We start from the raw sequence: 56,108 nt of genomic DNA, 5'->3' as shown, positions 1-56,108 counted from the left end.
AGAAACAACCCAGAATGCAGCGCTACATAGCCACCAAAAAACGCGAACGCGTTGATATTACGGTCGCGAATCATAAAGAAGTGGAACGGCGTTTTTACATCATTCGCATTGGCCACTAATTTGTGCCCAAGAGAGTCAATATATTCATTGATGACAGGGTCATTAACGATAGGTTTACTGGCTCTGAGCATACGCATATAGGCGTCGCCATAAATCAACTCTTGGTCTATTGAAAGCGTGCCACCAGCAGCTGTGCCAATGTCTGGCAAGTCAATGCTATTGGCATAAGTTGTCGGCGAACTGATGGCTGCAGCAAGACATAAGCAAACTAGCGAGCGAGTGCGTTTTAACATACGTTTAAAAGGTTCTCCAAAATACATAAGCATGTGGTTACGGGTCGAGAGCCCATTAACAGCGCCACATACGTTTTGGTTATCCGTGAGGATATAAGCTAACAGTAAGACCGGAAATAAATGAATTGGTTTCGTAAATTATTTTATATCCGAGCTATTTCAGCATGTGGTTAAATCATGTCAGAAGTGCTAGCACCAGCTCAAAAAGCCGTTACAATACAACCCTATCATAAGTGCAGAGCAATACAATGGAATCCATGTTACTTGATTTGCGTGAGCAACGTTGTCCTATGGCACTGTTACTTGCAAAGCGTCATGCTGCTGAGGTCTTTCAAGGAGAAGCAAAGCAGTATCATCAACTTGTCATTCAAGTGGTGGACAACAGCTCTAAACGAGACATTGTGAACTATCTTAGTGCCCAAGGGTACTCGGTTGATTGCCAATCTACATCAGAGCACTACACATTGACTGTCTTCAATAAGGAATCCGCATAAGATGTTTGAAATGGTTAGTCGTTGGTATAAACGACGTTTCTCTGACCCTCACGCAGTAAGTCTCGTCGCGATCTTGCTGTTTGGCTTTATCACCATTTACTTCTTTGGACACTTGATTGCGCCATTACTTGTCGCGATCGTTTTGGCTTATCTACTTGAATGGCCAGTTGTCAAAATGTGTCGTATAGGCGTGCCGCGCACCTTGTCGGTTATTATCGTGATCTTGGTCTTTGTCGGGTTAATGTTAATTGCGTTGTTTGGCTTGGTTCCGACGATTTGGACTCAGGTCGGTAATCTAATTAACGATATTCCGAACATGTACAACGGGCTACAAAAGTTTATTGTTACATTGCCAGAGCGCCATCCTGAACTAGCCAATTTAGAAATAGTAGAAACCGTGGTGACGAACGCCAAAAACCAAGCACTGGGGCTGGGTGAAAGTGTCGTCAAAGGGTCGCTTGCTTCATTAGTTAGCATTGCAACGCTAGCGGTATATTTGATCTTAGTGCCACTCCTTATCTTCTTTTTGCTTAAAGACAAAGAAGAAATGCTGCGAATCGCAAGCGGTATTCTGCCGAAAAACCGTAAATTGGCGAATAAAGTTTGGCATGAAATGAACGAGCAGATATCAAATTACATTCGCGGTAAAGTGTTAGAGATTTTAATCGTGGGCGGTGTGAGCTACGTGACTTTTGCCCTTTTAGATCTTCGTTACTCGGCGTTGCTTGCCGTAGCCGTTGGTCTGTCGGTTTTGATTCCTTATATCGGTGCGGCGGCTGTTACTGTACCTGTTGCTATCGTTGGTTTGTTCCAATGGGGTTTAACGCCTCCGTTTTATTGGTTGTTGCTTGCTTACGGTATTATCCAGGCGCTGGATGGTAATGTGTTGGTTCCTGTTCTGTTTTCCGAGGCAGTAAACTTACACCCAGTTGCTATCATTGTGGCTGTATTAGTCTTTGGTGGGCTGTGGGGTTTTTGGGGGGTGTTCTTCGCCATTCCTTTAGCGACATTAGTCAAAGCCGTATGGCATGCATTACCAAGCACGGAAGAAAACGAACCTGTCGAACAAGAGTAGTTGTTACCAAAGGTACGATGGTTAAAAGAAAGCCCAGCAGTTTGCTGGGCTTTTTGTTTGTAGAAAAACAATAGCGTTTAAGCGTTTTCGTTTAAGTAGTTTAATACGACTTCGTGGTGATCTTTGGTTTTGAACTTGTTAAACACGTGTTCGATCACGCCTTCTTCATTGATCAGAAAGCTAATGCGGTGAAGACCGTCGTATACTTTGCCCATGAATTTCTTTTCGCCCCAAACGCCGAACTGGTCAGCAACGGCATGATCTTCATCAGAAAGCAGAGTGAAGTTTAAATCATCGCGCTCGATGAACTTGCCTAGGCGCTTTACAGGATCGATGCTTACGCCGAGTACCACCACGTTATGTGCATCGAGTTCAGCTTTGATGTCACGAAGGCCTTTTGCTTGTGTAGTACAACCCGGCGTCATCGCCTTAGGGTAAAAGTAGAAAAGTACTTTCTTGCCTTTAAAGTCTTCAAGAGAAACGGTATTTCCGTCTTGGTCGAGCAAAGAGAAGGCTGGCGCTGGCGAGCCTGCTGTCAGCGTATTCATTTTGATTTCCTTTACTTTATAGTGTGTTTTTAATGAAATTCAGAGAACCTTGTACGTTGAGCGACTTACAAAGTTCATCGAAGTCTTCTTGTAACTGCATCAAATTAAAATCCGCGCTTACAGATGCAGTAATCGCAATATGAAACTGGTCAGAATCGAGTTGAATTTTCGACTTGCTGATGGTTTGCGCGCTAAGAGAGTCTAAACCAATCTGCTGATCAGCGAAGAACTTAGTAAATTTTTCAGTTAACCCAGGGCGGTCTTCAGACTCAATAAACACTTCCATGGTGTAGCTGTTATCGAGCAGTTCGTGCGCCGCTGTGCGTTTCATGATCGTAATAAGGTCATGTTCTTGGCCAAGCAGGGGCAATTGTGTTTCAACTCGAGTCACGCTGCTGGCGTTCCCAGTCAGGAGCATGATCAGCGTAAATTCGCTGCCAAAGATAGCGATACGGCTATCGACTATGTTACAACCAGCTTGAGTAACGAGCTGTACGACTTGGTTACAAATGCCTGGACGGTCCGTTCCAACTGCTGTAAGTACCAGATGTTGCTTCATAAATGAGCTTCTTGTCCTTTCTTCAATAGAGAGATGTTAGCACAGATATTGCGAAGAAATATCGAGCCAGTTCTTTTTTAGTCCATAAAAAAGCAGTCGGAGCTTGAGGGGAGTGGTGGGAAATAAACAGTAAATGCAGGCTATAGGATAAACAAAACGTTTGCATGATGTGCTTGCCTATTGTCTGGCCGTTTTATTCACTTAGATCTGACTTGGCTAACAAGACCAAAGAGTATATTTTCCTTGCTTGTGCTCTTCAGTATTTTCCAAATCACTGATAGATTCTAAAGTCACTCGAAAGCCCAACACGATTATCAATATTGCCGTTAATCAAACCAAATAGAGCAATTAAGTTGCTAGACCTCTAACAACTGGTAATTATTCATTCATTTGTACTTTGTAAGCGAGTTTACGCTCTTGTGTTTTTCAATCGCATTACAGTACCATGCAGAAAGAGTTAAATGAGGGAGATAAACATGTTTTCAGGAAGTATCGTAGCGCTGATTACGCCATTCAAAGCAGATGGCGAAGTAGACTTTGACGGTCTGCAAAAGCTAGTAGAGTACCACGTTGAAGCGGGTACAGACGGTATTGTGGCAGTAGGCACAACAGGTGAGTCAGCGACACTGACCATTGAAGAGCATGTAAAGGTCGTTAATAAAACTGTTGAGTTTGCCGACGGTCGCATCCCTGTGATTGCTGGCACGGGTGCAAATGCAACCCATGAGGCAGTAACATTTAGCAAATTACTGGCTGATTCTGGTATTGCTGGCTTCCTGAGTGTGACACCGTATTACAACAAACCAACTCAAGAGGGTTTGTTTCTACATTACAAGGCAATTGCCGAAGCGAGTGATGTGCCTCTAATTTTGTACAACGTACCAGGCCGTACTGCTGTTGATATGCAGCCAGAAACAGTGGCACGCTTGTCAAAGCTTGATAATATCGTAGCTCTAAAAGATGCAACGGGCGATTTGGAACGAATTGCAATTCATCGTGAACTTTGTGGCGAAGATTTTATCTTACTAAGTGGCGATGATGCGACAGGGCTGGATTTTGTGAAACTTGGCGGCAATGGTGTTATCTCGGTAACGAACAATATTGCAGCTAAAGACATGGCAGACATGTTCCATTTGGCAAGTGAAGGTAAGTACGAAGAAGCAGAAGCGATTAACCAACGCTTGATGACTCTACATAAAAACCTTTTCATCGAAGCAAGCCCTATCCCAGTAAAATGGGCAGCGCAAAAGCTTGGTTTGATTGAAGAAGGTGGTTTGCGTCTTCCTTTAACTACGCTTTCTGAAAAATCGCAGCCGATCGTCGAGCAGGCGCTAACAGACGCCCATATTTATTAAGATTGAGCTATTAAGATTGAGTTACTAGGATTGAAGTTCATACTGGGGGCCAAAGCGCCCTCGGTGTTTTAGGAGTATAGATGAAGCTTTCAAGCCAGTTAGTGTTAAGTTCATTAGCTGTATTCGTATTGACTGCCTGTTCAGGTGGTGCCAATCAACGTCGTCAAGCAAAAGATGACTTCGAGTATTTGAACTCCCCAAATTTGGGTGAGTGGAATGTCCCACAGGGTGCACAGCCTCAGTTTTACCCTAACTACGAGATCCCTCAGGGTAACTACGCTGGTGGTGTAGGTAAAGATGTCGACATTCGTCCACCTCAACAAGTCCTAGAGCTTATTCCCGGTGCACGTTTGGACCGCAGTAGTGATGGTGAAGTGACACTTTGGCTACTTCGTAAAGATGAACTAGATAAAGTTTGGCAAACGGTGCAAAACATGGTCGCGGCTAACGAGATTCCAGTTGAAAGCCAAACAGACTCTCGCATCGAGACAGGATGGGTGACTTGGGATTCGCCAGATGAAGAGCTAGAAATTGGCAGCCGATATGAAATCGTACGCGCTGAAGCAAATGGTCGACACGGCTTTAAGGTGAGCCTTATTGACTGGCGTGAAGGCAATCAAGTGAAAGAAGTAACGGCGACCAACCGTGAGCGCTACAATGTATTCATGACGAACTTGGTCACCGCTCGCTACGACCAAGAAGTGCGTGAAGAAGCACAGCGTAAAGCGCAAGAGTTGGTTAAACAGATCCCAATCACAATGGGTAAAGACCGCAGCGGACTTCCAGTGATTATCGCGCGTGCGCAATACAACATGCTTTGGCAACGTCTGCCTAATATTCTACCTAAGATGGGCTTTAAGATTGAAGAGCGTAGCCAGTCGCAGGGCACAATCACTGCGAAATATGCGTCTCCGGATGATGAATTCTGGAACGATATCGGCGTTAAACCAGTGGAGTTAGCCGCTGGTAAGTACACATTCTTACTTGGTGATTTAGGCAACCGTACGTCTATCAATATCACCGACTCCTCTGGCAAGCCAGTAGAAGAAGAGTTTTTGAAATCACTAGCGCCTGTATTGGCTGCAACAGTGAAGCAGTAAACAAAGCGAGCTTAACGCGGCGTGTTTACTTAATGATAGAAAAGGGACCTAGTGGTCCCTTTTTTGATGTTTAGATTAAATGTGTCGAGATGAAGCTGGTGAGTAACTAACGAGGCTCGTTTTTGTTTTTATCTTCTTCAGCGTAGCGCTGTTTATCCAATGTGTTCAGCTTATCTAAATCGTTCTTACGGCTTTTATCCATCTGACCAAACTTCATTTTTGCGGTATATTTGAGTGCGGCAATATTACCAATGACCACGCTCAACACTACAATAATAATGACCCAAGGATTGGTTAGTATTTCTATCATAGAGCCTCCGGCGGCGTGATATTGTGAATAAATTTGGCAACGACGTTATCCAAATTATTCAGTATGACGTCAATCCCTGCAATGTTGTCGGTCTGATTTTGTTTAATCAACTGGCTTCTGAGTACATCAAGCGTCAACTGCTCGAGGCATTGCTGCCCGACAGCGCGGTGACTAATGTGCCAAGGCTCAATCGAAACGCCACCTAAATCATGCTGATAAGGGAAGAAGAAACCGAACCGACCAAGGTTGGCTTTTAACCATTGGTAGAACGCTTGCTGGTGGCCTTCAAGATACTCCCAAGGTTCCAACTTGAGTTTGGTGTCAGCAGGCAATAAATTGCGCGCATAGACATCAAAATCACAACCCCAATGATGACGACTTCCTCCGGGCAATGCCGACCAGCGCAAAATGGCCATCAATTTCTCTTCGTCATTTAACTCTGCTTTACTCAAAGGGCGGGAGTTTATGTCGAGAATTGGCAACTCACCAGAAAACTTCCCGTTCCAGATGGCTTTTTGGCGATTAAAGTCACGAAAACCACTGGCGATTTCCATTTTGAAACCTGCTTCGGTTGCGGCATTAATCATCTTCAATAAGTCATTGACTACTTTAGGGTGAAGCATAAATGCCTTTTGCCCCACTAGTGTGGATTGAAGATGGGAATCAGTGATTCCGGTGAGTTGCTCTGGTGTCATTGTGTTCTCGCTGATTACTTCGCCAATAGGTGTTTCAACGTGTTTTCGTACATGTCCGTCAACTTTTCAAGATCGTCGACTTTCACACACTCGTTCACTTTATGAATCGTAGCGTTAACAGGGCCTAACTCTACGACTTGACCTCCCATTCGAGCAATAAAACGACCATCAGACGTACCGCCAGTTGTAAGTAGCGCTGGCTTCGTATCATTGACTTCGGCCACAGCAGCTACAACCGCGTCTAGCAGTGCGCCCGTATCGGTCAGGAATGGGTCTCCGTTGAATGTCCATTTTAGGTCGTAGTCCAGCTCATGCTTGTCCAATGTTTCGGTAACACGCTGAACAATTGCGTCATTGTTAAGCTCAGTACTAAAACGTAGGTTGAACTGAACATGGAACTCGCCAGGAATAACGTTAGACGCACCAGTGCCAGCCGATACATTCGGGATCTGGAAACTAGTCGGTGGGAAGTAATCATTCCCTTTGTCCCATTCTGTCGTCGCGAGTTCATGAATCGCGAGTAGAGACTCGTGCACTGGATTGCTGGCTAGGTGAGGGTAGGCCACGTGACCTTGTGTTCCTTTTACCGTTAAATCACCAGTGATGGATCCACGGCGTCCATTTTTCACTACATCGCCAACCACGTCGGTGCTGGATGGTTCACCAACAATACACATATCGATGTTCTCACCACGTTCCATCAACGTTTCTACAACGCGAACGGTACCATTGATAAATGGCCCTTCTTCATCCGACGTAATTAAGAAGCCAATTGAGCCTTTGTGATCTGGGTTTTCGGCGATAAAGCGTTCAACTGCAACAACCATAGCGGCGAGTGACCCTTTCATGTCAGCTGCGCCTCGGCCATGCAAGTAACCATCAATAATGGTCGGTTCAAACGGATGTGTATTCCAGTGTTCCAATTTGCCAGCTGGTACCACATCGGTGTGGCCAGCAAACGCAAATAGCGGCGCTTCTGAACCACGTCGAGCCCAGAAGTTCGTGGTGTCTTCAAATACCATCACTTCAATTTCAAACCCGAGTGCTTTTAAGCGCTCGATCATCAAATCCTGACAACCTGCGTCTTCCGGCGTTACGGACTGTCTACTGATCAGATCTTTAGCAAGTGCCAATACTGGACTGTCTGTCATCCTTGAGTATTCCTTTATTTAAGAGTTGAAAATGCTAGCGTATTGATCAGCTTTAAAACCGATATGAAGTTGATCATTCACTTTTAAAATTGGGCGTTTAATCATCGCAGGGTTTTCTACCAAAAGAGCGATGGCGTTTTCCTCGTTAAGTGTGTCTTTCTGCTCTTGCGCTAATTGGCGGTAGGTTGTGCCACGTTTATTGAGCACCTGTTCCCAACCTAAAGCGCGACAAAATTCACTTACCATTTCTGCATCAATGCCTTGCTTACGGTAGTCATGGAAGTCGTAAGCAATATCCTCGGCTTCTAACCATTTCTTGGCTTTTTTGATCGTATCGCAGTTGGGAATACCAAACATGGTAATCGACATAGTGTTTCCTTTTTCTTTGTTCTATTTTTCACTGGCGCGGTTAAGACGCACTTAAGTGATTTGGGCTGTTAAAGCATCCTATCAAGAAGCAATCAAACTGACAAAATGCGGTGGAAAATATTTTCAGATAGATTGAGATAACTAATGTCACATAACTTATTTACGATGAATGCGCTATAAATCGAATAAAAATTCGTCTAAATCAAATGGAAAAGTCGAGTTATTGATCAAACGCAACACCTCGCTGAGCAAAAACGAAATAATGAATCAGCACAATTTTAGGAGGTGTCAATGGAATTGAGTCCTGTTTTTGCAAGGCGGCTATATTTGGCCTTGTTGGTGGAAAACCTAGAAAGGCCGAATGTGCCAAAGTTGATCGAAAAAACGGGGTGGCCTCGTCGTACTATTCAAGATGTACTCAAGGCGTTACCTGGGATCGGCATTGAACTCATATTCGTTCAAGATGGCCGACGTCATAATGACGGCTATTATCAACTTTCAGATTGGGGGCCTTTTGATAGCCAATGGGTTCTAGAGCGGGAGAGCGATATCGCTAGCAGTCTTGGATTTCGTGCATAAGCCAGCAATTGCTGGCTTTTTTCATATTCAGGCCTCATCCATTGCAGCGGTAGGCGGAACCCAGCACGCTAAATGAAGTGATAAAATCTTGTGGGGAAACCATAAAAACGGTGTCCGCATCGATAGCCGCTGCATTGTTTTTTAAATCGTTCATCGCGCCTTGCATCATCGCGTCATTAGTCATGAAAATGTAGTTATACCAATGGCCTTCACTTCCAGTAACTTCGCCTTTGTATTCGCATCGCTCAGGGTCGAATTGCGCGTCAATGCGAATATGAACATCTTGACTTTGAGCATGAGTAAGGTGAGAAGGCATCGTGCAACCCGTTAGAAGCACGACAAAAAGTCCAAGTAACAGGCGTTTCATTAGCTATTTCCCCAATACTATGTAAGCAGCAAAGCCAATCCAGCTCAGGACAAGTAGTGTCCAAGGCAGTTTGCTTGATGAATGGTTTGGCGCATCGTCGGTGATATTGTCTTGTTCGATAATCTCTTCATGCTGACGTTGTTTTTCACGTTGCTGTTTTTTCTTCGCTTTATCGGCTTGGCGGTTGCGCTCTTTTTGTTGTTTCTTATATTGCGCGATGCCTTTTTCGATACCTTGAGCGATGAGCTTGGTTTGCTCTTTGGTTTGCCCCGGTTTCTGCGTAGATTTGGCAATTCTCATCGCTTCGGCTTGAGTTTCTTGAGAAGGCACAGGGGTGGCAGGAGTTCTTTTTTTCATGTTTCTCATCAACGTCGCTGTAAATCTTTGTTTAGTTTACCTGTGTAAGGTGCTGAAATGAACTTCAGTTCTCATCTTTGTTGGCTTGCAACTCTGAAACGATAGGTTAAAGTGACGTTTTTATCACATAAAGAAGAAGATGTTGTGCGCTATTCGTTTGACCAATATGACGCCCATGGATTTTTAAAGGCGCCGATCATTTTATGGGTGGGATGGATGTTTCTTGTGCGTTCATGGGTGGTGTTTGCCATGGCTGGTGTAAGTCGTGATAGTGGCAGTAAGCTACTCGCTATTGTTTACCCAGATTCAAGTACGTTGTATTTAGGTTTGGCGATGGGCATTCCAAGTTTGCTTCTTATGTGGTTAATGGGGCTTCGTCATCCCGACAGAGGATGGGTAAACAGAATTACTCGCTATGGTCGCGAGATCACTTTGATCTTGTGCGGTATTCAACTTGCTCAGACCATGTATCATGTGTACCTAGAACATGGAGTGTTTAATTGGGCAAACGCCCTTACCATTACCTTATTAGCTTGGTTTATGATCTATCTTCTAAATGGAAGATGGGTAAAAGACTGTTTTCATGTGCCACAATTAGCGCACGATGAACAGCAGCATTCAAAGAATTAAAAACAATAACTTCCCACTCTGGGGCAAAGTAATAGAGGAAACCTCAATGTCACAAGCTCAAACGGCGATCGTGCCAGAAGCCGGGCCATTTGCACTGTACACTCAACTCAAAGTGAACCAAAACCGTGAAAACGTATTAGAAAAACTGAAAGCACTGCCAAAGTTGGTGGAAGAGTTAAACATTACCCAGCCGGGTGCAGCGCTGACGCTTTCTATCGCATTCACAAAATCGTTTTGGGAACACCTTAATGTAGACGCGCCAGAAGAGCTTATTGATTTTACTCAACTTGGCGAAGGTGACATCGTTGCTCCAGCAACAGACGTAGATGTACTGATTCACTGTCACTCGACTCGTCACGACTTGCATTTTTACGTGTTGCGTAAGTTCCTAGAAGAGACGGCACAAGATGTCACCATTGTGGACGAAACATATGGGTACCGTTACCTTGATGCTCGTGATATGACAGACTTCATTGATGGTACAGAAAACCCTAAAGGGGAGGCTCGCGCTGATGTGGCTCTAGTAAAAGAGGGCCCATTTGCTGGAGGCAGTTATGTTATGGCTCAGCGCTTTGAACATAACCTTGCCGCTTGGAGTCGATTGAATGTCAAAGCGCAAGAAAAAGTGATTGGTCGTACCAAGCCAGACTCTATCGAGCTAGAAGACGTTCCTGCTGCATCACACGTTGGTCGAGTTGATATCAAAGAAGAAGGTAAAGGTTTGAAGATTGTTCGCCACAGCTTACCATACGGGACGGTGACCGGAGCTCACGGTCTGTTGTTCATCTCTTACTGCAATACACTTCATAACATTAAAGTGATGCTAGAAAGTATGTACGGCGTAACAGATGGTAAAACAGACCAAATGCTTCGTTTCACAACAGCGGTAACAGGTGCGTACTTTTTCGCTCCTTCGCAAGAAATGCTCGCAGAGCTAGCCATCAAGTAAGTTCTCAGACTTTATTTCTTAAGCCCTCCAATTAGAGGGCTTTTGTTTTCTATTTCTATTCCAATCTCTTTTCAAAAAACACTAAACTTTTCTGTTACTTGGTCGATAAGTATCCAAAGCCTTAATTTATTTGGAGTCTGTGTCTCGTGGCGATCACCGTTAATACCAATGTGGCAGCACTCGTCGCACAGCGTCATTTGACCAGTGCAACTGACATGCTGAACCAATCCATGGAGCGTTTGTCTTCAGGGAAGCGTATTAACAGCGCAAAGGATGACGCTGCGGGTCTGCAAATCTCCAAGCGCTTGCAATCGCAAATGCGTGGTTTAGATGTTGCGGTTCGCAACGCGAATGACGGCATTTCCATCATGCAAACTGCGGAAGGCGCGATGAATGAGGTGACCAATATCATGCAACGTATGCGTGATTTGTCGCTACAGTCAGCCAATGGTTCAAACAGCAAAGCGGAGCGCACTGCACTGCAAGAAGAAGTGTCTGCTTTAAATGATGAGTTAAGTCGTATTGCAGAAACCACATCTTTTGGTGGACGTAAATTGCTGAATGGCACATTCGGTACATCGTCTTTTCAAATCGGAGCAACGGCTGGTGAAGCGGTACAAATTGGCCTGCGGACCATGCAGCCGGAATCTTTAGGTAGCTTTTCAATGAGCTCATATCAAAGAGTCAGTTCAGATTGGACGGTTCAAAACGGAAATAATGAAATTGTTATCAGCTACCGTGATAACAATTTTGAAGAGCAGGAGATCCGTATTGAAGCTAAAGCTGGCGACGATATAGAAGAACTCGCGACTTACATTAATGGGCAAACCGATAAAGTGAAAGCGTCTGTTAATGAGGAGGGGCAACTGCAGTTACTCATGTCCCACAAGGACGCCATAAAATACCCTGGACCAACCTTCAGTGGTGGCCTGGCTGATGAGTTAGAACTTGGCAAGTATGTCACCGTAAATAGAACGGTAGATAGTATTGATATTAGCACGGTCGGTGGCGCTCAGATGGCGGTCGGAATTTTAGATGATGCTTTGAAAACGGTAAATGGCAGTCGTGCGGAGTTAGGCGCGTATCAAAACCGCTTTAATCACGCGATCAATAATCTCGATAACATCCACGAAAACTTAGCTGCTTCCAACAGTCGTATCCAAGACACTGACTACGCGAAAGAAACCACGCAAATGGTGAAGCAGCAGATTTTGCAGCAGGTCAGTACTTCTATTCTTGCACAAGCAAAACAAGCGCCCAACCTAGCATTAACTTTACTTGGCTGATGAACGGCCTTGCCCGAATTTAACGTAAAACCTGCCTGTATCGACAATTCGAAAAGAAGCTTTAGCGAAAAATGAAAGTTTTTTGCTTTTTTATCCGCTTTGTCACGATTACCCCTCCAAACGAATTATTTTCAAAAAAATCCAAAATTTTCTCTAAAGAAAACAGGGCATGCGCCGTTAATAAAAGTAACTTTGAGAGAACTACTTGGTTTTCCGAGACGTCGGAAACCGCTACACCGGAAAATCAATTGGAGAAATCACCATGGCAGTGAATGTAAACACTAACGTATCAGCGATGACCGCTCAGCGTTACCTAAACAACGCAAACTCAGCTCAACAAACTTCTATGGAGCGTTTGTCTTCAGGTTTTAAAATCAACAGCGCAAAAGATGACGCTGCGGGTCTACAAATCTCGAACCGTTTGAACGTACAAAGCCGTGGTTTGGATGTAGCGGTTCGCAACGCGAACGACGGTATCTCGATTGCACAAACTGCTGAAGGTGCAATGAACGAGACCACTAACATTCTTCAACGTATGCGTGATTTGTCTCTACAATCAGCAAACGGTTCAAACTCGAAAGCAGAGCGCGTTGCGATTCAAGAAGAAGTGACCGCGCTAAACGACGAACTAAACCGTATCGCAGAAACCACTTCTTTCGGTGGTAACAAGCTACTAAACGGCACACACGGTGCGAAATCGTTCCAAATCGGTGCAGATAACGGTGAAGCAGTGATGCTTGAGCTAAAAGACATGCGTTCAGACAACAAAATGATGGGCGGTGTGAGCTACCAAGCTGAAAGTGGTAAAGGTAAAGACTGGAACGTTGCTGAAGGTAAGAACGACCTAAAAATCAACCTAACGGACAGCTACGGCCAAGAGCAAGAAATCAACATCAGCGCAAAAGCGGGTGACGATATCGAAGAGCTTGCGACTTACATTAACGGTCAAACTGACCTAGTGAAAGCCTCAGTAGACCAAGACGGTAAACTGCAAATCTTTGCTGGCAACAACAAAGTCGAAGGCGAAGTCGAGTTTTCAGGCGGCCTATCTGGTGAGCTAGGTTTGGGCGAAGGTAAAAAAGTAACGGTAGATACTATCGACGTAACCTCAGTTGGTGGCGCACAAGAATCTGTTGCTATCATCGATGCAGCACTGAAATACGTAGACAGCCACCGCGCAGAGCTGGGTGCATTCCAGAACCGTTTCAACCACGCAATCAGCAATTTGGACAACATTAACGAGAACGTGAATGCGTCGAAGAGCCGTATCAAAGATACTGACTTCGCGAAAGAAACGACGGCAATGACCAAGTCACAAATTCTATCGCAAGCGTCAAGCTCAATCCTTGCGCAAGCGAAACAAGCGCCAAACTCAGCGCTAAGTCTGCTAGGTTAATTTCAAACCTAAGACGAGAACCTTATTGGCTCGTGGTGAGAGATGAGCGAGTAAACCCAGCTTCGGCTGGGTTTTTTTCTGTCTTTTGGGGCCCCAGGATTTCTGCGAATCACGACATTAGAGCTTCATCACATTTCAGTAAGCCAAAGAAAATAATCGCAAAAAATTGAAAATTTCTTCTAAAGGATATTCATCGGTCGCCGTTAAAGGGACTGAGAGAAATGAGATGTACCTAAGTGAGGTGAGAGACACGACGGTACATTCACTAAAGCCTTAAGGAGATCAATTATGGCGATTAACGTTAATACTAACGTTTCTGCGATGACTGCACAGCGTTACCTAAACCAGGCAGCTGACGGTCAACAAAAATCTATGGAGCGTTTGTCTTCGGGTTATAAAATCAATAGCGCGAAAGACGATGCTGCAGGTCTACAGATTTCAAACCGTTTGAATGCACAAAGCCGTGGCCTAGATATGGCAGTGAAAAACGCAAACGACGGTATTTCTATTGCACAGGTTGCTGAAGGTGCAATGAATGAATCTACCAACATCCTACAACGTATGCGTGATCTTTCGCTTCAATCGGCGAACGGCTCTAACTCAAAAGCAGAACGTGTAGCGATCCAAGAAGAAGTAACAGCGCTAAACGACGAGCTAAACCGTATTGCTGAAACTACCTCTTTCGGTGGTAACAAGCTTCTAAACGGTACTTACGGTACTCAATCTTTCCAAATCGGTGCGGACTCAGGTGAAGCCGTGATGCTTTCTATGGGTAACCTACGCTCAGACACTTCAGCAATGGGTGGTAAGAGCTACGCAGCAGAAGAGGGTAAAGACGCATCTTGGACTGTTGGTGAGAAAACAGAGTTCAAAATGAGCTACACCAACAAGCAGGGTGAAGAGAAAGAGCTATCAATCAGCGCTAAGCAAGGCGATGATATTGAGCAGCTAGCGACATACATCAACGGTCAAAACGATGATGTAAAAGCCTCTGTTGGCGAAGATGGCAAACTACAAGTATTTGCTTCTTCTCAAAAAGTTGAAGGTGATGTTGAGTTTTCTGGCAACCTAGCAGACGAGATCGGCTTTGGTGGCCCGAAAGACGTAACAGTGAAAGACATCGACGTAACCACAGTAGCTGGCTCTCAAGAAGCAGTAGCGGTTATCGACGGTGCTCTTAAGTCCGTAGACAGCCAACGAGCTTCACTCGGTGCTTTCCAAAACCGCTTCAACCACGCAATCAGCAACCTAGACAACATTAACGAGAACGTTAACGCGTCTAAAAGCCGTATTAAAGATACTGATTACGCGAAGGAAACCACTGCGATGACTAAGTCGCAAATTCTTCAGCAAGCAAGTACTTCAATCCTGGCTCAAGCGAAGCAGTCTCCATCTGCAGCGCTAAGCTTGTTGGGCTAAGTGGTAAACCCAGCCTGAGGTCAACACCTTAGTGCTGGGGCACCAAAGCGATAGATTCTATCGTTAGCCCATAAGGTGGAAGGGAGATTGTAATGGATATATCCTCCTACGCATCGAACATCCAGCCTTACGGCACGCCAAATGGCACAAAGTTTGCAAATAAAAATGGCAATGATATAGGCACGTCTAGCCCAGCAAATTCAAATGGTGAGATTTCGCCGCAAAAAGCGAAAAACACCGAATACGACTTCTCTGTTCAAGCTGCGCTCGAGATGGCTGAAAGCCGTCAAGAACTGAACAAAGAAGAACGTGAAAAATTGGTCGCGCAAATGAATGAATTTGTCACGTCCATAAACAAAGGAGTCGCATTTCGAGTGGATGAAGAATCCGGACGAGATGTGGTGACGATTTATGAAGCCAATACCGGTGACGTGATTCGTCAAATTCCTGATGAAGAAATGCTAGTGGTATTGCGTCGCCTAGCTGAGCACACAGCCAACAGCGGGTTGTTGACTGAAAAAGTGTAAGTCGTTTTTAGAGGTGATTTGATGAGTTTAGGCCCTTTGGGGATGTCTGGCGGCATGGATATTAATTCCATGGTCAGCAAAATTGTGGATGCCGAACGCGTACCAAAGCAGCAACGCATCGACAACGAACGCACGACAATTAATGCCAGTATCAGTGCTTACGGACGACTCAGAGAATCATTGGATACGATGAAAAATCTCATGGCGAACTTTCGTCAGGAGAAAGCATTTGCCGTTCGCACTGTCGAAACGACCGATGACAATATCGTATCTGCCACGGCAACCACAGATGCTATCGCTGGCAAATATGCTATCGATGTGTTGCAGCTTGCTCAGAGCCATAAAGTCGCTTCTGACGTATTGCCAGAAGACGCAAAATTTGGCCCTGGTAAGCTGCAGATTTCGCTTGGTGATGAGCGTTTTAATATCGATGTTCGTTCCCGATCTAAGCTCATCGATGTCGTACGTGGCATCAATGGCGCTAAAGATAACCCTGGCGTTCGTGCATCTCTTATTAACGACGTCGAAGGTCCACGCCTTATCCTTGCTTCTAACCTCTCTGGTAAGGATCATCAAATCAGAGTCAGTGTGGAGGCAGAAAAAGGCAACCCTCTTAAATATTTCGAATACCAAACACTTGAAGACCGCGTCAACGTGCTTGAAGAAGCTCGTTCAGCGGCGGAAGATGTCTTAGGTCCTCTTAAATTTCCGGAACAACCAGCAGAAGAGCTGGATGCAAACGGCAATCCTCTACCTCCAGAAGAGCAAAAAGCGGCAGACGATGTACAAGATGATGCATCGCAAGCGCTAATCTCTGCGGCGGGTGCGGAAGCAGCAAAAGCTGGTCAAGAAGCCATTGATGAAGCCAACCGACGCGCGAGTTTACGCCCTGAAGACAGAATTCCAGGGTGGACAGAAACTGCGTCAGGTACTTTGTTGGACTCTTATGAAGAACCAGAGCTCGAACTCGACGAAAAGGCAATAGAGAAGGCACCAGATGTTCCAGGCTGGAATAATGCCGCATCGGGCACCCTAACCGATTCTTACGTTACGACGAAAGAGGCTAAGCAGCTTCTTGAGCAAGAAAAAGCGGAAATCGAGCAAAAAATTGCGAGTGAAAAGCAAGCGTTAGACGAAAAAGTGGCACGTGGTGAACTTTCCGAAGCGCAAGCTAAGCAAATTCATCGCGCTAAACTTGATCCTCAAGAACGTGAGCGTCTGGAAAAAATTGATGAAGCAGAAGCGAAAATCGCAAAGGCACAATCTGCTTTTGAACAATACCTTGGGATGACAGAAGTACAAGCAGGGCAAGATTCAGAAGTACTGCTTGATGGAGTGGCAAAGCTATCTAGCCACAACAATGTGATTGAAGATGCGATCGAAGGTGTTGATTTAACACTAAAAGGCAAATCAGAACCGAATAAACCGCCTGCTGAAATTGGTGTCGAGTACGACCGTCAAAGTGTACGCAACGATATCGAAAACTTTGTGGCAGCGTATAACTCGTTTTATCAAACCTCCCAAGCGTTAGCGAGTGTGGATCCGGTAACGGGTCAAAAAGGGCCGTTGTCAGGTGACAGCACCGTACGCAGTGCAGATTCACGATTAAAATCGGTCTTTTCTACTCGAATCGATAAAGCACCTGAAAACCTAAAGTCCTTAACAGAATTTGGCATTACGACCACACGTCAAGGCACCCTAGAAATCAACTATGACATGCTAGACCGCCAGTTGAACAATAACTTCAACGAGTTAGAAAAGTTCTTCGGTGGCAACACAGGTTTTGCTAAACGAGTCGAAGATGCGATTCACGGTATCACAGGTATTACAGGCAGTATTCGTACTCGAGAAAAAAGTCTCACAGAACAAAACTACCGTTTGAGTGACGATCAAGCGGCATTAGATCGCCGCATGGAAAGCCTAGAGAAGCGTACTCATGCGAAGTTTACCGCGATGCAAGATGCGACCGGTAAAATGCAAGGCCAGTTGGGCGCTTTGATGAGTGCGTTGGGTTAATAAATGCAAAAAGAACTCATGGAAATTAGTGATATAGATCAACTAATTACGCAAGAATTAGAAAAAATTGATTTTAATGCTGAAGAAATTCTTCGCTTGGTCGATATCAGGGAACGGTTATTGCAAAACCTGTTACCAATTATTCATCAAAATCCTTTGGTTAAGCAGGATGCAGAGTGGCAAGCATTGCTAACTCGTACCAAAAGAATTGTCGAGCTGATGCAATCGGAAACGTCAAAGGTCGGAAAAGAGCTCCATAAGTTTCGTTATGGCCAGCGTTCACTTCAGCAGTACAAAAAATTTATTTAAAAGAGGATTACTATGCGCGGTTCTTTGCAAGCATACAAAAAGGTATCAGTCGACAGCCAGCTTAGCGCGGCTTCTCCGCACAAAGTCATTCAAATGCTTATGGCTGGTGCGATTGAGCGCCTTATTCAAGGTAAAGCAGCCATGCAAGCAGGCAATATTCCAGCAAAAGGTGAGCGCTTGGGTAAAGCGTTAGACATCATTATCGCGCTACGCAGCTGTCTATCTATGGATGACGGTGGTGATATTGCTTCAAACTTAGATTCACTGTATGAGTTTATGATCACGCAAATTTCTGCTGCTAACCATCAAAATGAGCCTCAGCTGATCGACGACGTTATCGATATTATCCGTGAGATCAAGTCCGCTTGGGACCAAATCCCAACAGAGTTTCATAATCTTACCGCTGCTGAAGTTGGTATTTAATAGTCAAAACAATGCGTTAAGATACTAGACGAATATATTTGTCAATTGCGCAACGAGTTGTGTAGCAAAGTTTCTATCAAGCTCACACCTCTCCATTGCTTGGTTGCCTTATTTTTATATTCAAATAAAATAGAAGCCATTAGTAGCCCTAATGGCTTTTTTGTTGCTGATTTTCCTATTTTGTCTATCGTAAATTGAGTGTGGTGGTTCTGCCTTCTTTAGCACCCAATTGCGCAAATCAAGGTTTGGCCGCAACGCACCTAAAATAAAGGCAATCATTCTTACTTATGCATGGTTTGGCAAAGCTGCTTGTAATTGATGATGACGCATCAAGTCGTTTAAATTTAAGCAATATATTGGAATTTGTTGGAGAAAATTGCGAAGCGGTCAGTTCTGATCAGCTCAGCGATGTTGATTGGTCTAGCGTATGGTCGTGCTGTATTGTTGGTAATATTCCAGCAGGTCAAGCGGCGAGTACGGTTATCTCTCATTTAAACAGCGCTTACCACATCCCTCTTCTAGTCATGGGCCGTTTTCCTTTGCCTGTTGATGATCTTCCAAATTTTGTTGGTGAACTAGAGCTGCCGCTTAATTACCCACAGCTTAGTGAAGCGTTACGCCACTGCAAAGATTTTCTGGGGCGAAAAGGAGTGAATGTTGTTGCTAGTGCACGCAAAAACACGCTTTTTCGCAGCTTAGTTGGTCAAAGTAGAGGTATTCAAGAAGTTCGACACCTGATCGAGCAAGTATCAAACACGGAAGCAAACGTGTTGATCTTAGGTGAGTCCGGTACGGGTAAAGAAGTTGTTGCGCGTAACATCCACTATCATTCTTCATACCGCGATGGCGCTTTTGTACCTATTAACTGTGGTGCAATACCGCCTGAGCTCCTAGAAAGCGAATTATTTGGTCACGAAAAAGGCGCGTTTACTGGTGCGTTAACTGCCCGTAAAGGTCGATTTGAGCTCGCAGACGGTGGCACGATCTTTCTTGATGAGATTGGCGATATGCCAATGTCGATGCAAGTAAAGTTGCTTCGTGTATTGCAAGAACGCTGCTTTGAACGTGTAGGTGGCAATAGTACCATCAAGGTAAATGTTCGAGTGGTGGCGGCGACACACCGTAATCTAGAAAATATGATTGAAGAAGGCACGTTCCGAGAAGACTTGTTCTATCGCCTGAACGTGTTTCCAATTGAGATGCCAGCGCTGAAAGAGCGCAAACAAGATATACCATTGCTGCTGCAAGAACTGATGACACGTTTAGAGGCGGAAGGCGGACAACCTATCTGCTTTACACCTCGTGCAATCAACTCACTTATGGAGCATAACTGGCCGGGCAACGTACGCGAGTTGGCTAATCTTGTTGAGCGAATGATTATTCTGTATCCAAATAGCTTGGTGGATGTAAACCATCTACCAACCAAATATCGCTACAGTGACATCCCAGAGTTCCAACCAGAGAGCAATCCATTTGTTTCGGTGGAAGAGCAAGAGCGTGATGTATTCCAAGATATCTTCTCTGAAGATTTTAGCTTTGAAGATCAAGACGACCTTGATCACAGCATGAACGCCCCGCAAGCGCTGCCACCGGAAGGGGTTAATTTGAAAGAACTGCTAGCTGATTTAGAAGTTAATATGATCAGCCAAGCATTAGAAGCGCAGGGTGGCGTTGTCGCAAGAGCGGCCGACATGCTGGGTATGCGACGTACTACGCTAGTGGAAAAAATGCGTAAGTACAACTTACAGCGCTAGGTAAAGTGAAGTTTTAAGACGATATCTGAATTATCACTTGTGCTAGTTAACATCGTTTTTCTGGCATCCAAAACCGTTATCTCTGAGTGTCAACTTATTGTCGATAGCTTAACGTCCTGATAAATATAGAAAATAGCTTGGTACGCTAATTGCTTACCAAGCTATTTTAGTTTTAGCGGCGATATTTCGACAGGCAGTAATGGATAACAACACCAATCAATCCCATTTAGATTCCGTAGAGAATCAGGTTGAGCGCTACAAACAGGTGCTCGATGTGATGCCTGCTGGAGTGATTTTGCTCGATACGTACGGAGTAGTGCGTGAAGCAAATCCAGAAGCGCACCGAATTCTTGAGATTCCACTGGTTAACGAAAAATGGTTCAACGTTATCCAGGCGGTGTTTGACCCACGTGAAGATGATGGCCATGAAGTTTCCCTGCGGAATGGCCGTAAAGTTCGACTCGCCATCTCGGCGTCCACAACAGGTCAATTGATCCTGATTACCGATTTAACCGAAACCCGTTTACTTCAAGCTCGTGTCAGTGATTTACAGCGCTTATCGTCGTTAGGACGTATGGTTGCGTCGCTTGCTCACCAAGTAAGAACGCCGCTGTCGAGCGCTATGTTATATGCATCCAATTTGGGAGCGCCAAATCTTCCTCCAGCGACAAAAGATCGCTTCCAAACCAAATTAATGGATCGACTGCACGATTTGGAAAAGCAGGTTAATGATATGCTGCTTTTTGCTAAAGGTGGTGATAATAAAGTCATTAAGCCATTCACGATTGCCCAGTTGGTAGCGGAATATCAGCCGATGGTCGAAACCGCGCTAAAAAACAACAGTATTGATTACTGCCTAGAAGTTGAAGAAGAACAAACTGAGCTACTAGGCAATGCGAACGCCATTGCATCCGCATTGAGTAATCTGGTCATGAATGCGATTCAAATGTCTGGTAAAGAATCGCAAGTCGATATTTTTTTCCGCCCGGTAAATGGTGAGTTACGCATTTCTGTGCAAGACAGCGGACCGGGTGTGCCCGAAGAACTGCAAGCCAAAATCATGGAGCCATTTTTTACCACACGTTCTCAAGGAACTGGATTAGGGTTGGCAGTTGTTCAAATGGTTTGCCGTGCCCATGACGGTCGATTGGAACTTATTTCAGAGCAGGGTGATGGAGCCTGCTTCACCATGTGCATTCCGCTAGAGCGAGTGCAAACAGAAGCGCAATAAGCGGCTTTTGGTAATAACAATTTCTGGAGAATCATAATGGCGCAAAGCAAAGTGCTGATCGTAGAAGACGATGAAGGTCTTCGTGAAGCCCTAGTCGATACTCTGGCTCTGGCAGGGTATGAGTGGTTGGAAGCGGACTGTGCTGAAGATGCACTGTTAAAGCTGAAATCGAATACGGTTGATATCGTCGTTTCTGATGTGCAAATGGCGGGTATGGGTGGCTTAGCTCTGCTCAAAAGCATCAAGCAGAATTGGCCTAACTTACCAGTATTGCTAATGACGGCGTACGCCAACATTGAAGATGCCGTGTCTGCAATGAAAGATGGCGCGATCGACTACATGGCGAAACCATTTGCACCAGAAGTGTTGCTAAATATGGTCAGTCGTTATGCACCGATAAAAAGTGATGACAACGGTGACGCTATCGTTGCTGATGAGAAAAGTCTGCGCTTACTCGCGTTGGCCGATAAAGTGGCACGTACAGATGCGAATGTTATGGTGCTAGGTCCGAGTGGCTCAGGTAAAGAAGTGATGTCGCGCTATATTCACAACGCGTCGAATCGTAAAAATGGTCCTTTTGTCGCAATTAACTGTGCCGCGATTCCTGACAATATGCTCGAAGCAACACTGTTTGGCTATGAAAAGGGCGCATTTACTGGTGCTGTTCAGGCATGCCCAGGAAAGTTCGAACAAGCACAAGGTGGCACAATCTTGCTTGATGAAATCAGCGAAATGGACCTGAACCTGCAAGCGAAGTTGTTGCGTGTTTTGCAAGAGCGAGAAGTAGAGCGCCTAGGCAGTCGCAAAAGCATCAAGTTAGATGTTCGTGTGTTAGCGACGAGTAACCGTGATCTTAAGCAATACGTGTCAGAAGGAAACTTCAGAGAGGACTTATATTACCGCCTGAATGTATTCCCAATTGCGTGGCCTGCACTTAAAGAACGTAAAGGCGATATTGCACCGCTTGCCAAGCATCTTGCTGAGCGTCATTGCAGTAAAATGGGCATGCCAGTGCCTCAATTCTCGAGCGTTGCGTTAGAAAAACTATTGCAATACCCTTGGCCGGGTAATGTTCGTGAGTTGGATAACGTGGTTCAACGAGCGCTGATATTAAGTGAAAATGGCGACATCGATGCAGAGCACATTTTGCTCGAGGGCGTAGATTGGCAAGATGCCAATAGCTTGCAACACGTGGTGCAAAATGCAGATATGGTCGTGCCCAATGTTAAGCCAGTTGCTCAAGCTGAGAGTGTCAGCCGCCCAGTAACTGGTGGAGAAGGCTTAGGCAGCGAGCTGCGCGATCAAGAATACGCCATTATTTTGGAGACTTTGGTTGAGTGTAATGGTCGACGCAAAGAAATGGCGGAGAAACTGGGTATAAGCCCTCGAACCTTGCGCTATAAGCTTGCCAAAATGCGTGATGCTGGTATAGATATCCCGAATTAACACAGACAACGGCCATAAGACGAAAAGTGTAAGTAAATTGATTGCTAATGTCTTATGGCACGTTAATTGCTGTGTCAATAATCAGTTTTGTTAATAGTCAATCTTTTGGCTTAGAGGTGCTAATGAAAATTGATGGTATTCAGGCAGAAATGCGCGCCATGATGGTAGAAGCAACCAATACGGCTCCTACTGCAAGTGGGGCGAAAGTTGGAGCGGATTTTAACGATCTCCTAACTAAAGCCATCAATAACGTGAACACACTTCAAAAAGCATCTGGTGATTTACAAACCCGTTTTGATCGTGGTGATGCCGATGTATCCCTTTCTGACGTTATGATCGCTCGTAACAAGTCTAGTGTCGCTTTTGATGCGACGGTTCAAATTCGCAATAAACTCGTTGAGGCATATAAAGATCTCATGAACATGCCAGTGTAATTTAGGTAATAAGTGTGGCAGACAAGTCTACAGATTTAACCGTCACTGAAGGCGGCTCAGATGGTGCACTGGTAGCAAGTTCCGATGTGGATGTGGAGAGTCAAAATCCAGATCTAGAGGAGCGTAGTGCGTCAAAATTCGATATGGCAGTGGGCGACCTCGATTTACTTCGTCAGGTTGTGCTTGTGCTGTCGATATCCATCTGTGTTGCATTGATCGTGATGCTGTTCTTTTGGGTCAAAGAACCGGAGATGCGCCCACTTGGTGCGTATGAGACCGAAGAATTGATCCCCGTTCTGGATTATCTGGACCAGCAGAAAATCAATTATAAGCTTGATGGCAATACTGTTTCTGTTGAATCGAGTGAGTACAACTCGATCAAACTTGGCATGGTTCGTTCCGGCGTTAACCAAGCTACAGAAGCGGGCGATGATATTTTGCTGCAAGACATGGGTTTTGGTGTTTCACAACGTCTCGAGCAAGAGCGTCTCAAACTCAGTCGAGAGCGCCAATTGGCTCAAGCAATTGAAGAAATGAAGCAAGTTCGCAAAGCACGAGTGTTATTGGCACTGCCAAAGCACAGCGTGTTTGTGCGTCATAACCAAGAAGCTTCTGCGTCGGTATTTTTGACATTGTCGACAGGCACGAACCTTAAGCAGCAAGAAGTGGATTCTATTGTCGACATGGTGGCTAGTGCCGTGCCGGGAATGAAAACTTCTCGAATTACCGTCACAGATCAGCATGGCCGCTTACTCAGCTCAGGCTCCCAAGATCCCGCTTCTGCGGCACGACGCAAAGAACAAGAATTAGAACGCAGCCAAGAGCAAGCGCTGCGCGAAAAAATTGATTCCGTACTATTACCGATTTTAGGTTATGGCAACTATACGGCGCAGGTTGATATACAAATGGATTTCAGTGCGGTTGAACAAACTCGCAAACGCTTTGATCCGAACACCCCTGCGACCCGCAGTGAGTACGCACTCGAAGATTACAATAACGGTAACATGGTTGCGGGTATTCCGGGTGCGTTGAGTAATCAGCCTCCAGCGGATGCCTCAATTCCGCAAGATGTGGCTCAAATGAAAGATGGTTCTGTCATGGGGCAGGGTTCAGTTCGTAAAGAGTCCACGCGTAACTTTGAGCTAGATACCACCATCAGCCACGAGCGAAAGCAGACCGGGACGGTGGCTCGTCAGACCGTTTCTGTTGCGATTAAAGACCGTCGTCAAGTTAACCCTGATACGGGTGAAGTGACTTATACCCCAATGTCCGAATCTGAAATCAATGCCATTCGCCAAGTATTAATTGGTACCGTCGGCTTTGATCAAGGTCGTGGCGATTTACTGAATGTATTGAGTGTAAAGTTTGCTGAGCCAGAGGCTGAGCAGCTAGAAGAACCACCAATTTGGGAGCACCCTAACTTCAGTGATTGGGTTCGTTGGTTCGCAAGTGCATTAGTGATTATTGTGGTTGTGTTGGTTCTGGTTCGCCCAGCAATGAAGAAATTGCTTAACCCTACCAGCGATGATGAAGACGAAATGTACGGACCAGACGGCTTGCCGATTGGTGCGGATGGTGAAACTAGCTTGATTGGCAGTGACATCGAAAGCAGCGAACTGTTCGAGTTTGGCTCAAGTATTGATTTGCCAAACCTTCATAAAGATGAAGATGTATTGAAAGCGGTTCGCGCTCTGGTTGCGAATGAACCTGAACTGGCTGCTCAAGTAGTGAAAAACTGGATGAATGACAATGGCTAACGATATCGTACCTCAAGATGACAACGCCGCGGGAATGCCAGTAGAGCTGGATGTTTCAACCATTACTGGCGAAGAAAAAGCGGCAATTTTGCTACTGAGCCTTAATGAACAAGATGCAGCTGGCATTATCCGTCACCTAGAACCAAAACAGGTTCAGCGTGTTGGTAGTGCGATGGCTCGCGCGAAGGATCTCAGCCAAGACAAGGTATCTGCTGTTCATCGTGCGTTTTTGGAGGATATCCAGAAATACACCAACATTGGTATGGGCAGCGAAGACTTTATGCGTAATGCACTGGTTGCCGCTCTTGGTGAAGACAAAGCCAACAACTTGGTTGACCAGATCCTACTTGGTACGGGATCAAAAGGCTTGGATTCTTTGAAATGGATGGACCCACGCCAAGTGGCGAGCATTATTGTCAATGAACACCCACAGATTCAAACTATCGTACTGTCTTATTTAGAAGCAGACCAATCTGCAGAGATTTTGTCTCAGTTCCCTGAGCGCGTGCGTTTGGATCTGATGATGCGTATTGCCAACCTTGAAGAAGTTCAGCCATCAGCATTGGCAGAGCTGAACGAAATCATGGAGAAACAGTTCGCGGGTCAAGCGGGTGCACAAGCAGCCAAAATTGGCGGCCTGAAAGCAGCAGCGGAGATCATGAACTACCTAGACAACAACGTCGAAGGTTTGTTGATGGAACAAATTCGCGATCAGGACGAAGACATGGCGACGCAAATCCAAGACCTAATGTTTGTCTTCGAAAACTTAGTCGAGGTGGACGACCAAGGTATTCAGAAGTTGCTGCGTGACGTACCACAAGACGTGTTGCAAAAAGCACTCAAAGGTGCAGATGACTCGTTACGTGAGAAAGTCTTCAAGAACATGTCTAAACGTGCTGCTGATATGATGCGTGATGACATAGAAGCGATGCCGCCAGTACGAGTGGCAGATGTAGAAGCCGCTCAGAAAGAAATCTTAGCAATTGCCCGTCGAATGGCGGATGCTGGTGAGCTTATGCTATCTGGCGGTGCTGACGAATTCTTATAATTTCTATTGCTTCGCAATTATCCTATTGCGGAGCACCCTCACTTCTTAATCGAACACACAATAGGTAACCCATGGCTGGCGATAGAAAACGTGGATTTATCCGTCCTGATGAAGATGATTCGATGATCGAACCCCAACGTTGGGGGCTGCCTGATTATGGCGAGCCTAAAGCCAAACAAGCAAAACAAACCGCGTTCAACTATGACCCGGGATGGGTGCCGAATTTTGATGAGCCTGAAGAAGAGCAGCCACTTGCGCTAACCGAAGAGCAAATTGAACTGATTAAGCAAGGTGCTTATCAAGAAGGCTTACATCAAGGTCAGGAAGCTGGCTTTAAGCAAGGTTACGACAAAGGTAAAGAAGAAGGGTTGCAAGCCGGCCATGCTGAAGGTCTCGAGCTCGGAAAAGCTGAAGGGGTAACTGCAGGGCAAGAATACATTCAGCAGCAAGTTGAAACTTTTATGAACTTGGCCAATCAGTTTGCTCAACCTTTGGAGTTGATGAATGCTCAGGTTGAAAAGCAGCTGGTGGATATGGTGCTCTGTTTAGTTAAAGAAGTGGTGCACGTTGAAGTACAAACCAACCCTCAAATTATTTTAGATACAGTGAAGCAGTCGGTCGAAGCGCTACCAATATCAGGCCACCCTATTACCTTGCACCTGAATCCAGAGGATGTCGCGATTATTCGTTCAGCTTATGGTGAAGAAGACCTTAATTGTCGCAACTGGACGTTAGTTGCTGAGCCATCGCTCAATCGAGGTGATGTCCAGATTGAAGCCGGTGAATCAAGCATTAATTATCGCATGGAAGAACGCGTCAAAAGCGTATTGCACAGCTTTTGTGGCGCAAACCGTCATCAAGAGGGTGAGTAATCCATGCAAGCACTCGCTGACCGCTTAAAAAACTACAAAGTTGAAGGCCTTACGACGCGCCCTGTCGCCTCTGGCAAACTGGTGCGTGTGGTTGGGTTAACGTTGGAAGCGACCGGCTGTCGCGCACCAATTGGCAGTTTATGCTTAGTGGAAACCATGTCAGGTCAGATGGAAGCCGAGGTTGTCGGCTTTTCAGGTGACAACCTATTTTTAATGCCAAGCGAACAAATTACGGGCATTTTACCTGGCGCGAGAGTCACCCCTTTAACCAGTGACGCTGGTTTGCCTGTCGGCATGGAGTTACTTGGGCGCGTGATAGACGGGGTTGGGAATCCACTTGATGGACTTGGCCCTTTGTATACCGATCATCGTGCCTCTTTTAATGCCGAGCCGATCAACCCGTTGGCTCGAAAACCAATTTCTGAACCGCTCGATGTTGGCCTAAAAGCCATCAATGGTTTGTTGACGGTTGGTAAAGGTCAGCGTATCGGTCTGTTTGCAGGTTCTGGTGTGGGTAAATCGGTCACGCTTGGCATGATGACGCGAGGCACCACCGCACAGGTTGTGGTCGTCGGCCTGATAGGTGAGCGTGGACGTGAAGTTAAAGAGTTCATCGAAGAGATCTTGGGTGAGGACGGTCGTCGCCGCTCAGTGGTGGTCGCGGCGCCTGCCGATGCTTCACCTCTAATGCGCTTAAAGGGGTGCCAAACGGCATTAACGATTGCTGAATACTTCCGGGACCAAGGGTTAGATGTTCTGCTATTGATGGACTCGTTGACTCGTTTTGCACAAGCACAGCGTGAAATCGCACTTTCTGTTGGTGAGCCGCCAGCGACGAAAGGTTACCCGCCTTCTGTATTTGCCAAGCTGCCAGCGCTGGTTGAGCGAGCGGGTAATGGAAGTGCCGAACAAGGCTCGATTACGGCGTTCTTTACCGTCTTGACCGAAGGGGATGATTTGCAAGATCCGATAGCGGATGCATCGCGAGCCATTCTTGATGGCCATATTGTTCTTTCTCGTGAAATGGCGGATGCAGGCCATTATCCGGCGATTGATGTCGAGAAGTCGGTGAGCCGTGTTATGCCGCAAATCACGACCGAAGAGCACGTTCTGATGTCAAAAGCCGTGCGACAGGTCTTGTCTATTTGTCGCAAGAATCAAGATTTGGTCTCGATTGGAGCGTACAAACCGGGTACCGATCCTGCTATTGATGGCGCATTTACTTTGAAACCGAAGTTAGACGAATACTTGCAGCAGAGCATGAAAGAATCGGTGCCATACGATATGTGCGTCAATATGCTTAGAAACATTTTGGGTGGGTGATAGCGCATGAATAATGCGATGGAGTTTCTACTTGAGCAAACTAAGGATCGTGAAGACCAAGCTGTGCTTGCACTGAACAAAGCGCGTTCTGAACTCGAAGATTATTACCGTCAGGTTGAACAAATTGAAAAGTATCGGCTTGATTATTGCCAGCAACTCGTCGACCGTGGTCAGGCGGGCCTAACGGCAAGTCAATATGGACATTTAAATCGATTCCTTACCCAGCTAGATGAAACTTTATCTAAGCAAAAGCAAGCAGAAAGTCATTTCAAAGAGCAGGTTGAAAACTGTAAAGAATATTGGTTAACCGTGCGTAAAGAACGCAGATCCTATGAGTGGATGATAGGCAAACGCGAAAAAGAGAAACAACTTGCTGAAGCTAAGCGCGAACAAAAGCAAATGGACGAGTTTTCCACCTTACTTTACAGTCGAAAACCACATCGTTTCTAAACGTTATCGGTTCGATATTGCATTACGGTGTTGCAGTTGACTACATCTCTACCGATTCAAGTAAGGTAACTTTGATTGAGTCTTGTTCAATTAGCTCAAATACCTTCGGTCGAATCTCGCGAACCCACCACTCGTTGTATGTTTTTTCGTAGAGAGTCTGGCGTGCTTGTTCATTGTCGAACTCTCTAAGCCAAACAAAATAGTCATGTCCATCGTCACCAGTGTGGACGTAAGTATTCAGTACACGCATGCCTTGTGAGCGTTGATAGGGCAACAGTTCTTCCTTCATCCAACTTAGCCATTGCTTTGTTTTGCCTGCTTTGATTCTATATTGGCGTAATTCTGTGATCTTCAAAGTGATTCCTTAATTGTTAAGCAAAGTGTCTGTTTACGCTTATCGTTTTTCAAAGTCAATCAAGTAGCTGTACATCATGTTAGGAACCAGGTTCTCGGATAGTACTGTTGATGTTTGTTCCATAAACATGCCATCTATTAGCTTACCGAGAATTGGCTCAATATTGTGGTGTGATTTTTGCATTTTAGCTGTCAGTGTCGGGTCTTTTTGACCTTTGTTTGCCGCCAGTATTGCTGTCTGTCAGCGATACGCTCAGAGCCACGAGAACGAGAGTTTCTAAATGAGTGTGAATTTGTCCCATGTATCTGCGACTACCAAGACGCCAGTTTCTGATGTGTCCGCTAAAGCGTCCGCAGAGAGCACTGAAAGCAAGGGATTTTTAGAAACGTTAACCGATGCGTTTGCTGGTAAACAAAAGCCCGAAAAAGTAGCAACAGAATCGACAGTGGTTGAAGAAAAAGAAAGAGCGGATGTAGGCAGTACTTCTTCTGCTAACGTCTCGGACGAATTGTTGGCGCAAGAAAGCCAAGGATCCGTCAGTGACGGGACCCATGATTTTGATGAAATATCAGCAAACAAACAGAATGCAACCTTAAGTGAAGAAGTAAGTTTACAAAAGGCGAGTAACAGCACACCTTTGGAGCATGATGTTGAAGCTATTGAAAAAGTGAAATCAACATCAATTGATACGAGTAACCCATCAAATACAATGGACGTAAAAAGCACGATGGGCGAAGGACAACAGCTTCTTGGTCGAATTGAACAAGCGAATCAAACCCTGAATGCGAGTAATGCATCCATCGATAGTGGCAAAGTTTTGCCTCAGAGCGCGAATTTAGTGCATTCGTTCCACGAGCAAGCAACCGTTTCGACACACCTTGATGAGCTTGCTTTGAATGAAACGCCATCAGTTCATTCGCTTGAACAAGCACAGATGATCCCAGGACAAGACTTAGAGCCAATTTTAGATAAGAATGGTCAACCTATCGATGTCGACAAACTTTCGCCTGAGTTTGCTGCTTGGCAAGAGCTAGCGAAACAAGCCAGCCATCCGACGGCTAAGAGCGCAGTCAGTGGTGAAGTAGCTAATGATCTGTCGCCGTTGTTAACAGACGTTGATGGTTCCAACATCGACGCGCTTCCACGAGTATCCTTGGATGAACTTGAAGTTATAGATACTAAGTTGGCGCAAGGAAAACCACTGACTCAGCAAGAAGCTCAGATCATTGAAGGGTTGAAACAAGGAAGGATCACGGCGGATATTCCTGATCAAGACCTTGCCCAATTTGTTGCGCTCCCTAATGACATTAAACAGATTCTCGCAGAGCAACAAGTACAACATAATTTAACTCGCCAGGCTGGACCTATGGCAGTGTCTCAGCAAATCCAGCATACAGCGGCTCAAGTACCCCAGCCACAAACTGCTCATAGTGGAGAAAAAGTCGCATTATCTCCAACGCCTGATACGTTGATAGCCGCGCAAGTGCCGACGTCGCTTCAAGGTGTGAAAGACGGAGAGATTAGCCAGAAAGTAATGAACGCAGCATTGGCGACTGGTGCGCTAAAGGCGACTGCGGATAAACAAGATAAGCCGGACCTCCAACATGGCTTCGCTGGACAGCTTCAGGCTATGGCAGGTCAGCAAGGAATTAATGTGCAGCAACAAGCGCGTATTGATGCTGCACAACAAGCTCAGCTTCCGTTGCAACTAACTAAAGAGCTAGCCAACGAGCAAGTTGCGGAAAAAGTGCAAATGATGATGTCGAAGAATCTGAAAAATCTCGATATTCGTCTTGATCCACCAGAGTTAGGTCGTATGCAAATTCGTATGACCATGAATAACGACGTTGCCAATGTACATTTTACAGTGAACAACCCGCAAGCTCGTGACATTATTGAACAGACGCTCCCTCGTTTGAGAGAAATGCTAGCGCAACAAGGTATGCAGCTGGCTGATTCTTCCGTCCAGCAACAAAACAGCGGGCAACAGCAAGGTAGGTATACTGCTGAACAACATGGTCAAAGCGCGCAAAGTGGCGGTTTTTCTGGACAGTCCGAAGAGGGTTTTGAATCTGATGTCAATCTGGATTTGAATGTCGCTTCAAAGCGTGATGGAATTAGTTTTTACGCATAAAAGGCCGTTTAACGGCAATGGCATACGGTTACCAAGCAACTCACTAAAACGTCTTGGTAACTCAAAAGAACAATAAGAGACAAGAATGGCAGAAGAACAGTTACAAGGGGCCGATGCGCCGAAAGGAAAAAGCAAGTTACTTATCATCATCATCGCTGTTGTAGTATTACTACTTGGTGGCGGGGCAGCGGCATTTTTTCTAATGGGCTCTGATGAACCTGCTCAGGCTGAATCGTCTCAACAGGCTCAAGTGAAGGCATCGAATGCTGCGCCCATCGCGTATGTGAATCTTCCTCAGGCATTTGTATTTAACGTTACTGGGGATAGCCGCGATAGGCTGGTTCAAATTAAAGCGCAGTTAATGGTTCGCGGTGCAGAAAATGAAGAGTTGGCGCGGTATCATTCGCCACTGATTGAAAGCTCTATGCTATCAACGTTTGCTTCCGCGACGGTTGATCAATTGCGCTCTCCTACAGGACGAGTGGAATTGCGCGATCGTGCTTCCGAAGATATCAAAGCAGCGCTGAATGCTGCGGTCGGTAAGCCAGTGATTGAAAAAGTACTGTTTACAGATTTTGTTATTCAATAGGTAAAACGTGACCGATCTATTAAGCCAAGACGAAATTGATGCGCTATTGCATGGGGTTGACGATGTTGATGACGTCGATGAACCGATAGAAAACGACACTGAGGGTGCCGTCAATTTTGATTTCTCGTCGCAAGACAGAATCGTACGTGGTCGAATGCCGACGCTCGAACTTATCAACGAGCGCTTTGCACGGCACATGCGTATTAGTCTGTTTAATATGCTGCGTAAAACGGCAGAGGTGTCGATCAATGGCGTGCAGATGATGAAGTTTGGTGAATACCAGAACACATTGTACGTGCCAACCAGTTTGAACATGGTGCGTTTTCGTCCGTTAAAAGGCACTGCGTTGATCACCATGGAGGCTCGTTTAGTCTTTATTCTGGTAGAAAACTTCTTTGGCGGTGATGGTCGATTCCACGCCAAAATCGAAGGCCGCGAATTTACCCCAACGGAACGCCGCATCATTCAGTTGTTACTGAAAATTGTATTTGAAGATTATAAAGAAGCGTGGTCGCCAGTGATGGGGGTAGAGTTCGAATATCTCGACTCTGAAGTAAACCCAAGCATGGCAAACATTGTCAGCCCGACAGAAGTGATTGTCGTGAGTTCATTCCATATAGAAGTTGACGGCGGTGGCGGCGATTTTCATGTCGTTATGCCTTACTCCATGGTTGAGCCTATCCGTGAACTATTGGATGCAGGTGTTCAGTCCGACAAGATGGAAACGGACGTTCGCTGGAGCTCAGCACTACGTGAAGAGATCATGGATTGTCCGGTTAACTTCCGCGTGAACTTGCTCGAAAAAGACATTTCTTTGCGTGATCTCATGGAGCTGCAACCGGGCGACATCATCCCGATTGAAATGCCAGAACATGCGACGATGTTTGTAGAAGACCTACCGACCTATCGCGTAAAAATGGGTCGTTCGGAAGACAAATTAGCGGTGCAAATTTCTGAGGAAATTGAGCGCCCACATGTCGTCAAAACAGATTTAGCTTTCTTAGGTAAAGACATCATGTCCGAGCTTGAGAATGAAGACGATATAGACCATTAAGATACCTTATTAAACAGACATGCTATGGCATGAGTAAGGCGTAACACAGGATAGAAAAATGGAACCAAGTGACGATCAAAAGCTAGCAGACGAATGGGCAGCCGCTCTTGGCGAAGACCCGTCTGCCCCTTCTGTAGACGTAGATGAAGTATTGGCTGCGCCACTGGAAGAGCTAAAAGACACTTCAAGCCCAATTAGCGAAGATGAGCGTCGTAAACTCGACACTATTATGGATATCCCGGTGACGATTTCGATGGAAGTCGGTCGTTCTCAAATTAGCATTCGGAACCTGTTGCAGCTTAACCAAGGTTCGGTTGTTGAGTTGGATCGTCTAGCCGGTGAGTCGCTCGACGTATTGGTTAACGGTACTTTGATTGCTCACGGCGAAGTCGTGGTCGTCAACGATAAGTTTGGTATCCGTTTGACGGATGTGATCAGCCAAACTGAACGAATTAAGAAGCTGCGTTAAGATGAGTCGTTCAATCAAAATGCGATTGAAGCAAATCACTGGAGCACTGAGCTTAATGCTAAGTGCTCCTTATGCATTTGCTGCCGCACCAAATAATCTGGATCTTGCGACGACACTTGGCTCGCTTGTGCTTGTAATCGGCGTGATTCTTTTGCTGGCTTGGTTGCTGAAACGTATGCAAGTGCCAGCGATGGGACAACAAAAGGGCTTGCGTATAGTGAGTCAGTTGCCAGTGGGTACAAAAGAAAGAATCGCAGTAGTTCAAGTGGGTGAAGAACAGTTTTTGGTTGGGATTACTAGCCAATCGATCCAAACTTTAGCCAAGTTAGATAAGCCACTGAAAGAGGAAGAGTTGGCGACCAATGCTTTTGCGACTCAATTTAGCCAGCTGATCAAAAAACATGACAAAGGGTAATCCAATTCGTTTGCTCCTGAGTACGTTGTTACTTTTTGTCGGCGTGCTGTTTTCTTCATTTACCTTTGCTGAAGCAGAGGAGTCAGCGCTGCCAGATAACTTAGCCGATGGAAGTGGTGTTACAGTTCAGGCTATGCAAAGTGATACTGGTGCTAGCCGTGCTATGTCCGTTTCTAGTGGCGGTGGTATTCCAGCATTCACCATGACCACGAACCCTGATGGCAGTGAAGACTACTCGGTTACACTACAAATTTTAGCGTTAATGACCATGCTTGGCTTCTTGCCTGCCATGGTGATTCTGATGACCTCGTTCACTCGAATTGTGGTGGTGATGTCGATATTGCGTCAGGCAATGGGTTTGCAACAAACGCCTTCTAATCAGGTTATTATTGGTATTGCGCTGTTTTTGACCTTTTTTGTTATGTCTCCTGTCCTGAACGAAATCAACGACAAAGCTGTTCAGCCTTATTTGAACGAGCAAGTTACGGCGCGAGAAGCGTTTGATGCTGCACAAGCGCCAATGAAAGCATTTATGCTTAAGCAGACCCGAATCAAAGATTTGGAGACGTTCGTAACCATGTCAGGAGAGCAAGTCGAGAATCCAGAAGATGTGTCGATGGCGGTGTTGATTCCGGCTTTTATCACCTCAGAGCTAAAAACTGCATTCCAAATTGGCTTTATGCTCTTCTTGCCGTTTTTGATTATTGACCTTGTAGTCGCTTCGGTACTGATGGCAATGGGTATGATGATGTTGTCACCAATGATTGTTTCGTTGCCGTTCAAGTTGATGTTGTTCGTATTGGTCGATGGTTGGAACTTGATACTCTCGACACTTGCGGGCAGCTTTGCCCTTTAGATAAGCGCAGATAGAGGATAAGACATGACACCAGAAATGTTTGTCGAGCTTTTCCGTGAAGCACTTTGGATGGTGCTTATCATGGTCTGCGCTATTATCATCCCAAGCTTGCTTATCGGCCTTGTAGTTGCGATTTTTCAAGCTGCGACATCCATCAACGAACAAACATTGAGCTTCTTACCGCGTTTGATTGTCACGCTTTTGGCCCTGATGCTGTTTGGGCATTGGATGACGCAAATGTTGATGGAATATTTCTATGGCTTGATTGAACGCTTACCTCAGGTGCTTTATTAGAGGCGCCTATGGAGTACCCCACTAGCGTTGTCTTAGATTGGATCGCAAACTACTTCTGGCCCTATGTTCGTATCTCATCCATGTTGATGGTGATGACAGTAACCGGGGCCCGATTTGTTTCGCCAAGAATCCGCCTTTACCTCGGTTTAGCCATCACTTTCGCTGTCATGCCAGCCATCCCCGCCGTACCTCAGGACATTGAGCTACTCTCGTTTCGTGGCTTCATGACCATTGCCGAGCAAATGATCATCGGCATAGCGATGGGTATGGTCACTCAATTTATGATTCAAACCTTTGTCCTACTTGGTCAAATATTGGGTATGCAATCAAGTTTGGGCTTTGCTTCTATGGTTGATCCCGCAAATGGTCAGAACACGCCATTGCTTGGCCAGTTATTCATGTTCTTAACGACAATGTTTTTCCTTGCCACCGATGGACACTTAAAAATGCTGCAATTGGTGGTGTTCAGTTTTAAAACTTTGCCGATTGGCTCCGGCTCGCTCAACGCGGTTGATTTCCGTGAAATGGCAGGCTGGCTTGGTATTATGTTCCAAACTGCATTGAGTATGTCTCTATCCGGCATTATTGCACTACTGACCATTAACTTGTCGTTTGGTGTAATGACCCGTGCCGCACCACAGCTGAATATCTTCTCGCTTGGTTTTGCTTTTGCTTTGATGGTGGGTCTATTACTTTGTTGGTACATACTGGCTGGTCTATACAGTCATTATGAAATGTTCTGGACAGTGGGTGAGGCGCAGATTTGTCGGCTCATTCGCTTGGAGTGCTAAGATTTGGCAGAATCAGACGGTCAGGAACGCACCGAAGAAGCCACGCCCCGACGGTTACAACAAGCCAGAGAAAAGGGGCAGGTCGCTCGATCTAAAGAGCTTGCATCAGCATCTGTGCTGATCGTTGGCGCCATTTCATTGATGTGGTTTGGCGAGGCGTTAGCACGTTCATTGTTTTCCATCATGAGCCGTTTATTTGATCTTCAACGAGAAGAGATTTTCGATACTGCAAAACTGTTTGATATCGCTTTGGGCGCGATGAGTGATTTGTTGTTCCCACTATTTTTGGTGTTAGCGACATTGTTTACCGCCGCCATGATTGGAGCAGCAGGTGTGGGAGGAATCAGTTTTTCTGCCCAAGCGGCCATGCCCAAGCTGTCGAAAATGAATCCACTTAGCGGCTTAAAGCGAATGGTTGGCATGCAAAGCTGGGTAGAGTTGATCAAATCAATCCTTAAAGTGGTTCTGGTCACTGGTGTCGCCATCTATTTGATCCAAGCATCGCAGGCCGATCTGATTCAATTGAGCATGGATGTGTATCCGCAAAACATCTTCCATGCTTTAGATATTTTGCTGAACTTTATTTTGCTGATCAGTTGCTCGCTATTGATTGTGGTTGCCATCGATATTCCATTTCAAATTTGGCAGCACGCCGATCAGTTAAAAATGACCAAGCAAGAAGTCAAAGACGAATACAAAGAGACTGAAGGTAAGCCGGAAGTGAAAGGCCGTATTCGTATGTTGCAAAGGGAAGCGGCTCAACGTCGAATGATGGCGGACGTTCCTCAAGCTGATGTTATTGTTACTAACCCAGAGCACTTCTCGGTAGCGCTTCGTTATAAACAGAAGACAGACCGTGCGCCAGTCGTGATCGCTAAAGGTACTGACCACATGGCGATGAAGATTCGAGAAGTCGCCCGCGAACATGACATTACGATTGTGCCCGCACCACCTTTGGCTCGTGCGTTGTACCACACGACAGAGCTCGAGCAAGAGATCCCCGATGGGTTATTTACTGCCGTCGCTCAGGTTTTGGCATTTGTATTCCAATTGAAGCAATACCGAAAACGAGGTGGACAGCGCCCGAAAATTCAAGATTATGATTTGCCAATCCCGCCCGAGCACCGTCATTGATACGAAAAGCGGTAAAGCCTTAAAAAAGCTCGTTTGATCAAAAGCTAAGCTCTATTTGAGTGTTTAGTCATTATTTTGGCGCTAATTATGGTACATAGATTGCTTAAAACGCTTTAATTATCAACCCTACCTAAACTTTTAGGCTAAAGCGGTCGCGTATTAATAGTAAGAGCTTACGTGACGCTTCAATCGATTGAGATCTCTCGCAGTATGAAGTTAAGCCTGCCGTTTGCAGATAAATTGCCACGAATCCCTCAACGTGAAATGCCAGCTATTGGTGCTCCGGTGATGGTTTTGGCCACCCTAGCGATGGTGGTACTGCCGATTCCAGCATTTTTGCTGGATATGTTCTTCACCTTTAACATCGCGCTGTCGATGGTGGTGTTGTTAGTGACCGTTTACACACGTCGCCCTTTGGACTTCGCTGCTTTTCCAACGGTATTGCTGATCGCCACGTTGCTCCGCTTGGCTTTGAACGTTGCCTCGACTCGTGTCGTCTTACTGCATGGTCATGAAGGCGGTAATGCGGCAGGTAACGTAATTGAGGCGTTCGGTAACGTCGTTATTGGTGGTAACTACGCGGTCGGCCTAGTGGTTTTCCTCATCTTAATGATCATCAACTTTATGGTGGTGACCAAAGGTGCGGGTCGTATCTCTGAGGTAAGTGCTCGCTTTACGCTTGATGCGTTGCCGGGTAAGCAAATGGCGATTGATGCCGACTTGAATGCCGGATTGATAGACCAAGAGCAGGCAAGAGTTCGTCGTTTTGAAGTGACCAAAGAAGCGGATTTCTATGGCTCGATGGATGGTGCCTCGAAGTTCGTAAAAGGTGACGCGATTGCCGGTATTTTGATTCTGTTTATCAACATCGTCGGCGGTCTGTCGATCGGTATGGCGCAGTATGGATTGGGTTTCGGTGAAGCGATTGAAATCTATACCTTACTGACAATCGGTGATGGTTTGGTCGCACAAATCCCATCGCTATTGCTGTCGATTGCAGCGGCAATGATGGTGACGCGCCAAAACACCGATGAAGACATGGGGGAACAACTGGTCTTCCAGATGTTCGACAACCCAAAAGCGCTGATGATTACTGCGGCTATTCTTGGTGTGATGGGCATCGTACCGGGCATGCCACACTTTGCGTTTTTGAGCCTGGCAGTCGCGGCCGGTGCAGCGGCATATTTCATCGACAAACGGCAGAAGCAGAAAGCGAAAGAGCCCGCTTTACCAGCAACAGCAGACGAAGGTACAGAACCTTCCTCACAGCGCGAACTGTCTTGGGATGACGTCCAGCCAGTCGATATTATTGGCTTGGAAGTCGGTTATCGCTTAATCCCTTTGGTGGACAGAGACCAAGGTGGGGAACTGCTAGAGCGCGTAAAAGGCGTGCGTAAAAAGTTATCGCAAGATTTTGGGTTCCTAATTCCAGCGGTTCATATTCGTGACAATCTTGAGCTGACCCCAAACAGTTACCGAATTACATTGATGGGGGTTGCGGTGGGCGAAGCAGAGATTCGTCCGGATCAAGAGCTAGCGATTAACCCAGGTCAGGTGTATGGCATGATTGATGGTGAACCAACCATTGACCCTGCTTTTGGACTGGAAGCCGTATGGATCCGAGAAGATCAGCGTGAGCACGCGCAGGCTCTGGGTTATACGGTTGTTGATTCATCAACGGTATTAGCGACGCACCTAAGCCAGCTATTGACCAACAACGCATCACAGCTAATTGGCCATGAAGAAGTAGAGAATTTATTAGAAATGTTGGGACGCAGCGCGCCTAAGTTGGTCGAGAACTTTGTTCCTGACCAATTACCATTAGGTGTGGTGGTGAAAGTCCTACAAAACTTGTTAAACGAGGCCATTCCAATCCGCGATATTCGCACGATTGTTCAAACTTTGGCTGAGTACTCAAGTAAGAGTCAAGAAGCTGACATATTGACGGCAGCAGTTCGAATTAGTCTTAAACGTCTAATTGTTCAAGAAATCAATGGTATAGAGCCTGAGTTACCAGTGATCACCTTGATACCCGAACTGGAACAAATATTGCATCAAACTATGCAAGCATCAGGAGGCGAATCCGCGGGGATTGAACCGGGACTCGCTGAGCGATTGCAGTCTTCACTAAGCCAAGCGACACAGGAACAAGAACTGAAAGGCGAACCTGCCGTTCTGCTTACTTCCGGTGTATTACGCTCGACGTTGGCGAAATTTGTGAAGAACACAATACCTAATCTCCGGGTACTGTCTTACCAAGAAATCCCGGATGAAAAACAGATCAGAATTGTGCAAGCCGTGGGTAACTGATCTCACGCATCATTAATGGATTCATAGTTTGAAAATAAAGCGATTTTTTGCCAAAGACATGAGAACGGCGCTGCTCCAAGTGAAAGAGGACTTAGGCGCGGAAGCGGTGATCATGTCAAACAAGAAAGTGGCTGGTGGAGTAGCGATTGTTGCGGCGATAGATAGTGAATCTAATCCGTCTCAAGCAAGCGCAGCGTCACAGCAAAATCGCGGTGCTTCTCAATCGAATCGCTATAACGAACATCGTCAAATGTCATCGTCTTCTGCTGATCGTTACCAAGATCGTCATTTAGATGAAGATAAAATTAGCCTGAACAGTAATAACAGTAACAATGAAAAAACAGGCTCAATGACGCAGCGATTCGCTAATATGCTTAAGCAATATAGCGGTGGTGCAGCAGATGCTGACGATCACGTAGCAGAAAATGAAGATTCGCTCTCTGCTTTGCTGCAACGCCAAAATAAGCATCGCGACGGCTACAACCAAGAAAAGCCAGCGCCATATCAACCAGATTCACCTTTGGCGAAGCTAATCGCACAGGACAATCGATTTGAACGTCCGACGCCCAAGCTGGACCCGACGCGCTATGACCGACGTCGCCCAAGTGATGAGCGTGACGAATCGGCCGATGAGCTAGAAAGCATGCGCGAAGAGATGACGTCAATTCGTCGTCTGTTGGAGCACCAAGTTTCTGGCCTGATGTGGCAAGAAGTAGAACGCCGTGAGCCGCTAAGAGCTATGCTGATTAAGCGCTTAGAGCGAATGGGCGTTTCTCCGGAGTTAGCAGACCAGATGGCCTGTTATATCCCGGAAGATACAAAGCCAGCGCGAGCGTGGAAAGCGTTATTGTCGCTGGTGGCGGATCAAATCAATATTCCTAAACAGGACATTTTAAAACGTGGTGGCGTAGTCGCATTGTTGGGTCCGACGGGGGTTGGGAAAACAACAACCGTAGCGAAACTCGCAGCACGCGCAGCCATGGAATACGGTGCCGACAATGTGGCCCTTGTGACAACAGATACATATCGCATAGGTGCACATGAGCAACTCTCAATTTACGGAAGAATCATGGGTTGTCCCGTAAGAGTTGCTAAAGATTCTAACGAGTTAGCCGATGTTATATATCAGCTAAGAAACAGAAGACTGATTTTGGTCGATACGGCAGGGATGGGGCAACGAGATGTGAGGCTTTCCGAGCAGCTCGACACTCTAATGCAAGAGAGCGGAGAAGTGATCCACAGCTACCTTGTTTTGCCGGCTACCGCACAACGTCGTGTTCTACAAGAAACGCTGGATCACTTCCGACGTATACCACTTTCGGGTTGTATTATGACGAAGCTTGATGAGTCATTAAGCCTAGGCGAATTCATCAGTGTAGTGATTCAAAACGCAATGCCAGTAGCTTACATCGCTAATGGTCAGCGCGTACCAGAAGACATTGTGATAGCGCAACCAAAATATATGCTTGCGAAAGCAAATGAACTGTTAGAGAAGTCGACAGAGAACGAACCTCACTTTTGGAACAGTGACAGTGAAGGACTCTAAGGCGGCGGACTACTATGACTGAGAATATGATACACGATCAAGCAAGCGGCCTCCGTCGCTTAACACAACCATCGTTGACCAAAGTGATTGCTGTTACTGGCGGCAAAGGTGGTGTGGGGAAATCAAACGTAACACTGGGTCTGGCGATTTGTATGGCTCGCCAAGGCAAGAAGGTGATGGTTCTCGACGCTGATTTAGGTCTGGCCAATGTGGACGTGATGCTCGGAATTCGTGCAAAACGTAATCTAGGACATGTCTTAGCGGGTGAATGTGAGCTAAAAGATGCGATTGTCGAAGGGCCTTATGGTATAAAGATAATTCCTGCAACTTCTGGCACACAGAGCATGACAGAGCTTTCTCACGCTCAGCATGCCGGACTCATCCGAGCATTTGGTAGTCTTGAAGACGAAATGGATGTCCTGCTGATTGATACCGCTGCTGGTATCTCTGACATGGTAATCAGTTTTTCGCGAGCAGCTCAAGATGTGGTTGTAGTTGTGTGTGATGAACCGACGTCAATCACAGATGCCTATGCATTAATCAAGCTGTTGAGTAAAGAACACCAAGTTCAACGCTTTAAAGTTGTAGCAAATATGGTCAGAAGCTACCGTGAAGGGCGAGAATTGTTTGCAAAGTTGACACTAGTCACAGAGCGATTCTTGAATGTTAGCCTTGAACTCGTAGCATGTATTCCATTAGATGATAAAGTACGACAGGCTGTAAAAAGACAAAAAATTGTCGTTGATGCGTTCCCACGCTCGCCTGCCGCTTTAGCTATCAGCTCACTAGCAAACAAAGCGTTGACGTGGCCACTACCGAAAACACCAAGTGGACACTTGGAATTTTTTGTGGAAAGGTTGCTAAATCGTACCGAATTCGCAGAGGACCCTTTTGGTGAATAAAGCGATAACCTATGACCAACATGGCAAATTTAATAGCCAGCAGGCGTTCATTGAACGTTATTCAGTGTTGGTTAAGCGCATTGCTCACCACCTACTAGGCCGTTTACCGCCGAGTGTTCAGGTAGAGGATTTAATTCAGGCCGGCATGATCGGTCTTATCGAAGCTCAGCAGAATTATGATGGTTCTAAAGGTGCGAGCTTTGAAACTTATGCAGGTATCCGTATTCGTGGCGCAATGTTAGATGACATGCGTAAAGGCGATTGGGTACCGCGTTCTGTTCATAAAAATAATCGAGAGATTAACCAAGCGATTGCGGAGCTGGAAGGCGAATTAAATCGAGATCCTACTGATTCTGAAGTAGCCACGCATCTCGGTATGACACTGGATCAATATCATAGTGCTCTTACCGATATCAACTGCTCAAAATTAGTCGGTATTGAAGATTTAGGCGTTTCTGATGATGTGATTTCACCGGCGGATGAAACCGATGACAGCAACCCATTCAAAGGGGTAGTTGATGAATCATTTCGAAAAGCACTGGTTGAATCAATAAAACAGCTTCCAGAGCGTGAAGCTTTGGTTCTTTCGCTTTATTATGATGAAGAACTCAATTTGAAAGAAATTGGCGATGTGTTAGGCGTAAGCGAATCTCGCGTAAGTCAAATACTGAGTCAAGCGATGCAACGTTTACGTACCAAGCTCAGTGCGTGGACACAAAATGACTAAAAACACTGATTTTACGATTCAGTGGAGGCAATTTTGAATAAAAACATGAAGATCCTTATTGTTGATGATTTCTCAACAATGCGCCGTATTGTTAAAAACCTGCTTCGTGACTTGGGTTTCAATAACACTCAAGAAGCGGACGATGGTTTAACCGCATTACCAATGCTGAAAAAAGGTGACTTCGATTTTGTTGTAACTGACTGGAACATGCCAGGTATGCAAGGCATCGATTTGCTTAAACACATCCGCGCGGATGCAGAACTTAAGCATCTGCCAGTTCTAATGATCACGGCTGAAGCGAAGCGTGAGCAGATCATTGAAGCTGCTCAAGCAGGTGTAAACGGCTACATTGTTAAGCCATTTACTGCTGCAACATTAAAAGAAAAATTAGATAAAATTTTCGAGCGTTTATAACTCTCTCTTTCTCTTTGTTATTCGAGTCATTCATACCAATTATTAAATACCTATTAAATGACTCGTTTAGCGTTTTCAAAGTGATAAGAAGAACTAAACGTAAAAGGGTCTATTCAGAATGATCTCACTAGAGCAGGCGAAGTCACTCGTTCAAATGCTAGAAAACGGGGAACAAGACCAAGCCAATATGCTTGTTGCCTCGATCTACGAAGGTGCCGATAACCCAATGCTGCAAGAAATTGGAGCGTTAACTCGAGACCTTCACGAATCACTCAAGCAGTTCAGTCTCGATCAGCGCATGACCGAAATTGCGAAAGACGAAATCCCTAACGCTAGGGATCGTCTCAATTATGTGATCGAGAAGACAGAGCTTGCAGCCAACAAAACAATGGATGCGGTCGACTGCTGCCTTCCTATCGCTGACAACCTGCATGATTGCCTTCTAAAAGTTCGTCCTCAATGGAATGAACTCATGCACGGGCGCATAGAATTAAGCGAATTTAAAGCACTGTGTCACCGAATCGACGGGCTATTAGTGCAAGTCGAAGGTGACAGCACTGAATTGCGCGGCCAATTGACCGAAATTCTCATGGCGCAAGACTTCCAAGACCTAACTGGCCAAATCATTCGCCGCGTAATTACGTTGGTTAATGAAGTTGAAGGCCGCTTAGTGGAAATCCTAACCGTATTCTCTGGAAATAAACTTGAAGAACACATTCAAGTTTTGTCAGAACCGGCAGATAAAAAGAATACACAAACAAGCGAAGCCGAAGGCCCGATTCTTCATCCAGAACTGAGAGAAGATGCGGTTTCATCGCAGGACGAAGTCGATGACTTGTTGTCCAGTCTTGGATTTTAAAGGTAACGTATGAGCTACGATTTAGACGAAGATATTCTTCAGGACTTTCTCATTGAGGCTGGGGAAATTCTCGAGCTGCTTTCTGAGCAGTTGGTTGAATTGGAAAATAACCCAGAAGACAAAGACTTACTTAATGCTATTTTCCGCGGGTTTCATACCGTAAAAGGCGGTGCCGGCTTCCTTTCATTGGCAGAGCTAGTCGATACTTGTCATGGTGCGGAGAACGTGTTCGACGTTTTACGAAACGGTCAACGCACGGTAACGCAAAACTTAATGGATACGATGCTAAAAGCCTTGGATACGGTTAATACCCAGTTCCAGGCTGTTCAAGATCGTGAGCCGTTAGAAGCTGCGGACCCTGAGCTTCTTGAAGAACTTCATCGTCTATGCAAACCTGAGTCAGAAGATGAAGTAGCGGCAACCGTAGTTGAAGAACCAGTGGCTACTCCAGAGCCTATTATTCCCGAGCCTATCATCGAAGAACCTGCTGCGCCGTCAGCACCATCAAGTGTCGGCTCTGTTGATGAAATTACCCAAGACGAATTCGAAAAGCTACTGGATGAGCTTCATGGTAAAGGTTCAGCGCCAGGCACCTCAATGTCTGCGACACCTACAACGCCATCTGAACCGCCTCAATCGAGTGCACCATCAGTTGAAAGTGGTGATATCACTGATGATGAGTTTGAACGTTTACTCGATGAACTGCACGGTGTAGGAAAAAGCCCTTCTACGGCAGAGGCTGCTGCATCTGCATCCGTACCAGTAGAGCCACCTAAAGCGGCAGAGCCTTCCGCTCCAGTGTCATCTTCATCAAATCAAGACAGTGACTTAATGACGGACGAAGAGTTCGAAAAGTTACTCGATGAGCTACATGGTTCAGGTAAAGGTCCAACGCTAGAAGAATTAGATATGGCAACGAAGCCAGCGTCAGCAAACGTAGAGCAAAGCCCTGCGAAACCTGAGCCTGTTGCTAAGCCAGCACCCGTTCAAGCAGCGCCAGCACCAAAGCCAGAATCTAAACCAGTCGCGGTAAAAGAAGAAGCTAAAGCACCAGCGGTTAAAAAACCTCAGGCTGAAGCAACCGTTCGTGTTGATACCTCGACACTTGATACCATCATGAACATGGTAGGTGAGCTCGTATTGGTTCGAAACCGCCTATTAAGCCTTGGTTTGAATAGCGACAACGAAGAGATGTCCAAAGCGGTCGCTAACCTTGACGTGGTAACTGCGGATCTACAAGGCGCGGTAATGAAAACGCGTATGCAGCCAATTAAGAAAGTGTTTGGCCGCTTCCCACGCGTTGTTCGTGACTTGGCTCGTAACCTAAATAAAGACATCGTGCTAGAAATGCGCGGTGAAGAAACCGATCTCGATAAAAACCTTGTAGAAGCATTGGCCGATCCGTTGATTCACTTGGTGCGTAACTCGGTTGATCACGGTATTGAAATGCCAGACGCACGCGCGAAGGCCGGCAAATCACGTACAGGTAAAGTGATTTTGTCAGCATCGCAAGAAGGGGACCATATTGAACTATCCATCGTAGATGATGGTGGCGGTATGGACCCGAACAAACTGCGTGGCATCGCGGTGAAGCGTGGCATGATGGATGAAGATGCGGCGGCACGTTTAACAGATAAAGAGTGCTTCAACCTTATCTTCGCACCTGGTTTCTCAAGTAAAGATAAAATTTCTGACATTTCTGGTCGTGGTGTGGGTATGGACGTGGTTAAGACGGCGATCAATACCTTAAACGGTTCAATCGATATCGATTCTGAGCTAGGCAAGGGCACTAAGATTACGATCAAAGTACCACTAACGTTAGCGATTTTACCGACTCTGATGGTTGGTGTTGGCGGTCATCCGTTTGCTCTACCACTGGCTTCGGTGAGTGAAATTTTCCACTTAGATCTTAGCCGTACAAACGTGGTAGATGGTCAGCTGACGATCATTGTACGTGAGAAATCTATCCCGCTATTTTACTTACAAAACTGGTTAGCATCCAAATCTCAAAACGTCCAAGAGCGTACTGGTCACGGTCACGTGGTGATTGTACAGATTGGTAACCAACGCGTTGGTTTTGTTGTGGATACGCTTATTGGTCAAGAAGAAGTGGTTATTAAGCCACTCGATAATCTATTACAGGGCACTCCAGGTATGGCTGGTGCGACAATTACTAGCGATGGCCATATTGCATTAATTCTAGATGTGCCTGATTTACTTAAGCGATATGCTGCGGCTTCACGCCTTTAAGCAAAGCTGACGTTATTAAAAGGAATAAGATGGCGATTAAAGTACTAGTCGTTGATGATTCGAGTTTTTTCCGACGTCGCGTGAGCGAAATCATCAACTCAGAATCGCGCCTAGAAGTGATTGACGTTGCGGTAAATGGTAGAGAGGCGGTTGAGAAAGCCAAATCTCTCAAACCTGACGTCATCACGATGGATATTGAAATGCCAGTGATGGATGGCATTACAGCTGTACGTGAAATAATGGCCGCTGCTCCAACGCCAATTCTAATGTTTTCGTCCCTGACCCACGACGGGGCGAAAGCTACGCTTGATGCGCTAGATGCGGGCGCATTGGACTTCTTACCGAAAAAGTTTGAGGACATTGCGCGTAACCGTGAAGAAGCGGTGTCATTACTTCAACAGCGTGTGATTCAGATTGCCTCGAAGCGCGCTTTCATGCGTCGACCTATCGCTCGCCCAACAGCGAGTACCAGCACGACTACTCGATCATTAGGTTCAAGAACGGCTTCACCTGTGACTCCAACACCAACTCGACCTGCTGCGACAAAGTACCGTGCTTCTGGTAAGAAGTATCAACTGACGGCAATTGGCACATCAACAGGTGGCCCCGTTGCTCTACAAAAAATTCTGACGCGCTTGCCGATGAACTATCCGCATCCGATTGTATTGATTCAACACATGCCAGCAACGTTTACTGCTGCGTTTGCCAGTCGTTTGAACACCTTGTGTAAGATTCAAGTGAAAGAAGCACAAGATGGCGATGTGTTACAGCCCGGTGTGGCATACCTTGCACCAGGTGGGAAACAAATGATGGTAGATGGACGAGCGGGCGCTGCTCGTCTTCGCATTATTGATGGCGGCGATCGCATGAACTACAAACCATGTGTGGATGTGACTTTTGGTTCTGCCGCAAAAGTATATGGCGACAAAGTGCTCTCTTTAGTGTTGACAGGCATGGGTGCAGACGGTCGTGAGGGCGCTCGCATGTTGAAGTCTTCAGGCTCAACAATTTGGGCACAAGATGAAGAAAGTTGTGTTGTTTATGGCATGCCCCAAGCGGTTGCTAAAGCAGGCATTTCTTCAGAAGATTTACCGCTTGACCGCATTGCTGAACGCATGTTGGTGGAAGTTGGCCTAGCTTAGGATTCATCATGATTGTTTGGAGTGTAGCTAACCAGAAAGGAGGCGTGGGTAAAACCACCTCAACAGTGACATTGGCGGGCTTATTGAGCCAGAAAGGCCATCGAGTATTGATGGTTGATACTGATCCTCACGCCTCACTGACTACTTATCTCGGTTATGATCCTGATGCAGTAACTTCGAGCCTATTTGATTTATTCCAGTTGAAGACGTTTTCTCGTGAGACGGTTAAGCCGTTGATTTTAGAAACAGAGCTGGAAGGAATGGATATCATTCCCGCGCATATGTCCCTTGCCACGCTTGATCGCGTAATGGGTAATCGCAGTGGTATGGGATTAATCTTAAAACGGGCGCTGCAAACTGTCTCACAAGACTATGACTATGTGTTGATTGACTGTCCGCCAATCCTTGGCGTGATGATGGTGAACGCGTTGGCAGCCAGTGACCGAATTTTGATTCCTGTTCAAACAGAGTTTTTGGCAATGAAAGGTCTAGAGCGCATGATGCGTACGCTAACCATTATGCAAAAATCTCGCCCGGGCGGTTTCAAAGTGACTATCGTCCCAACCATGTACGATAAGCGCACGAAAGCGTCATTGCAGACATTGATGCAACTGAAAAAAGATTACCCAAATCAAGTGTGGACCTCAGCGGTGCCTATTGATACCAAGTTCCGCGATGCCAGTTTAAAGCACTTGCCAGCTTCGCATTTTGCATCTGGTAGCCGTGGTGTGTTTGCCTATAAACAGCTACTGATTTACCTGGAGAGGTTGGCGTTCGATGAGCAGTAATGATGTGCTGTCCAGTGAACAAGCACTTGATGACTACTTTAATGCATTACTGGATGATGAAACTGAAATAACGACTCTTGAGGAAGACCTTGACCTGTTGGCTCAAGAGGTATCATCTGCAGAGCCAGAGCCAGAGCCAGAGCCAGAGCCAGAGCCAGAGCCAGAGCCAGAGCCAGAGCCAGAGCCAGAGCCAGAGCCAGAATTGCAGCTACAATACTCGGAGCCAGAAACGTACCAGTTTCAAGAAACATATCCGCCAGAGTTGGAAGCTCCAAACCTGGAAGATGTTCAAAGGCTATTAAGTCAGCTTGAAGCAAGCAACCCAGTGGCTGAGTTGGATATTGATAGTATTCTTGAACAAAATACGATTGATATTGCAGCAGAGATAAAAGCGGCTGAGCCTGAGGTACAAACCTTTAGTGAGGTGTCTGAGCTTCAGGGTGTTGAGGAAATACAGGACTGGGTGATTGATGAGCCAGTTTTTGAGGAAGCTCAACCAGAGGTGGATGAACCTCACGCAGTGATCGAACAAAGTATCAATATAGAATCGAACGTCGATACTGAACTCGAAACACAAGCAGATTCCGATATACCAACGGCCTGGGAGAGTACGAAGCGAAGTGAGGACTTTCAAGTTCTTTACTTTGATGTGAATGGTGTCACGTTTGCTGTACCTCTTGATGAGTTAGGTGGTATTCATCGCATTAGCGAGCTTAACCATTTGATAGGAAAACCCGCCTGGTATTTGGGGCTACAAACAAATCGCGAGCAACAGTTTGATGTCGTCGATACCGCGAAATGGGTGATGGCAGATAAGCTTCGTGATGATAGCTATAAAGATAACTACCAATATGTCGTCATGCTTGGTGAGAGCATGTGGGGGTTGGCCAGTAACCAATTAATGGGGACTGAAACGCTTAATATCGACAAGGTTCGCTGGCGTGAGCAGGCGGGTAAACGCCCTTGGCTAGCGGGCATGGTAAAAGAAAAAATGTGTGCCTTAATTCATGTCCAGGCGCTCATTGACATGCTAAACGCCGGTTTAGATGTCAAATCACTGAATTAGATTTAAGTCGGGAACGACATTAACGAGGATTAACTATGTCTCAAGCTTTTGAAGTAGAAGTGAAGAAAGATGCATCGAATGACGAAGTTCTTCAGTGGGTGACGTTCCAGCTAGAAGAAGAAACGTACGGCATCAACGTAATGCAAGTTCGTGAAGTACTTCGTTATACTGAAATTGCCCCTGTTCCAGGTGCACCAGATTATGTACTTGGTATCATCAACCTACGCGGTAATGTAGTTACTGTTATCGATACACGTTCACGTTTTGGCCTGATGGAAGGTGAAGTCACCGACAACACTCGTATTATTGTGATCGAGTCTGAGCGTCAAGTGATTGGTATCTTAGTAGATAGCGTGGCAGAAGTCGTTTATCTGCGTTCTTCTGAAATTGATACGACGCCTTCAGTTGGTACCGACGAGAGTGCGAAGTTCATCCAGGGTGTGAGCAACCGTGACGGCAAGCTTCTTATCCTTGTGGATTTGAACAAGCTGCTAACAGATGACGAGTGGGACGAGATGGCTCACCTTTAATGGCTGAATGATGATGGCTGAAGAGACTCTTTTATCTGCTCCATTCCTTGCGGGTGGCGTCGCTTTTATCGTGTTAGTATTGGTTGTTTTGCAACTGCGGATTCGCTCGGGGTTACAAAAGCAGTTAGACCAACAACGAGCTCAATCTCGACACGCAGATAAAGAAGTGCAAAAGTTGAGTAAGCAGTTACTCGAAGTGCGCTCGGTTGTCGTTGGTCTTGGGCAAAAAGTGACGGAGCAACAAGACATTATTCAGCACTTAAACGAGAGAATTCGCGAACTCGAACACGCTGATACTGATGGTCGCTTGTACAGTCGCGCTTCTAAAATGGTACAGCTTGGCGCTGATATCAACGAGCTGATTGAAGAGTGCGAACTACCAAAAGCCGAAGCTGAGTTGATGCTTTCACTGCAGAAGAAACTGGCAGGGAAAGAGAAGATTCCACCATTAAGTGGTCAGCCATCAGATGACGCAGAATATCCAGCGCGTGGACGTCGTCGACGCTAAAGGTTATCAAGCGATAAAAAAGAGGCGTTATTACGCCTCTTTTTTTGTTTTTAGCCGCTAATGCTCTTCTTAAATACACCCCTAGATAACCTTCAGTCGATCTTGCTCTTAGCTCTGGCCTCTCAAATTCAAAATGAGCGCTTATAACTACTTATAGTTAATTTTATTAAAGTGTGATGATTAATTAACAAAAATACATGAACTTACATGTAACCTAGCCCTCTTATCCTGTTTTGTCATAACTAAGCTGTGCTAATATAGCGGCTCGTTCATTTTTTAGTTGAAGCTCTATGTTAGAAGTGTCTAACCTGACAGCAATCCGTGATGAAAGGGTTCTGTTTGAAAACCTGCAGTTTGAAATTAAGCCTGGTGAATTGGTCCAGATCGAAGGGCGTAATGGTACTGGTAAAACTACATTGCTACGGATTGTGACAGGGTTAGGTGATAGAGAAGAAGGTGTCATTAAATGGAAAGGCGAAGAGGTTGAAAAATCTCGTGATGTTTTCCATCAAGATCTGCTTTTCTTAGGACATCAAACAGGAGTGAAACGAGAGCTTACCGCATTAGAAAACTTACGTTTTTATCAATCTATTCAAAATAATCGCTCTTCAGACGAAGAAATCTTCATCGCTTTGACTCAAGTAGGATTAGCTGGCCGAGAAGATGTGCCTGTAGCACAACTTTCCGCAGGTCAGCAACGACGAGTCGCATTGGCAAGGTTATGGCTCAGTAAGCAAATTTTATGGATCTTAGATGAGCCGTTGACTGCCATTGATAAGCAAGGTGTCAAGGTGCTTGAATCTTTGTTCGCAAGTCATGCTGATAATGGCGGTATTGTTGTGTTGACGACGCATCAAGATATGTTTGCGGACAGCCCGAAACTTAGAAAAATAAAGCTGGGTGACTGATATGATTTCCTCGATGACCACCATCATTCGTCGTGAGCTCTTAATCGCATTTCGCCGTCAGGCAGACATTCTGAACCCGCTGTGGTTCTTTATTATTGTCATTACTCTCTTTCCTCTGAGTATTGGACCAGAACCTAATTTGTTAGCACGTATTGCAGCGGGCATCGTTTGGGTTGCCGCATTGCTGTCCGCCTTATTATCATTAGAGCGTCTATTTCGTGATGATTTTCAAGACGGTGCACTAGAACAAATGATGCTAATGCCGATTCCATTGCAACTTGTCGTGGTTTCAAAGGTCATAGCACATTGGTTGTTAACAGGGTTACCTCTGATTTTAATTAGCCCATTATTGGCGGTTTTACTTTCGCTCGACTTCAATACTTGGCTATCGGTTGTATTAACCTTGATGATCGGTACACCAACACTAAGTTTTATTGGCGCCATTGGTGTGGCGTTGACTGTTGGGTTGCAAAAGGGTGGCGTTCTTTTGAGTTTGCTTATTCTTCCGCTCTACATCCCAATTTTGATTTTCGCAACATCGGCAATTGATGCTGCGGCACTCGGTATGGCGTATAACGGTCAACTAGCGATTTTAGGTGCGATGCTAATGGGGGCGATGACATTAACGCCTTTTGCCATCAGTGCCGCATTGCGAGTTAGTGTTAACTAACTCAATAAAGTGCCAATGAAGCGGCGCTTGATCAAAGAATTATTATTAAAGCACTGCTACGGTCTCAACCCTTTAGACAGTGTCCCTGAAGTAAGAGTGAGAACAAAACATGTGGAAATGGCTACATCCTTATGCCAAGCCAGAAGCAGCTTATCGTTTGAGTGGTAAGTTTCTGCCTTGGTTTTCTGTATTGGCCCTCGTATGCTTATCGGTTGGTACGGTTTGGGGGCTTGCATTTGCGCCTTCAGATTACCAACAAGGTGACAGTTTCCGAATCATCTACATTCATGTCCCATCAGCTATTTGGTCTATGGGCGTTTATATGTCGATGGCGATCGCTGCATTTATTGGCCTAGTATGGCAAGTTCGCCTATCTGATATGGCGGCACTTGCGATGGCTCCGATTGGTGCAGTATTTACTTTTATTGCTCTACTTACAGGTGCTGTTTGGGGCAAGCCTATGTGGGGCACTTGGTGGGTATGGGATGCCCGTCTTACATCTGAATTGATTCTTCTATTTCTCTACCTTGGTGTGATTGCGCTTTACCATGCGTTTGACGATCAAAAAACCGCCGCAAAAGCTGCTGGTATTTTAGCGATCGTAGGCGTAGTAAACCTACCTATCATTCACTTTTCCGTGGAATGGTGGAACACGCTTCATCAAGGTGCGACGATCACGAAATTTGAACAACCTTCTATTTCATCCGACATGCTTTGGCCGTTATTGCTGAACATCTTTGGCTTTGCGTTTTTCTTTGGTGCCGTGACGATGGTCCGTTTTCGTAACGAAATCATCAGTAAAGAAAGTCACCGCCCTTGGGTGCGCAAACTCGCAACAGAACAAACTCAGTGAGGTAACTGATTATGCATTTTGAATCTCTGAGCGACTTTTTTGCCATGGGTGGCTACGCATCATACGTATGGAGTGCGTTTGGTATTACTTTCTTATCCATGCTGATTCTTCTGATCACTAGCCTTCGCCGCGGTGATGCATTATTGAAAGAAGTGAAAGCAAAAATTGACCGTCAAGCTCGTATCGACGCAGCGAAGAACATGGAGAACACCTTATGAACCCGAGACGTAAAAAGAGGCTAGGTATTGTACTAGCGATCTTTATCGGTATTAGTGCCACCATTGGTTTGATACTTTATGCGCTTAACCAAAATATGGACCTTTTCTACACTCCAACGGAATTGGTTAATGGTAAGCCAGATGGCACCAAGCCAGAAGTAGGCCAGCGTCTGCGTATCGGTGGAATGGTGGTTGTGGGCTCAGTTCGTCGAGATCCTAATTCTTTGAAAGTGAGTTTTGACCTGCACGATGTCGGTCCGAAAGTGACGATTACCTATGACGGTATTCTTCCTGACTTGTTCCGTGAAGGGCAGGGTATTGTTGCTCAAGGTGTACTGAAAGATGCCACGACAGTTGAGGCATTTGAGGTCCTAGCGAAGCACGATGAAGAATACATGCCACCAGAAATTGCAGAAGCGATGAAGAAAACGCATGAACCGCTTCAATACAGCACCGAACAGAAACAAGGAAGCGGCCAATGATTGCTGAAATCGGTCACTTTGCTCTCATTCTTTCGCTTGCAATGGCAGTGCTGTTGAGCGTATTGCCATTGTGGGGAGCATCGAATAATAACACCATGCTCATGAACACAGCGCGACCGCTATCTTGGTCTATGTTCCTGATGCTGTTGTTCTCTTTCGCCATTTTATGTTGGGGATTTTATACCAACGACTTCACGTTACAGTATGTAGCGAGCAACTCGAATAGTCAGCTTCCTTGGTACTACCGTTTAACCGCAGTATGGGGTGCGCACGAAGGTTCACTGTTGCTATGGGTTTTAATCCAAGCTGCTTGGACTGTCGCTGTAGCGACGTTTAGTCGTGGTATGCCGCAAGAGTCGGTTGCACGTGTACTTGCTGTTATGGGCATGATCTCAGTGGGTTTCCTACTGTTTATCATCTTAACGTCAAATCCATTCCTACGTACGTTACCGTTCTTCCCGGTTGACGGACGTGACTTGAACCCTCTGCTTCAAGACCCGGGTTTGATTGTTCACCCGCCAATGCTTTACATGGGCTATGTTGGTTTCTCGGTTGCATTCTCTTTTGCGATCGCATCCCTAATGACCGGACGCCTTGATACGGCTTGGGCTCGTTGGTCTCGTCCTTGGACAACCGCTGCATGGGTATTTTTAACACTTGGTATCGCACTAGGTTCTTGGTGGGCTTACTACGAACTTGGCTGGGGTGGCTGGTGGTTCTGGGACCCAGTAGAAAACGCATCATTCATGCCTTGGTTAGCGGGTACCGCATTAATGCACTCTCTTGCCGTGACAGAAAAACGCGGCACATTTAAAGCGTGGACGGTACTATTGGCAATCTCTGCATTTTCGTTGAGTTTGTTGGGCACCTTCTTAGTCCGTTCCGGTATTTTAGTATCGGTGCACGCGTTCGCGTCTGACCCGTCGCGCGGTATGTTTATTCTAGGCTTCCTCGTTTTCGTTATCGGCGGCTCTTTATTGCTGTTTGCCGTAAAAGGGGCAGCAGTGCGTGTACGAGGTAACTTCGACTTAGTCTCACGTGAAAATGCGCTCTTAGCCAACAACGTATTACTTATCGCCGCTCTTGTTGTGGTGTTAGTGGGGACACTGTTGCCGCTCGTACACAAGCAGCTTGGTTTGGGGTCGGTCTCTATCGGTGCGCCATTCTTTGATATGCTATTTGCGTGGTTAATGATGCCATTTGCTTTCCTGCTTGGTATTGGCCCTCTTATTCGTTGGAAGCGAGACAATTTATCTAAACTTGTGAAGCCAATGCTCGTTTCAGGTGTGCTTGCTTTCGCCTTGGCCGCGCTATGCGTGTACCTGTTTGCCGATTTCTTCTCAACCATGGCTTACATTGGTTGGGTGATGGCGATTTGGATTATTGCGATGCATGGCTTTGAACTGTACGAGCGCGCAACGCACCGTCATAGCTTTAGTGAAGGTGTTCGCAAGCTGCAACGTAGCCACTGGGCAATGATGTTGGGTCATGTTGGTCTGGCGGTATCTGTTATCGGTATTGCGATGGTACAGAACTACAGCATCGAGCGTGATGTACGTTTAGCACCTGGCGAACACTTCCAAATTCAAGGCTATGATTTCTACTTCTCAGGCTTGCGTGATAAAGATGGTCCAAACTACGATGGCTACATCGCAGACTTTGAGATCACACATGATGGCAAATACGTGAATACGCTTCACGCAGAGAAGCGCTTCTACCGTACGGCTAAGTCTATGATGACTGAAGCAGCCATTGACCGTGGTATTAGCCGCGACCTATACATTGCAATGGGTGAACGTTTAGACGACAACCGATCTTGGGCTGTTCGTATTTACTATAAACCGTTCGTTCGTTGGATTTGGGCTGGCTCTTTGATTATGGCATTAGGCGGCGCACTAGCGATTTCTGATAAACGCTACCGCTTCCGTAAATCGCCGAAGAAAAACGCGAAGTCAAAAGAGCAGGAGGCATAACATGAATAAGAAAATCTTATTTATTCCGCTTGTCGCTTTCATGATTCTAGCGGGCATTTTCGCAACCCAATTAATGCGTAACCAAGAGGGCGATGATCCAACTAAATTGGAGTCGGTTTTGGTTGGTAAGCCTGTTCCTGAATTTCACTTAGAAGATCTGGCTGAGCCTGGAAAACAGTACGACCAATCAATTTTTAAAGGTGAACCGTTGCTCTTGAACGTTTGGGCAACGTGGTGCCCAACGTGTTATGCAGAGCATAAATACCTAAACGAATTGGCGGGTAAGGGCGTTAAGATCATCGGTATGAATTACAAAGATGATCGTAATAAAGCAATAGGTTGGCTGAATGATCTCGGCAACCCGTACTTGATCAGCCTATTTGATGGCAGTGGTATGCTTGGCCTTGACCTTGGCGTTTATGGTGCTCCAGAAACATTCATTATTGATGCAAATGGTGTGATTCGCTATCGCCATGTAGGGGATGTAAACCCACGTAATTGGTCAGAAACACTGGAGCCGCTTTACAACAAATTGGTTGAGGAGGCGAAGCAATGAGAAAGCTAATTCTTGCCGTTTTTGCTGCGATGACATTATCTCTTGCTGCTCATGCGGCCATTGAAGTGTACGAGTTTGATAATTTGGAACAAGAACAGCAGTTCAAAGAGTTAAGCCATACGCTCCGTTGCCCTAAATGTCAGAACAACACGATCTCGGATTCTAACGCTGAACTTGCTCAGGACTTACGCCATAAGGTGTACGAAATGACCAAAGAAGGTAAGTCCAAAGATGAGATTGTTGATTACATGATCGCCCGTTACGGTAACTTCGTGACTTACAACCCACCATTTACGGTCGCGACTGCGATTTTGTGGCTAGGGCCACTCGCTGTAGTACTGGGTGGTTTTGGTTTGATTGTACTGCGTAGCCGTAAATCTAAAGTTAAGGCAAAAGCGAGCAGTGACGAGCAATGGGATGAGCAAAAAGAAGCTCGTTTAAAAGCATTGCTTGAAGAAGAGAACAACGGAGATAAGAAGTAATGACACTATTTTGGATTTCCACCGTTGCTCTCACGCTTATTGCTTGTGCGCTGGTGGCTTTGCCGCTGCTTAAACAAAAAGCGAACAATGATGATGTGTTACGCGATGAGCTCAACAAGGCATTTTATAAAGACCGACTATCTGAGCTTGCAGAAGAAACTGACGAAGGTCTTGTTGAAAGTGAAGACGAACTGATTTCTGATCTAAAGCAATCACTGCTTGACGATATCCCTGGTGATAAAGCGCAAAAA

Annotated in this window: 64 protein-coding genes (2 of these 64 cut by a window edge); 53 read left to right on the top strand and 11 right to left on the bottom strand. The window is 45.8% G+C overall.

Features of this window, described 5'->3' with window-relative positions:
* Positions 1–353 carry the beginning of a M48 family metalloprotease gene (locus R7Z78_RS10215; protein WP_169644370.1) on the bottom strand. The gene continues 1,099 nt to the left of window position 1, outside the view, so only the first 353 of its 1,452 coding nucleotides appear in the window; the start codon lies at positions 351–353; its stop codon lies beyond the left edge, outside the window.
* A gap of 257 nt (positions 354–610) precedes the next feature.
* On the opposite strand from R7Z78_RS10215, the gene R7Z78_RS10210 reads away from it, so the two are divergent.
* Together R7Z78_RS10210 and R7Z78_RS10205 are read left to right on the top strand one after the other, a co-directional pair.
* Positions 611–847, top strand: a complete 237-nt coding sequence (locus R7Z78_RS10210; protein WP_005380414.1) for a sulfurtransferase TusA family protein — start codon at positions 611–613, stop codon at positions 845–847.
* Between the two features lies 1 nt (position 848).
* On the top strand, positions 849–1,922 hold the full coding sequence (locus R7Z78_RS10205) for an AI-2E family transporter (RefSeq protein WP_005380416.1): 1,074 nt from the start codon (positions 849–851) through the stop codon (positions 1,920–1,922).
* Positions 1,923–1,999: 77 nt separating this feature from the next.
* Here R7Z78_RS10205 and bcp read toward each other — a convergent pair whose 3' ends face one another.
* Positions 2,000–2,470, bottom strand: a complete 471-nt coding sequence (gene bcp / locus R7Z78_RS10200; protein ID WP_005380418.1) for a thioredoxin-dependent thiol peroxidase — start codon at positions 2,468–2,470, stop codon at positions 2,000–2,002.
* Positions 2,471–2,486: 16 nt separating this feature from the next.
* Positions 2,487–3,029 (bottom strand): glycine cleavage system protein R, encoded by a 543-nt coding sequence (locus R7Z78_RS10195; protein ID WP_005380420.1) that lies wholly within the window; start codon positions 3,027–3,029, stop codon positions 2,487–2,489.
* Positions 3,030–3,505: 476 nt separating this feature from the next.
* On the opposite strand from R7Z78_RS10195, the gene dapA reads away from it, so the two are divergent.
* Together dapA and bamC are read left to right on the top strand one after the other, a co-directional pair.
* Complete coding sequence (gene dapA / locus R7Z78_RS10190; protein ID WP_005380422.1) at positions 3,506–4,384, top strand: 4-hydroxy-tetrahydrodipicolinate synthase; 879 nt, start codon at positions 3,506–3,508, stop codon at positions 4,382–4,384.
* 80 nt (positions 4,385–4,464) lie between these two features.
* Positions 4,465–5,484: an outer membrane protein assembly factor BamC gene (gene bamC / locus R7Z78_RS10185; RefSeq protein ID WP_005380424.1), complete on the top strand. Its 1,020-nt coding sequence runs from the start codon at positions 4,465–4,467 to the stop codon at positions 5,482–5,484.
* Positions 5,485–5,590: 106 nt separating this feature from the next.
* Here the strand turns inward: bamC and R7Z78_RS10180 are convergent, their stop codons facing one another.
* The 4 genes from R7Z78_RS10180 to R7Z78_RS10165 are packed head-to-tail and all read right to left on the bottom strand — an operon-like array spanning position 5,591 to position 8,009.
* Positions 5,591–5,794 (bottom strand): DUF2897 family protein, encoded by a 204-nt coding sequence (locus R7Z78_RS10180; RefSeq protein WP_005380425.1) that lies wholly within the window; start codon positions 5,792–5,794, stop codon positions 5,591–5,593.
* On the bottom strand, positions 5,791–6,489 hold the full coding sequence (locus R7Z78_RS10175; protein ID WP_033907098.1) for a M15 family metallopeptidase: 699 nt from the start codon (positions 6,487–6,489) through the stop codon (positions 5,791–5,793). The genes R7Z78_RS10180 and R7Z78_RS10175 overlap by 4 nt, the downstream gene beginning before the upstream one ends.
* 14 nt (positions 6,490–6,503) lie before the next feature.
* Positions 6,504–7,640, bottom strand: a complete 1,137-nt coding sequence (gene dapE / locus R7Z78_RS10170) for a succinyl-diaminopimelate desuccinylase (RefSeq protein ID WP_033907099.1) — start codon at positions 7,638–7,640, stop codon at positions 6,504–6,506.
* Between the two features lie 18 nt (positions 7,641–7,658).
* Positions 7,659–8,009, bottom strand: coding sequence for an ArsC family reductase (locus tag R7Z78_RS10165; RefSeq protein ID WP_005380431.1), 351 nt, complete (start codon positions 8,007–8,009; stop codon positions 7,659–7,661).
* Between the two features lie 291 nt (positions 8,010–8,300).
* Here R7Z78_RS10165 and R7Z78_RS10160 point away from each other — a divergent pair, with 291 nt between their 5' ends.
* Positions 8,301–8,588 carry a winged helix-turn-helix domain-containing protein gene (locus tag R7Z78_RS10160; protein WP_033907100.1) on the top strand — a complete coding sequence of 96 codons (288 nt, stop codon included), beginning with the start codon at positions 8,301–8,303 and terminating at the stop codon, positions 8,586–8,588.
* A 34-nt stretch (positions 8,589–8,622) separates the two neighbouring features.
* Here R7Z78_RS10160 and R7Z78_RS10155 read toward each other — a convergent pair whose 3' ends face one another.
* Positions 8,623–8,955, bottom strand: coding sequence for a DUF4156 domain-containing protein (locus R7Z78_RS10155; RefSeq protein WP_005380435.1), 333 nt, complete (start codon positions 8,953–8,955; stop codon positions 8,623–8,625).
* A gap of 3 nt (positions 8,956–8,958) precedes the next feature.
* A complete protein-coding gene (locus R7Z78_RS10150) occupies positions 8,959–9,312 on the bottom strand; it encodes a DUF2956 domain-containing protein (RefSeq protein ID WP_005380437.1) in 354 nt (117 codons plus the stop codon).
* A 144-nt stretch (positions 9,313–9,456) separates the two neighbouring features.
* Between R7Z78_RS10150 and R7Z78_RS10145 the strand changes: the two genes are divergently transcribed.
* The 18 genes from R7Z78_RS10145 (at position 9,457) to fliJ (ending at position 28,582) form a co-directional block, all read left to right on the top strand.
* Positions 9,457–9,942: a DUF2919 domain-containing protein gene (locus tag R7Z78_RS10145; protein WP_025768263.1), complete on the top strand. Its 486-nt coding sequence runs from the start codon at positions 9,457–9,459 to the stop codon at positions 9,940–9,942.
* Positions 9,943–9,988: 46 nt separating this feature from the next.
* Positions 9,989–10,891, top strand: coding sequence for a Dyp-type peroxidase (locus tag R7Z78_RS10140; RefSeq protein WP_104975533.1), 903 nt, complete (start codon positions 9,989–9,991; stop codon positions 10,889–10,891).
* A gap of 146 nt (positions 10,892–11,037) precedes the next feature.
* A complete protein-coding gene (locus R7Z78_RS10135) occupies positions 11,038–12,177 on the top strand; it encodes a flagellin (protein ID WP_104975532.1) in 1,140 nt (379 codons plus the stop codon).
* Positions 12,178–12,439: 262 nt separating this feature from the next.
* Positions 12,440–13,573, top strand: coding sequence for a flagellin (locus R7Z78_RS10130; RefSeq protein WP_005380447.1), 1,134 nt, complete (start codon positions 12,440–12,442; stop codon positions 13,571–13,573).
* A gap of 288 nt (positions 13,574–13,861) precedes the next feature.
* Positions 13,862–14,992 carry a flagellin gene (locus R7Z78_RS10125; RefSeq protein ID WP_005380449.1) on the top strand — a complete coding sequence of 377 codons (1,131 nt, stop codon included), beginning with the start codon at positions 13,862–13,864 and terminating at the stop codon, positions 14,990–14,992.
* 92 nt (positions 14,993–15,084) lie between these two features.
* Positions 15,085–15,519: a flagellar protein FlaG gene (gene flaG, locus R7Z78_RS10120; protein WP_005380451.1), complete on the top strand. Its 435-nt coding sequence runs from the start codon at positions 15,085–15,087 to the stop codon at positions 15,517–15,519.
* A gap of 21 nt (positions 15,520–15,540) precedes the next feature.
* The gene (fliD, locus tag R7Z78_RS10115) at positions 15,541–17,535 is read left to right on the top strand and encodes a flagellar filament capping protein FliD (protein WP_065274750.1); all 1,995 of its coding nucleotides are present in this window, start codon (positions 15,541–15,543) and stop codon (positions 17,533–17,535) included.
* A 3-nt stretch (positions 17,536–17,538) separates the two neighbouring features.
* Complete coding sequence (locus R7Z78_RS10110) at positions 17,539–17,844, top strand: flagellar protein FliT (protein WP_005380456.1); 306 nt, start codon at positions 17,539–17,541, stop codon at positions 17,842–17,844.
* A 12-nt stretch (positions 17,845–17,856) separates the two neighbouring features.
* On the top strand, positions 17,857–18,267 hold the full coding sequence (gene fliS, locus R7Z78_RS10105; RefSeq protein ID WP_005380457.1) for a flagellar export chaperone FliS: 411 nt from the start codon (positions 17,857–17,859) through the stop codon (positions 18,265–18,267).
* A gap of 287 nt (positions 18,268–18,554) precedes the next feature.
* Entirely contained in the window at positions 18,555–20,021 is a 1,467-nt protein-coding gene (locus tag R7Z78_RS10100; RefSeq protein WP_005384490.1) for a sigma-54 dependent transcriptional regulator, read from the top strand.
* A 199-nt stretch (positions 20,022–20,220) separates the two neighbouring features.
* Positions 20,221–21,252: a sensor histidine kinase gene (locus R7Z78_RS10095; protein ID WP_005380459.1), complete on the top strand. Its 1,032-nt coding sequence runs from the start codon at positions 20,221–20,223 to the stop codon at positions 21,250–21,252.
* 36 nt (positions 21,253–21,288) lie between these two features.
* Positions 21,289–22,698, top strand: a complete 1,410-nt coding sequence (locus R7Z78_RS10090) for a sigma-54-dependent transcriptional regulator (RefSeq protein ID WP_085569737.1) — start codon at positions 21,289–21,291, stop codon at positions 22,696–22,698.
* Positions 22,699–22,820: 122 nt separating this feature from the next.
* Complete coding sequence (gene fliE, locus R7Z78_RS10085; RefSeq protein WP_005384482.1) at positions 22,821–23,132, top strand: flagellar hook-basal body complex protein FliE; 312 nt, start codon at positions 22,821–22,823, stop codon at positions 23,130–23,132.
* Between the two features lie 14 nt (positions 23,133–23,146).
* Positions 23,147–24,889: a flagellar basal-body MS-ring/collar protein FliF gene (fliF, locus tag R7Z78_RS10080; protein WP_005380462.1), complete on the top strand. Its 1,743-nt coding sequence runs from the start codon at positions 23,147–23,149 to the stop codon at positions 24,887–24,889.
* Entirely contained in the window at positions 24,882–25,937 is a 1,056-nt protein-coding gene (gene fliG / locus R7Z78_RS10075) for a flagellar motor switch protein FliG (RefSeq protein WP_005380470.1), read from the top strand. Before fliF ends, fliG begins: the two co-directional genes overlap by 8 nt.
* Positions 25,938–26,008: 71 nt before the next feature.
* On the top strand, positions 26,009–26,809 hold the full coding sequence (gene fliH / locus R7Z78_RS10070) for a flagellar assembly protein FliH (protein ID WP_005394317.1): 801 nt from the start codon (positions 26,009–26,011) through the stop codon (positions 26,807–26,809).
* Between the two features lie 3 nt (positions 26,810–26,812).
* Entirely contained in the window at positions 26,813–28,132 is a 1,320-nt protein-coding gene (gene fliI, locus R7Z78_RS10065; RefSeq protein ID WP_046875538.1) for a flagellar protein export ATPase FliI, read from the top strand.
* A gap of 6 nt (positions 28,133–28,138) precedes the next feature.
* Positions 28,139–28,582: a flagellar export protein FliJ gene (fliJ, locus tag R7Z78_RS10060; RefSeq protein WP_104975531.1), complete on the top strand. Its 444-nt coding sequence runs from the start codon at positions 28,139–28,141 to the stop codon at positions 28,580–28,582.
* Positions 28,583–28,622: 40 nt separating this feature from the next.
* Here fliJ and R7Z78_RS10055 read toward each other — a convergent pair whose 3' ends face one another.
* Together R7Z78_RS10055 and R7Z78_RS10050 are read right to left on the bottom strand one after the other, a co-directional pair.
* Positions 28,623–28,937, bottom strand: coding sequence for an NIPSNAP family protein (locus R7Z78_RS10055; RefSeq protein ID WP_104975530.1), 315 nt, complete (start codon positions 28,935–28,937; stop codon positions 28,623–28,625).
* 39 nt (positions 28,938–28,976) lie between these two features.
* Entirely contained in the window at positions 28,977–29,120 is a 144-nt protein-coding gene (locus R7Z78_RS10050) for a hypothetical protein (RefSeq protein ID WP_005394314.1), read from the bottom strand.
* 97 nt (positions 29,121–29,217) lie between these two features.
* On the opposite strand from R7Z78_RS10050, the gene R7Z78_RS10045 reads away from it, so the two are divergent.
* From R7Z78_RS10045 to ccmI, 30 genes are all read left to right on the top strand, one after another.
* Positions 29,218–31,071 (top strand): flagellar hook-length control protein FliK, encoded by a 1,854-nt coding sequence (locus R7Z78_RS10045; protein WP_104975529.1) that lies wholly within the window; start codon positions 29,218–29,220, stop codon positions 31,069–31,071.
* 85 nt (positions 31,072–31,156) lie between these two features.
* Positions 31,157–31,660 (top strand): flagellar basal body-associated protein FliL, encoded by a 504-nt coding sequence (gene fliL, locus R7Z78_RS10040; RefSeq protein WP_104975528.1) that lies wholly within the window; start codon positions 31,157–31,159, stop codon positions 31,658–31,660.
* 7 nt (positions 31,661–31,667) lie between these two features.
* Positions 31,668–32,714 carry a flagellar motor switch protein FliM gene (gene fliM, locus R7Z78_RS10035; RefSeq protein WP_017635951.1) on the top strand — a complete coding sequence of 349 codons (1,047 nt, stop codon included), beginning with the start codon at positions 31,668–31,670 and terminating at the stop codon, positions 32,712–32,714.
* 58 nt (positions 32,715–32,772) lie between these two features.
* On the top strand, positions 32,773–33,183 hold the full coding sequence (gene fliN / locus R7Z78_RS10030; RefSeq protein WP_005380479.1) for a flagellar motor switch protein FliN: 411 nt from the start codon (positions 32,773–32,775) through the stop codon (positions 33,181–33,183).
* Position 33,184: 1 nt separating this feature from the next.
* Complete coding sequence (fliO, locus tag R7Z78_RS10025; RefSeq protein WP_005380480.1) at positions 33,185–33,598, top strand: flagellar biosynthetic protein FliO; 414 nt, start codon at positions 33,185–33,187, stop codon at positions 33,596–33,598.
* A complete protein-coding gene (gene fliP, locus R7Z78_RS10020) occupies positions 33,585–34,454 on the top strand; it encodes a flagellar type III secretion system pore protein FliP (RefSeq protein ID WP_005394311.1) in 870 nt (289 codons plus the stop codon). The genes fliO and fliP overlap by 14 nt, the downstream gene beginning before the upstream one ends.
* A gap of 24 nt (positions 34,455–34,478) precedes the next feature.
* Positions 34,479–34,748: a flagellar biosynthesis protein FliQ gene (gene fliQ / locus R7Z78_RS10015; protein ID WP_005380488.1), complete on the top strand. Its 270-nt coding sequence runs from the start codon at positions 34,479–34,481 to the stop codon at positions 34,746–34,748.
* Between the two features lie 8 nt (positions 34,749–34,756).
* The gene (fliR, locus tag R7Z78_RS10010) at positions 34,757–35,539 is read left to right on the top strand and encodes a flagellar biosynthetic protein FliR (protein ID WP_005384463.1); all 783 of its coding nucleotides are present in this window, start codon (positions 34,757–34,759) and stop codon (positions 35,537–35,539) included.
* Between the two features lie 3 nt (positions 35,540–35,542).
* A complete protein-coding gene (gene flhB / locus R7Z78_RS10005) occupies positions 35,543–36,673 on the top strand; it encodes a flagellar biosynthesis protein FlhB (RefSeq protein WP_005380490.1) in 1,131 nt (376 codons plus the stop codon).
* A gap of 210 nt (positions 36,674–36,883) precedes the next feature.
* Positions 36,884–38,983 (top strand): flagellar biosynthesis protein FlhA, encoded by a 2,100-nt coding sequence (gene flhA / locus R7Z78_RS10000; protein ID WP_025998722.1) that lies wholly within the window; start codon positions 36,884–36,886, stop codon positions 38,981–38,983.
* A 28-nt stretch (positions 38,984–39,011) separates the two neighbouring features.
* A complete protein-coding gene (flhF, locus tag R7Z78_RS09995; protein ID WP_085569739.1) occupies positions 39,012–40,529 on the top strand; it encodes a flagellar biosynthesis protein FlhF in 1,518 nt (505 codons plus the stop codon).
* Between the two features lie 14 nt (positions 40,530–40,543).
* Positions 40,544–41,431, top strand: a complete 888-nt coding sequence (locus tag R7Z78_RS09990) for a MinD/ParA family protein (RefSeq protein WP_005380498.1) — start codon at positions 40,544–40,546, stop codon at positions 41,429–41,431.
* On the top strand, positions 41,424–42,158 hold the full coding sequence (locus tag R7Z78_RS09985; protein ID WP_005380499.1) for an RNA polymerase sigma factor FliA: 735 nt from the start codon (positions 41,424–41,426) through the stop codon (positions 42,156–42,158). The genes R7Z78_RS09990 and R7Z78_RS09985 overlap by 8 nt, the downstream gene beginning before the upstream one ends.
* A 45-nt stretch (positions 42,159–42,203) precedes the next feature.
* Positions 42,204–42,572, top strand: a complete 369-nt coding sequence (gene cheY, locus R7Z78_RS09980; protein WP_017635949.1) for a chemotaxis response regulator CheY — start codon at positions 42,204–42,206, stop codon at positions 42,570–42,572.
* 118 nt (positions 42,573–42,690) lie between these two features.
* Positions 42,691–43,431 carry a protein phosphatase CheZ gene (locus tag R7Z78_RS09975; RefSeq protein ID WP_005380502.1) on the top strand — a complete coding sequence of 247 codons (741 nt, stop codon included), beginning with the start codon at positions 42,691–42,693 and terminating at the stop codon, positions 43,429–43,431.
* A gap of 9 nt (positions 43,432–43,440) precedes the next feature.
* Entirely contained in the window at positions 43,441–45,681 is a 2,241-nt protein-coding gene (locus R7Z78_RS09970) for a chemotaxis protein CheA (RefSeq protein WP_005380503.1), read from the top strand.
* A gap of 29 nt (positions 45,682–45,710) precedes the next feature.
* Positions 45,711–46,823 (top strand): protein-glutamate methylesterase/protein-glutamine glutaminase, encoded by a 1,113-nt coding sequence (locus tag R7Z78_RS09965; RefSeq protein ID WP_005380504.1) that lies wholly within the window; start codon positions 45,711–45,713, stop codon positions 46,821–46,823.
* 8 nt (positions 46,824–46,831) lie between these two features.
* The gene (locus R7Z78_RS09960) at positions 46,832–47,611 is read left to right on the top strand and encodes a ParA family protein (RefSeq protein ID WP_005380505.1); all 780 of its coding nucleotides are present in this window, start codon (positions 46,832–46,834) and stop codon (positions 47,609–47,611) included.
* Positions 47,601–48,677: a chemotaxis protein CheW gene (locus R7Z78_RS09955; protein ID WP_169644368.1), complete on the top strand. Its 1,077-nt coding sequence runs from the start codon at positions 47,601–47,603 to the stop codon at positions 48,675–48,677. Before R7Z78_RS09960 ends, R7Z78_RS09955 begins: the two co-directional genes overlap by 11 nt.
* A 35-nt stretch (positions 48,678–48,712) precedes the next feature.
* Positions 48,713–49,207 carry a chemotaxis protein CheW gene (locus tag R7Z78_RS09950; RefSeq protein WP_005380507.1) on the top strand — a complete coding sequence of 165 codons (495 nt, stop codon included), beginning with the start codon at positions 48,713–48,715 and terminating at the stop codon, positions 49,205–49,207.
* Positions 49,208–49,220: 13 nt separating this feature from the next.
* Positions 49,221–49,715, top strand: coding sequence for a DUF2802 domain-containing protein (locus R7Z78_RS09945; RefSeq protein ID WP_025998721.1), 495 nt, complete (start codon positions 49,221–49,223; stop codon positions 49,713–49,715).
* Between the two features lie 290 nt (positions 49,716–50,005).
* Positions 50,006–50,623, top strand: coding sequence for a cytochrome c biogenesis heme-transporting ATPase CcmA (gene ccmA, locus R7Z78_RS09940; protein ID WP_005380511.1), 618 nt, complete (start codon positions 50,006–50,008; stop codon positions 50,621–50,623).
* A gap of 1 nt (position 50,624) precedes the next feature.
* Positions 50,625–51,293, top strand: a complete 669-nt coding sequence (gene ccmB / locus R7Z78_RS09935) for a heme exporter protein CcmB (protein ID WP_005380512.1) — start codon at positions 50,625–50,627, stop codon at positions 51,291–51,293.
* Between the two features lie 109 nt (positions 51,294–51,402).
* Positions 51,403–52,146, top strand: a complete 744-nt coding sequence (locus R7Z78_RS09930; RefSeq protein ID WP_005380513.1) for a heme ABC transporter permease — start codon at positions 51,403–51,405, stop codon at positions 52,144–52,146.
* An 11-nt stretch (positions 52,147–52,157) separates the two neighbouring features.
* The gene (gene ccmD, locus R7Z78_RS09925) at positions 52,158–52,364 is read left to right on the top strand and encodes a heme exporter protein CcmD (RefSeq protein WP_005380515.1); all 207 of its coding nucleotides are present in this window, start codon (positions 52,158–52,160) and stop codon (positions 52,362–52,364) included.
* Positions 52,361–52,846, top strand: a complete 486-nt coding sequence (gene ccmE, locus R7Z78_RS09920; RefSeq protein WP_005380516.1) for a cytochrome c maturation protein CcmE — start codon at positions 52,361–52,363, stop codon at positions 52,844–52,846. The genes ccmD and ccmE overlap by 4 nt, the downstream gene beginning before the upstream one ends.
* Entirely contained in the window at positions 52,843–54,819 is a 1,977-nt protein-coding gene (locus tag R7Z78_RS09915; protein ID WP_017635943.1) for a heme lyase CcmF/NrfE family subunit, read from the top strand. The genes ccmE and R7Z78_RS09915 overlap by 4 nt, the downstream gene beginning before the upstream one ends.
* Before the next feature lies 1 nt (position 54,820).
* Entirely contained in the window at positions 54,821–55,375 is a 555-nt protein-coding gene (locus R7Z78_RS09910; protein ID WP_005380518.1) for a DsbE family thiol:disulfide interchange protein, read from the top strand.
* A complete protein-coding gene (locus R7Z78_RS09905; RefSeq protein WP_005380519.1) occupies positions 55,372–55,857 on the top strand; it encodes a cytochrome c-type biogenesis protein in 486 nt (161 codons plus the stop codon). The genes R7Z78_RS09910 and R7Z78_RS09905 overlap by 4 nt, the downstream gene beginning before the upstream one ends.
* Positions 55,857–56,108: the beginning of a c-type cytochrome biogenesis protein CcmI gene (ccmI, locus tag R7Z78_RS09900; RefSeq protein WP_042522520.1), read on the top strand. 963 nt of this gene lie beyond the right edge of the window; 252 of the gene's 1,215 nt are visible here — the first part of the coding sequence; it begins with the start codon at positions 55,857–55,859; its stop codon lies beyond the right edge, outside the window. Before R7Z78_RS09905 ends, ccmI begins: the two co-directional genes overlap by 1 nt.

The organism is Vibrio sp. 1167, assembly GCF_033340375.1.
Taxonomy (GTDB): Bacteria; Pseudomonadota; Gammaproteobacteria; order Enterobacterales; family Vibrionaceae; genus Vibrio; species Vibrio alginolyticus.
Note: the sequence above shows the minus strand (reverse complement) of the source record. Positions and strands in the feature narration are given on the sequence as shown.

Excerpts from the sequence above, each read along its gene's own strand:
- R7Z78_RS10100 (WP_005384490.1), top strand. The coding sequence starts at position 18,555 with ATGCATGGTTTGGCAAAGCTGCTTGTAATTGATGATGACGCATCAAGT.
- ccmE (WP_005380516.1), top strand. The coding sequence starts at position 52,361 with ATGAACCCGAGACGTAAAAAGAGGCTAGGTATTGTACTAGCGATCTTT.
- R7Z78_RS09965 (WP_005380504.1), top strand. The coding sequence starts at position 45,711 with ATGGCGATTAAAGTACTAGTCGTTGATGATTCGAGTTTTTTCCGACGT.
- R7Z78_RS10045 (WP_104975529.1), top strand. The coding sequence starts at position 29,218 with ATGAGTGTGAATTTGTCCCATGTATCTGCGACTACCAAGACGCCAGTT.
- R7Z78_RS10210 (WP_005380414.1), top strand. The coding sequence starts at position 611 with ATGTTACTTGATTTGCGTGAGCAACGTTGTCCTATGGCACTGTTACTT.
- ccmA (WP_005380511.1), top strand. The coding sequence starts at position 50,006 with ATGTTAGAAGTGTCTAACCTGACAGCAATCCGTGATGAAAGGGTTCTG.
- fliG (WP_005380470.1), top strand. The coding sequence starts at position 24,882 with ATGGCTAACGATATCGTACCTCAAGATGACAACGCCGCGGGAATGCCA.
- R7Z78_RS10180 (WP_005380425.1), bottom strand. The coding sequence starts at position 5,794 with ATGATAGAAATACTAACCAATCCTTGGGTCATTATTATTGTAGTGTTG.
- dapA (WP_005380422.1), top strand. The coding sequence starts at position 3,506 with ATGTTTTCAGGAAGTATCGTAGCGCTGATTACGCCATTCAAAGCAGAT.
- R7Z78_RS10125 (WP_005380449.1), top strand. The coding sequence starts at position 13,862 with ATGGCGATTAACGTTAATACTAACGTTTCTGCGATGACTGCACAGCGT.
- flaG (WP_005380451.1), top strand. The coding sequence starts at position 15,085 with ATGGATATATCCTCCTACGCATCGAACATCCAGCCTTACGGCACGCCA.
- R7Z78_RS10195 (WP_005380420.1), bottom strand. The coding sequence starts at position 3,029 with ATGAAGCAACATCTGGTACTTACAGCAGTTGGAACGGACCGTCCAGGC.
- cheY (WP_017635949.1), top strand. The coding sequence starts at position 42,204 with ATGAAGATCCTTATTGTTGATGATTTCTCAACAATGCGCCGTATTGTT.
- fliR (WP_005384463.1), top strand. The coding sequence starts at position 34,757 with ATGGAGTACCCCACTAGCGTTGTCTTAGATTGGATCGCAAACTACTTC.
- ccmD (WP_005380515.1), top strand. The coding sequence starts at position 52,158 with ATGCATTTTGAATCTCTGAGCGACTTTTTTGCCATGGGTGGCTACGCA.
- R7Z78_RS10160 (WP_033907100.1), top strand. The coding sequence starts at position 8,301 with ATGGAATTGAGTCCTGTTTTTGCAAGGCGGCTATATTTGGCCTTGTTG.
- bcp (WP_005380418.1), bottom strand. The coding sequence starts at position 2,470 with ATGAATACGCTGACAGCAGGCTCGCCAGCGCCAGCCTTCTCTTTGCTC.
- fliL (WP_104975528.1), top strand. The coding sequence starts at position 31,157 with ATGGCAGAAGAACAGTTACAAGGGGCCGATGCGCCGAAAGGAAAAAGC.
- R7Z78_RS09970 (WP_005380503.1), top strand. The coding sequence starts at position 43,441 with ATGAGCTACGATTTAGACGAAGATATTCTTCAGGACTTTCTCATTGAG.
- R7Z78_RS10165 (WP_005380431.1), bottom strand. The coding sequence starts at position 8,009 with ATGTCGATTACCATGTTTGGTATTCCCAACTGCGATACGATCAAAAAA.
- R7Z78_RS09975 (WP_005380502.1), top strand. The coding sequence starts at position 42,691 with ATGATCTCACTAGAGCAGGCGAAGTCACTCGTTCAAATGCTAGAAAAC.
- R7Z78_RS10205 (WP_005380416.1), top strand. The coding sequence starts at position 849 with ATGTTTGAAATGGTTAGTCGTTGGTATAAACGACGTTTCTCTGACCCT.
- R7Z78_RS09960 (WP_005380505.1), top strand. The coding sequence starts at position 46,832 with ATGATTGTTTGGAGTGTAGCTAACCAGAAAGGAGGCGTGGGTAAAACC.
- R7Z78_RS10050 (WP_005394314.1), bottom strand. The coding sequence starts at position 29,120 with ATGCAAAAATCACACCACAATATTGAGCCAATTCTCGGTAAGCTAATA.
- R7Z78_RS09950 (WP_005380507.1), top strand. The coding sequence starts at position 48,713 with ATGTCTCAAGCTTTTGAAGTAGAAGTGAAGAAAGATGCATCGAATGAC.
- R7Z78_RS10130 (WP_005380447.1), top strand. The coding sequence starts at position 12,440 with ATGGCAGTGAATGTAAACACTAACGTATCAGCGATGACCGCTCAGCGT.
- R7Z78_RS09910 (WP_005380518.1), top strand. The coding sequence starts at position 54,821 with ATGAATAAGAAAATCTTATTTATTCCGCTTGTCGCTTTCATGATTCTA.
- R7Z78_RS10150 (WP_005380437.1), bottom strand. The coding sequence starts at position 9,312 with ATGAAAAAAAGAACTCCTGCCACCCCTGTGCCTTCTCAAGAAACTCAA.
- fliI (WP_046875538.1), top strand. The coding sequence starts at position 26,813 with ATGCAAGCACTCGCTGACCGCTTAAAAAACTACAAAGTTGAAGGCCTT.
- R7Z78_RS10175 (WP_033907098.1), bottom strand. The coding sequence starts at position 6,489 with ATGACACCAGAGCAACTCACCGGAATCACTGATTCCCATCTTCAATCC.
- R7Z78_RS10110 (WP_005380456.1), top strand. The coding sequence starts at position 17,539 with ATGCAAAAAGAACTCATGGAAATTAGTGATATAGATCAACTAATTACG.
- fliQ (WP_005380488.1), top strand. The coding sequence starts at position 34,479 with ATGACACCAGAAATGTTTGTCGAGCTTTTCCGTGAAGCACTTTGGATG.
- R7Z78_RS09915 (WP_017635943.1), top strand. The coding sequence starts at position 52,843 with ATGATTGCTGAAATCGGTCACTTTGCTCTCATTCTTTCGCTTGCAATG.
- dapE (WP_033907099.1), bottom strand. The coding sequence starts at position 7,640 with ATGACAGACAGTCCAGTATTGGCACTTGCTAAAGATCTGATCAGTAGA.
- fliE (WP_005384482.1), top strand. The coding sequence starts at position 22,821 with ATGAAAATTGATGGTATTCAGGCAGAAATGCGCGCCATGATGGTAGAA.
- flhA (WP_025998722.1), top strand. The coding sequence starts at position 36,884 with ATGAAGTTAAGCCTGCCGTTTGCAGATAAATTGCCACGAATCCCTCAA.
- bamC (WP_005380424.1), top strand. The coding sequence starts at position 4,465 with ATGAAGCTTTCAAGCCAGTTAGTGTTAAGTTCATTAGCTGTATTCGTA.
- R7Z78_RS10095 (WP_005380459.1), top strand. The coding sequence starts at position 20,221 with ATGGATAACAACACCAATCAATCCCATTTAGATTCCGTAGAGAATCAG.
- R7Z78_RS09945 (WP_025998721.1), top strand. The coding sequence starts at position 49,221 with ATGGCTGAAGAGACTCTTTTATCTGCTCCATTCCTTGCGGGTGGCGTC.
- R7Z78_RS10140 (WP_104975533.1), top strand. The coding sequence starts at position 9,989 with ATGTCACAAGCTCAAACGGCGATCGTGCCAGAAGCCGGGCCATTTGCA.
- R7Z78_RS09990 (WP_005380498.1), top strand. The coding sequence starts at position 40,544 with ATGACTGAGAATATGATACACGATCAAGCAAGCGGCCTCCGTCGCTTA.
- R7Z78_RS10090 (WP_085569737.1), top strand. The coding sequence starts at position 21,289 with ATGGCGCAAAGCAAAGTGCTGATCGTAGAAGACGATGAAGGTCTTCGT.
- fliN (WP_005380479.1), top strand. The coding sequence starts at position 32,773 with ATGGAACCAAGTGACGATCAAAAGCTAGCAGACGAATGGGCAGCCGCT.
- ccmB (WP_005380512.1), top strand. The coding sequence starts at position 50,625 with ATGATTTCCTCGATGACCACCATCATTCGTCGTGAGCTCTTAATCGCA.
- R7Z78_RS09905 (WP_005380519.1), top strand. The coding sequence starts at position 55,372 with ATGAGAAAGCTAATTCTTGCCGTTTTTGCTGCGATGACATTATCTCTT.
- fliJ (WP_104975531.1), top strand. The coding sequence starts at position 28,139 with ATGAATAATGCGATGGAGTTTCTACTTGAGCAAACTAAGGATCGTGAA.
- R7Z78_RS10155 (WP_005380435.1), bottom strand. The coding sequence starts at position 8,955 with ATGAAACGCCTGTTACTTGGACTTTTTGTCGTGCTTCTAACGGGTTGC.
- fliH (WP_005394317.1), top strand. The coding sequence starts at position 26,009 with ATGGCTGGCGATAGAAAACGTGGATTTATCCGTCCTGATGAAGATGAT.
- R7Z78_RS09955 (WP_169644368.1), top strand. The coding sequence starts at position 47,601 with ATGAGCAGTAATGATGTGCTGTCCAGTGAACAAGCACTTGATGACTAC.
- R7Z78_RS09930 (WP_005380513.1), top strand. The coding sequence starts at position 51,403 with ATGTGGAAATGGCTACATCCTTATGCCAAGCCAGAAGCAGCTTATCGT.
- fliS (WP_005380457.1), top strand. The coding sequence starts at position 17,857 with ATGCGCGGTTCTTTGCAAGCATACAAAAAGGTATCAGTCGACAGCCAG.
- fliP (WP_005394311.1), top strand. The coding sequence starts at position 33,585 with ATGACAAAGGGTAATCCAATTCGTTTGCTCCTGAGTACGTTGTTACTT.
- fliO (WP_005380480.1), top strand. The coding sequence starts at position 33,185 with ATGAGTCGTTCAATCAAAATGCGATTGAAGCAAATCACTGGAGCACTG.
- fliD (WP_065274750.1), top strand. The coding sequence starts at position 15,541 with ATGAGTTTAGGCCCTTTGGGGATGTCTGGCGGCATGGATATTAATTCC.